The following is a 57,671-nucleotide window of genomic DNA, read 5'->3' on the forward strand; positions in this document are numbered from 1 at the left end:
GTCTAAAGCGGACTTCTAAACACTAAAACTAGAAAACAAAAAAGGCGAACCACAGGTTCACCTTTCAAATCAATTCTGCTCTAGCAGCAGCGCTGCTAAACCAACACCCTACTCCTCAACATAACTCTCAATGCTAGGGCAAGAACAGATCAGGTTGCGGTCGCCATACACGTCATCAATACGGTTAACCGTTGGCCAGAACTTGTTTCTGTGCACTTCTGGCGCTGGGTACGCCGCTAGCATACGGTCGTAGCTACGGTTCCAGTCGCTGTCACAGATGTCAGCTAGTGTGTGCGGTGCATTGTGTAGCGGGTTGTCAGTCGCATCCCACTCGCCGCTTTCTACTTTCGCAATTTCTTGGCGAATGCTAACCATCGCATTAATGAAACGGTCTAGTTCGTACTTCGCTTCCGACTCGGTTGGCTCAATCATAAGCGTACCCGCTACTGGGAAGCTCATGGTTGGCGCGTGGAAACCATAGTCGTTTAAGCGCTTCGCGATATCTAGCTCGGTTACACCGCTTGCTTCTTTAAGCGGGCGAAGGTCAATAATACACTCGTGCGCTACGCGGCCATTGTTGCCTTTGTAAAGCACTGGGAAGTGCCCTTCTAGCTTCTTAGCCACATAGTTAGCGTTAAGAATAGCGACTTCGGTTGCACGGCGAAGGCCAGCGCTACCCATCATTTTGATGTACATGTAGCTGATAGGCAGAATAGATGCACTACCCCATGGCGCTGCCGAAACCGCACCACAGTCTTTACCTGCTGTTGCTACGTCTACCACTGTGTGGTTTGGTAGGAATGGTGCAAGGTGCGATTTAACACCAATCGGTCCCATACCTGGGCCGCCACCACCGTGTGGAATACAGAAGGTTTTGTGTAGGTTAAGGTGCGATACGTCTGAACCAATGAAGCCAGGTGACGTAATGCCCACCTGCGCGTTCATGTTCGCGCCGTCCATGTAAACCTGACCGCCGTGCTCGTGAACAATGTCACAAATCTCGCGTACGGTTTCTTCATATACACCGTGGGTAGACGGGTATGTGATCATGGCGCACGATAGGTTGTCGCCCACTTCTTCCGCTTTTTTGCGAAGGTCGTTAAGATCTACGTTACCTTTGCTATCGCACGCTACTACTACCACTTTAAGGCTAACCATTTGCGCAGACGCAGGGTTAGTACCGTGGGCAGAGCTTGGAATTAAGCACACGTTTCTGTGACCTTCGCCACGGCTTTCGTGGTAACGCTGAATAGCCAATAGGCCTGCGTATTCACCTTGTGCACCTGAGTTAGGCTGCATTGAAAGCGCATCGTAGCCCGTTACGTTAATTAGCCACTCGCTAAGCTCGGCAATCATTTCTTGATAGCCCGCTGCTTGGTCTAGTGGTGCAAACGGGTGAAGCTGACCGAATTCAGCCCATGTTACAGGGATCATTTCAGCCGTTGCGTTTAGCTTCATGGTGCACGAGCCCAATGAAATCATTGAGTGGTTAAGCGCTAAGTCTTTATTTTCAAGGCTCTTGATGTAGCGAAGCATCTCTGTTTCAGAATGATACTTGTTAAACACTTCGTGCGTTAGGAAGTCGCTGGTACGTACTAGACCTTCAGGAATAGATTTCACGTCTTGCGTGGTAACTTCAGCGTCTAGGCCTTCAACCGTTAATCCGTGATCGTCACCTAGAATAACATCGAATAGCGCAACAATGTCTTCACGAGTTGTGGTTTCATCTAGTGCAACACCTACTGCGCCTTCTAAGTCAGCACGTAGGTTCATGCCTTTTGCATATGCTTTTGCTAGTACGTCTTCTTTGTTGTCTACCATTACGGTTAGCGTGTCGAAGTACGTGCTGTGCTTAAGGGCTACGCCTTTTTCTGCACCTTTTTGTGTTAAACCAGTAGCAAGAATGTCAGCAAAACGGTGAATGCGCTCAGCAATGGTTTTAAGGCCTTGTGGACCGTGGTATACCGCGTAGAAGCTCGCCATATTGGCTAACAGCACCTGCGCTGTACAAATGTTCGAGTTCGCTTTTTCGCGACGAATGTGCTGTTCACGGGTTTGTAGCGCCATGCGAAGTGCTGGGCGACCTCGGGTGTCTTTACTTACACCAATAATACGGCCAGGTAGTGAACGCTTGTAGCTGTCGCGTGTAGCAAAGAATGCCGCGTGCGGGCCACCATAGCCCATAGGCACACCAAAGCGCTGTGCACTACCAAGTGCAACGTCTGCACCTAGTTCGCCAGGCGACTTAAGCATTACTAAGCTCATTAGGTCAGCGGCTACTGCCACAATCCCTTTTTTCGCCTGTACCGCAGCAATGATGTCGCTGATATCTTTAACTTCACCGGTAGAGGTTGGGTATTGAAGTAGCGCACCAAAAATATCGTGCTCCGCTGCTTCTTCTGCCGCACCTTTGATGATTTCAAAACCAAACATTTCAGCGCGGGTTTCAACCACGTCAACCGTTTGCGGGTGAACGTCGTTAGCAATAAAGAACGCATTCGCTTTTTTGTTCTTAGATACACGCTTAGCAAGACCCATGGCTTCAGCCGCCGCTGTACCTTCATCAAGTAGTGACGCAGATGCTAGCTCTAGGCCAGTTAGGTCAATGGTCACTTGTTGAAAGTTAAGAATGGCTTCCAAACGACCCTGGGCAATTTCTGGCTGGTAAGGCGTGTACGCTGTGTACCAACCTGGATTTTCTAGCACGTTGCGAAGAATAACGTTTGGTACGTGTGTATCGTAGTAACCCATACCAATGAAAGAACGGTTAATTTTGTTCTTTTGTGCAACGGCTTTAAGTTCACTTAATGCTTCAACTTCTGTCGCCCCTTCACCACATTTTAGTGGCTCTGGTAGCGCAATACCTGCCGGTACAGTTTGCTCAATTAAATCGTCTAGTGAGCTTGCACCAATAGCAGACAGCATTTCTTCAATTTCGCCTTTACCCGGGCCAATGTGACGGCGGATAAATGTATCTTTTTGCTCTAGTTGAGCCAATGTAGGGGAAGTATTCGACATAACGTTGTTAAGCACTCGTAATGGTTGCCGCAAGGGCGCGTTAAATCTTTAAGTTAAAAAGGGGCTGAATTATCTTCATGCCCCTTTTCAAATTATGGTTCTTTTAAAACTGCGTAACGAATTACTCTTCGTCGATGCTGTTTTCGTAGCCTTCAGCGTCTAGTAGACCTTCTACTTCAGCCGCGTCGTCAGCTTTAATTTTGAATAGCCAACCGTCGCCGTACGGGTCAGAGTTAACTAGTTCTGGAGAATCTTCTAGGTCTTCGTTAATTGCTACAATTTCACCTGAAATTGGCGCGTAAACGTCAGACGCTGCTTTTACCGATTCAGCAACACATACGTCGTCGCCAGTGCTTACTGCGTCGCCAACATCTGGCAAATCAACGAAAACCATGTCGCCAAGTAAGCCTTGTGCGTGCTCAGAAATACCTACAGTGAAAACACCGTCACCTTCAGGGCGAACCCATTCGTGCGTAGCGGCATAGCGTAAATCAGTTGGGATGTTGCTCATAATCGTTCCTGTTATTCTCTGTTAACTTTTGGGGCCTAATAGCTGTTGGCCTTATAAAACACTTTTTCCATTGCGAACAAAGGAGGGCTTAACCACTTTTACTGTAACCCACTTTTTGCGCATTTCCACTTCTACGGTTTCACCAACATCACTTGGTACTCGTGCCATCGCAATTGAGTGACCTAGAGTTGGAGAGAACGTACCTGAAGTGATAACGCCTTCGCCGCTTTCTGTTTTCACTTTAAGACCGTGACGCAGCACGCCTTTTTCAGTCATTACCAAGCCTACTAGCTTGTCGGTACCCGCTTCGCGCTGCGCTTCTAGTGCTTTACGCCCTACGAAATCACGATCAGCTGGTTCCCATGTAATTGTCCAGCCCATGTTGGCGGCTAGTGGCGATACGGTTTCGTCCATATCTTGGCCGTACAGGTTCATGCCTGCTTCTAGGCGAAGTGTGTCGCGAGCACCCAGGCCGCATGGCTTAACGCCCGCGTCTAGTAGTGCTTGCCAGAAGCTTTCCGCTTGTTCAGCTGGCACCATAATTTCATAGCCTGCTTCACCGGTGTAACCTGTGGTAGCGATGAATAAATCTTCTGCTTGTACACCAAAGAATGGCTTCATGCCCGCTACCGCTTCTTTTTGCGCTGCGCTGAACAGGTTAGCGGCTTTTTCTTTTGCGTTAGGGCCTTGTACGGCAATCATGGCAAATTCAGGGCGCTCGGTGATGGTTACGTCAAAGCCTTCTGCTTTGCTCATTAACCAGTTCATGTCTTTTTCGCGCGTTGCTGAGTTAACTACTAGGCGATAGTTAGTCTCGTCGAAGTGATAAACGATAAGGTCGTCTACAACACCGCCTTCTTCGTTAAGCATGCCGCTGTATAGCGCTTTGCCTTTGTCTTTTAGTTTTGCCACGTCGTTGGCTAAAAGGTACTGGAGATACGCTTTGGCTTGCGCGCCTTTTACGTCGACAATGGTCATGTGAGACACATCAAACATACCGGCGTCTTGACGCACAGCGTGATGCTCTTCAATTTGTGAACCATAGTTAATTGGCATATCCCAGCCGAAGAAATCGACCATTTTCGCACCGGCTTCTAGGTGCTTTGCGTGTAGGGCGGTGGTTCTAGACATTCCACTTACTCTTTTTTAATTTGAAAGGTAGAAAACGAAATTGAGTATAGTGAGCTAACGTTTATGCAACAAATTGAAAATTTTTATCAATACATTTAAAAAGCAAATGTATTCTTTGGAAAACATGAGAAAAGCAAATATGTAAGCGTTTACCGCGCTTTAAGATAGCTTAAAGATTGCAGCCACGACTATCGAACCTGAAAAAACTTAATATCAGATGGTATTTAGAAGGGAGAATTGCAATTTAGTACCCAGCTTTTTTGAAACGTTGCCGAATACTTTCTGCACAGTTGCTGAGGGCGTTGTAAGGGATATTTAAATACTGATTAGTAGCCTGCTGGATGTTGTTCGATAGCAAGTGTACTAAATGCACACCTCACCATTTTGCCAAACGTTTGCAAGTGCGTTGTCTTCGCTTAGCTCTACAAAGTTCGCCCGCTGCCCTACTGCAATGCAGCCTAGTTTTTCGTTAATGCCCATAAACGTAGAGGGTGTCGCGCTTGCCATATAGCTCGCATCTTCTAGCGAAATTCCGATGTCGTTAACGCAGTTAATAACCGCGCCATGCATGTCTAAGCAACTTCCGGCAAGGGTGCCATCAGGTGTAGTAAGTTTGTATCCAACACGAGTAATATGGGTATCGAAAAAGTCTATAACGTCTTCGTCGGCACCTACATGGGCCATGGCATCGGTAACCAGCATTAATTGCGATGGCCCTTTGGCTTTGAAGGCAAGCTCAACCGCTTTAGGGTGCAAATGCTGATGATCAACAATGATGCCGCAGGCGTTATTGCTTAAAAGCGCAGCGCCAACCATGCCAGGTTCACGAGAGGTAAACGGCGACATGGCGTTGTATAAATGTGTAAATCCAGAAGCTCCCGCTTCAATCGCACGCTGCACAATATCAAAAGGTGCATTAGAGTGCCCTAGCGCTACAATAACGCCTTGGTTTACTAAGTCTCGAATAACATCACACGAGGTATTCTCAGGCGCTACGGTAATCATTACCTTACCAAGATCTTTTCGGGTATAAGTGGCAAGTTCCCTGTCGGTAAGCGGGCGAATGTATTTTGAGAGGTGTACACCTTTTTTCTCAACGCTTAAGTGTGGCCCTTCAAAATGAATTCCTTCAACACTTGGGTGGCCGCTTTCTATTGCTTCACTCACCGCATTGGCGGCGCTTTCGATAGTTGCTATGTTATCGGTAATAAGCGTGGGGAATAATGTGGTGGTGCCAAACTTTCGATGGGCTTTGGCCATTATTTCTATACTTTTAAACGTTGGTGCGTGATTAAACATTACGCCCCCGCCGCCGTTCACTTGTGTATCTATATAGCCAGGAATAAGCCTGTTAGACACGCGCTCAGAAATTTCTTCACGCTGCTTTTGTGGATCAGAAAGTGCTTCGATGTGAGTAATTACGCCCTCTTTGATCGTGAGTACTTGGTCTTTTTCCCAGTTACCTTTTATCAAAACGTTTTCGGCTAAAACTATCTTCATCATTGCGCTTTCATTTTCCTAATTACGTGCGGTTGTAGCAGTGTTTTGTTTGCTGCTTATAACGTTGATTTTTTCGTCGCTTGTCTCATTACTTGCATCGAAATTTGCCGCGTGATCTTATGGCTTACTTGCCGTTAATGGCCATCGTATATTGCTTTAGCGTACTTGATAGCGCCCTGCTCTGGCGATAATTCACATGCTTGTAGGCGCGTACGGATTTTCTCAGAAAAGTAAGGTACATACACATTGCTTAACCCACCAATTAAAGCAAGATTATACGTGTTATCACCTAGAAGTCGCTGCGCCATACTCTCTAAATATTCGCCACCTTCGTTAAAAATGCGAACAACTTGGGGATCACCCTCACTTAAAAGTGGCAACATACACGGCACTAAATTCGCGTAATGATGAGTACTAAACCCAGCACATTTTGCCACAATCTCATTGGCATTCGAGGTACCAAGCTCTGCACATACCTTTTTGGCAAGGTCATCAGGGCTTCGAATGTTGTCTAAACACAGTAAGGTGTGCTGAATAGCTTGCAAGCCTAGCCAAGCGCCACTTGCAAAATCGCCTATTGGAAAGCCGTGCCCACCTAAGTCTGTAAATTTGCTATTAGCATATACTGCCCCTGCAGACCCCGTACCAACAATAATTACCGCTCCCGGCTTTCCATTATGAGCACCTACGCAGGCTGCATGTAAATCACTTAGTATATGAAGCGAATGAAAGGGATGCGCCCAGGTTTCAAAGTGAGCTTTTGCGGTGCTGATATTAGCGCCAGCCAGCCCGCCTGATACTACACACTGTGATACTGTGATAGGTGTTACTGGGGTTTCGCTATTCTGTGAAGCCAATAAGGTATTAGCAGATTCTATAGCCTTAGCTACCCCATCCGATATAGAGGTTTTAGCAAGTTCTGCGTCTCGCATTATATTAGCTGGGCCGCTAATGCCCTCACCAAGCTGCGTGCCGTTCTTATCTTGTAGTATGACTTTGCACTTAGTACCGCCGCCATCTATGCCGATAAAATACAAGTCAGAATTCATTACGTTTTCTCGTAGTTAACATCACTCATTACATACTTAGCCAGCACATCGTTATGCGCGGGTAACTCACTTTAAATGCGCAACGCTTCTTAAATCGACACGCTGATTTAAATTTTTTAAAAACGCCGCTGAAGCGTAACTGTTTGCTGCTATTGGTTAATTATATTATCGATATTTACTTGCTAAAGCCTATCACAATTGTGGTTAGCTTAACCTAGTTTGCTACGTTTAATAGCTTGAGTTCGTGAATTTATAAACGTGACTACGCTTACCCTACGTTATCTTGCGGTACTTAAAAGGGCGTATTCATAGTTGGTTTTATACAACTAGCAACGTAAATCGTATCTAAGTTGATAATATGGGCTTTCAGTGCCATACATTTGCAAATACAATAACAAACGGCACTGACATTAATAAACCTGATAAATATGAAGCAGCTTTCTTTAGATACTTTACGCACCTTTGTTAGCGTTATTGAGCTTGGTGGCTATGCAAAGGCGGGCGACTTTTTAGGTCGTTCTCAGCCTGCTATTAGTTTGCAAATCAAAAAGCTTGAATCGCAGTTAGACCGAAAGCTGTTCACCAAAGTAGGCCAACGCCATGTACCTAGCGCCGATGGAAACTGGTTGTACCCAAAAGCGAAAGAGCTGTTAGAACTTAACGACAACATTTTTAGAAGCCTCACTCCTGCACCACTTAGCGGCAGATTACGCCTGGGCATTCCCAACGAATTTGCCTCTACCCTACTGCCGGGCTTAATTGGTGAGTTTTCGAAGCGTTACCCAGATGTATCGTTAGAAGTAACGTCGGCGCTAAGTCGCGATCTGCTTCACCCGTCTCAACGAGATCACTTCGATTTAATTCTGGCACTCGTAAACCCAGGCGAGCAAACCGAGGGTGAAGTGGTAATAGAAGACGATGTGGTATGGGTAGGTGATACCGCTCACCCATTAGTGGGGAACAACATTCCGCTAGTGCTAGCGCCAGATGGCTGCATGTACAGAAGCCGAGTAATTGAACAACTAAAACAGCAAACCTTCGCTTGGAAAATTAGCTACACCAACGCTGATTTGGGCGGTTTGGTTGCTGCCATTCAGCAAGGGCTTGGTGTAACAGCACTAGCAAAATCGAGCCTACCTGCCAATTTAGCCGTGCTAAATCACCCGCACCTGCCCAAGCTAGGTAAAGTAAACATTTGCCTATTTAACCAAGACACCCAGCATCCAGTTATCAGCAAAACCCTCGCCGAATTCTTCAAAGTGCGCCTAACCCAGTAAAAAAGGGGTCAGAGTACTTTTTCTGCCCCACCATTCGCTTTTAGTTAGCTTCAGCCATCGTTTGTGATGGTTTCGATAAGCTCGCCGAGTACAGTTTCGGCTTTGCTGGTTTCAACCTGGCAGGTACCTGCGTTCATGTGACCACCGCCGCCATACTTCAAGCACAACTCTCCCACATTGGTGTTAGAGCTACGATTAGTAATGGATTTACCAATAGCAAATACCACGTTCTGCTTTTTAAGCCCCCACATTTTGTGAATAGAAATATTACAGTCTGGGTACATTGCGTAAATAACGAAACGGTTAGTAGCGTAAATAGTCTCTTCTTCAGTTAAATCGAGTACCACAAGGTTGTCGTGTACGGTAGAGCACTTCGCTATTTGTGCCTTAGCCATTTCGTTGTGCTCATGATATAGATCTACGCGTTCGGCCACGTCTTCCATTTGAAGTATTTCTTCTATGCTGTGATCTTTGCACGCATCTATTAGCTTCATCATAAGCTGGTAGTTAGAGATTTTAAAATCTCTGAAACGGCCAAGCCCAGTTCGTGCATCCATGATGAAATTCATAAGCACCCAATCTGTAGGTTCTAAGATCTCTTCTTCGCTAAACTGCGCAGAGTCGCCTTTATCTACTGCTTCCATCATATCTACTGAGATATTGGGAAACTTATCGGCACCACCGTAATAGTCGTATACGACGCGCGCAGCAGAGGGCGCTTTGGGGTCGATAATGTGGTTATCAATGTCGCTTGAATTACGCACAGTCTCACTAAGATGATGGTCGAAGGCAATGTGACACCCTGCGACATAAGGCAGGTTGGTAGTGATGTCATTCTCGGTAATATCAATTTTACCGTCTTGCATGTCTTTAGGGTGGACAAACAAAATGTCGTCTATCATGTCTAAATCTTTAAGCAAGACCGCACATACCAAGCCGTCAAAATCACTTCGTGTAACTAATCTAAATTTTCGCTCTGACATCACTTATTTCCTTTGATAACAAGTCTGAAATAAGTGTAACAGCTAGCAAAATTTTTGAGAGATTACCTATACAAATTTTAATTACAAAGTCGTAAAACGCGACAAAAGTATAACTATCGACTTGATTACTCAGCTTTTTACTTTCTTCAATTTTACTAAAGGTAATTAGAAAATAAGCGACTGACCTTGTGTGGCAATTATAAAGTTAAAGCCTAACTTGTTAGCCTGTTTTAACTCTTTTGATATGACAGAGCGTGGGCTCTCTCCCGCTTTTAAGCTGTATTTAATATGGCTTATCACGATATTGATGCCTGGAACCTGGCTTTTATCTTCAACTAGTTCGTGAAAGCGAGTGAGTTCTTGCATTAACCATTTAGGCGTAAGGTGTCCGAACAACAAATTGTCAGGGCGACTGTTATCAAAAGACACTTCAATAACCATACCTCTTAGCGTTTTGCTTCGCATTTGCTGTGCGAGGTAGCGCCAGATTACGCCCAACTTTCCTTCTTTTTCGACATCGTCCGGACCAGTATCACCGAAATAAACAAACATATCGTTGTCACTTTCAATAACGAAAGCGGTCGATTCTAAGGGGTGGCTTAAACTAAAAGGCGTTACCGTTAAATTAGTGCCTACAATGCTAGTGGTATGTTGCGGTACCAGGTCGATAACATCGTATTTGTTGAGCTTTGGCTCTAAACCTCGATTCGTAAAGTTTGCCCATGCCTGCCAATTGAAGTAAGTCGCCCCCATGGTGTCGTTTACAGACTTTAAGGCATAGATGGGTTTATTGTTATCATCTGGTGAAGCAACGAGTAACCCTGCTACATGATCCAGATGACCATGGCTAATCAAGTATGCAGCAACGTGATTATGCAGTACATTGCCATTAGCTCGCAGGTTATCGTCGGGCTTGCTTTTTAAAGTGTCAAAAGCCCCTTCTTTCAACGCAACATCAATACCATTAACTATGCTTCCTGCGTCTAGGGCAACATAGCGTTCCTCTTCTAAACTTCGCAGTAAAAATGCGCTCAAGTTGCCGTCTTTGATACCGCCAGTATCGCCTAATGTAACAAGTTGAAATGCAGGCTCTGCGCTGCTTTTGCTTCTTTCAATAGCAGTGTTGTATTCCGTTTCATTGTCTTTTACTGAAACAGTGCTGCAAGCGCTTAGCGCTGAGAAAATCAAAAAGCCAAATATATATTTCAAAATTTCTTTTTACCCATTAATAATATTTGTTTCCTAGCTTTTGAAAGCTGAGCAAAAAACAAAAAAAGATAAACTACAAAACATCAGGCCCACATCACCATGATTGCGGCAGCGCCGATTAGGAGTAGCCCAATAATTTCGCGTTTTGTAACTGCGTTTTTTAGCCAGTAATGTGAAAGCACTAAAGTAAGCAAAACCTCTAGTTGCCCCAGCGTTTTCACTAGCGCCACATGCTGTAGCGCCATGGCAGTGAACCAGCATATAGAGCCCAAGCAACTAACCGTGCTTATCGCTAGCACCTGCTTTTTAGCGTTTACTAGTTGCTTAAACACAAAGGGCTTAGTTAGCGCAATATAGCCACTTAAACTTATTGTTTGTACACATAGCACCCATAGTAAAACCCAAGCTGCGGCTACTGTATGCTGAATGTTGAGCATATGGCTAGCCTCGCGCACCAACAGTGATGTAAGCGCAAAACAGGTACCGCAAGCAAGTCCTATAACCATGGTTTTCACACTAATGCCATGGAGCCGATTGCCGCTGCTTAATACAAATACTGCTATTGCGCCTATTACTATGCCCGCCCACCCAAGGGGCGTTAAATAACTTCCGAAAAAGAGCATGCCTACAACGCCGGCCACCAAGGCCTCACTTTTCGCAAGGCCTGCGCCAATGGCAAAATTCTTCTGCTTGAACAAAATCACCATTAAAGAAGTGGCCGCTATTTGAAGTAGCGAAGCACACAGTATCACTGCAATAAAAGAGCCTGAGAACTCAGGCACTTGACTGGCGCTACTGCTGTAGAGAATGAGTAAATAGACGAGGGCTATTGGCGGAGCCAAGATAAAGCGAGAGAGCGTCACCCCAGAGGTGTTAACTGCACCGCTCAGCTTGCTTTGCAGTGCATTGCGCACGGTTTGCATAACAACCGCGCCCAACGTAAATAAAATCCAACTCATTAGCGTCGCTTCACCTTGTTATATCGCTACCTACAGTTAAGCGTGAATTACTTTGCCTCTTTCGCTTCCATTGCCTGTGTGCGTTTGTCTTTAAAATCAGAGTCACGTTTCCAGTATGGCCACACATCGCCTTGGGCATAGTAATTCAGCATAGAGCCGATAAGTGAGAGATCTTGTTGCACACCACCCAATGTCCAGCTTGGAAGATAGTCATCATCTGCTTTATGGTAGCGTTTGGCGATGAAGCTAGGGTCGGTATCGCCTAAGCTCATGAACAAAATTGAAGGCACGCCCTGCTTAGCAAGCGCGAAGTGATCTGAGCGGAAAAACAATCCATTTTGAGGTCGCGGATCCATCTTGACGTTTCGCCCTTGTAGCGCGGCAGCTGTTGCTAAATCATCTTCAATAGATAGATAACCTTCACCGTACTGCAAAATGTAATCAACATTATCGTTTACATTCATGCCGTCGATATTTAAAAAAGCCACCATGTTCGATGTTGGTACCGGCGGGTTATTTGCAAAATAATCGGCACCGAGTAGCCCTGTTTCCTCAGCGGTAAACGCACTAAACATTAGTGTACGCGCAAAGCCCTCTTCGCGTTTTGAAAGCGCATCTGCCAATGTAAGCACACCTGCTACGCCTGACGCGTTGTCTACCGCACCATTGTAAATAGTGGTTTGGCTGTTCTTCTCAACTTTGCCTAGGTGATCCCAGTGAGCGTGAAGCATTACCCATTCTTCTGGCTTATCTGTTCCTTCTAAAATACCCGCAACATTTTGCGACTCGGCACGCTCAATAGTATTAGTGAAGCCCAATGATGCTTTTGTGTTTAGCGCGATGGGCATAAATCCTGGCTTTGAAGCTTTGTTTTTAAGCTCGCCATAGTCCAAACCCACTTTGTCAAATAGCTGTCTGGCGGCATTTAAATGAAGCCAACCCATTACACCGACTTGTGAAGCATTGTTGTTGTCGTCGACTAAACTGAATTTAGTATTGGAATTTGAGTTTTCGACTACGCCCCACCCGTAACCCGCAGGCATGGTTTCATGAATAATGAAAACCGCTTCTGCCCCCTGCCTGGCAGCTTCTTCGTACTTATATGTCCAACGACCATAATAGGTCATTGCGTTGCCTTGAAAAAGATCTGGATCTTTAGATGCAAAACCCGGGTCGTTTACCAGCATTACAACGGTTTTTCCTTTTACATCAAGGCCGGCGTAATCGTTCCAATTGTACTCTGGAGCACTAATGCCATAACCCACAAAAACTACGTCACTATTTGTAAGTGAGTAGTCATTAACAATGCGCTGAGTTCGGGCGGTAAACTCGCTACCTGCGCTGAAATGAAGCCCGCCTATAGTTAACGATGAAATGTTCTTCGGCGTTATTTTGGCTAAAGGCACAGCTTGGGTGTAGCTATCGCCAAAGGCTGGCTTAAGTCCTAGCTTCTTGTTTTGGGTTACCAAGTAATCGACTGTTTTTTCTTCCCCTTTCGACAATGGCCCTCGCCCTTCAAACTCATCGCTTGCCAGCGTTTTAACGTGCTGACGATAAACGTCCAAATCGATAGAGGCATTACTCAGCGTCATCTTTTTGCTTTTTGTTGTCGCCGACGATTCAACCGAGGCTAAATTAGAAGCAGGTACTTCGGCATTCACCGAACCAGTCATTAAAGTAGAAGTTAGTACAGAAGCAGCGCAGACAAAGGAAAAGGCGCGATAAGGTTTGCAAAGATAAGTAAGCATAAGCCATTGGTACAAGTAAAAAAGGATACCGAAGAGTATCCTGTACCGCCGACTATCTCAACGCCGAAACCACAAGAATGGGGTTTATAGGCCCATGGCGTGGCTGACGAAGGCGTTTTTAATGGTACTGAGTTTGTCTGTGGCTGAAAGACCAATTCCTCTGACCAACTTTTTGAGGGGGTCGTCGCCGTCGAACAAAAACTTGAAGCCGTCCATTGCCGCAATCATTTTCGTGGCCTCTGTTTTACGGCTTCGCTCGTAGCTGCGTAAGTGCTTGTACAAACCAATGTCTTTACCCGACGCCTTTAAGTCGCTTAGGGTTTCCGCCAGTGCGAGCGCATCTTGCATTCCCAAGTTAGCGCCTTGCCCTGCAAGCGGGTGAATGGTGTGTGCTGCATCTCCCACCAGCACCACACCGTCTTTTGCCCACTGGCGCGCATAGCGCATGGTCAGCGGGAAAGCAGCGCGCTTAGTTTCAAGCGAAATAGTGCCAAGAACGCTATTACTAGCCGCAGTTAACGCATTGCAGAACGCAGCGTCATCCAATGCCATTAATGAGTTTGCTTGCTCTGGCGTTTGCGACCATACAATGGAACATACATTTGGCTCAGACATAGGCAGTAGCGCGAGCGGTCCTGTTGGTGTGAACGCTTGTCTCGCCACATTATTATGCGGCTCTACCGTTTTGATATTAGCGACAATCGCCGTATGCTCGTAGTCTTTAAAAGTAATAGGCAAGCCAGCCTGCTTTCTCACAAACGAGTTTGCGCCATCGGCGCCTACTAACAACCTGCAGCTTAACACGTCATCATTATCAAGCATCAGCATGGTTTGATTTGGGCCAGCGAGCACTCTATCAATACCCGCTGTGATCAACTCCACATTAGACTGCGCTTCCACTGATTTAGACAGTGCATTAATTAAAGCCTGATTCTCAACAATCACGCCAAGCGCATCACTGCCCATTTCATCGCATGAAAAGTGAATATCGCCAAAACTGTCTTTGTCCCACACATGCATGTCGGTGTAAGGGTTGGCGCGATCTTGCTGTAAATGCGGCCACACATCAAACTGTTGCAGCGCTTTAATATTAGCCTGGTTTATGGCACTCACTCTTGCCGTAGGCTTCTCGCCCAGAGCCTGATAACACGCCGCTTTATCGACTATTGCTATGCTCAATTCACTATGTCTGAGCGCCGCTACAAGGGTTAGCCCTACAATTCCGCCGCCCACTATTGCTATATCAACATGCTGCATTGTTATCTCTTTTTCTAAGTGGTGTTTCGCCATAGCCCGTCGTGTGTTTAACAAACTCTTTTTTCGCCTGGGGCATCATGCTTAATGCCAATAGTGACACATTGCGCCCAATGACCGTTGGAAAATACTGATTTGAAAAAGTACGAACTAGAGTGTCAGTAAGAGCAATCGTATTGTCTCTATCTTTTTGACGTGATTTGGCGTAACTCTGAGTAATGCTAAAAGCGCCAGCATCGAAATTAGCTGATGCGATTGTATCGCTTTGCTCATTGTTGGAGTCACCCTGAGCATAATTTGACGATGACGTTAACCCTTTATTTGGCAAAGCATTTTCCGAATTCCCCACTTCTGACTGCTTTGCGTATTTTTCCGCTGACGCTTGCAGTACAGACACTAAAGCCGTTAGGTCACGTAAGCCTAAATTGAAGCCTTGCCCGGCAATGGGATGTAGCGCTTGCGCTGCATTACCCACAACTACGGTACGATGACTGGCAACCTGCTGCGCTTTGGTAAGCGCTAAGGGGTAACTTGCTAAATCACTAACTCTAAGTACTTTGCCTTGTCGATAGCCAAACGCTTCCTGTAAAGCTTGGATGAATGCACTTTGGCTTAACGCCATTAAGGTCTTTGCGGCGTCGGTATCTACTGTCCATACAACAGAAAAGCCGTTTCCAGTAGCTTTAATACCATCGACTTCGCTATCAAAAGGAAGGAATGCCAGTGGCCCGTTTTCAGTGAAACGTTCATACGCTTTGTTTTCATGGGGGAGCTGGGTGTGCACGTTAAAAACAATGGCTGTTTGATGATAGTCGCTAACTGTTTTAGAAATACCAACCCGCTCAGCTAACCCAGAACGACCGCCATCAGCAAGCACCAGCAATTTCGTGGTGAGCGATTGCCCACTATCTAACATTACCTCAACAAAATCGCGCTGCTGCTTTACGTTTGTAACTTTGGCTGGTGCAATGTGCTGATAGTTTGAACCCGCACTTGCCGCCAATCGAGTTAGCGCGCTTAAGCTTACGACCTGACCGAAGGCGTCAATATGATAGTCGCCACTTTCAAGGTTCAAGAAACCTAAATGTCCTTTGTCGCTTACCTCAATGTGCTTAATTTGAGGAGGCAATTCACCGTTATGCTGCTTGGCTACATCGTCAAGGTTTAGCCCCATGTGCGACAGTTCGTCCACTGTCCGTTTTGCTAAGGCAATCACACGAGTATCGGTGAAAGGATTAAAGTCATCTAAATTTTTGGTGGTTTCCTCGGGGTCAGCCGCATCAATAAGCGCGACTGATAAGCCGAGGCCATTTGCCGGAGATACTTTCTCTGCAAGTGCTTTGGCTAATACCGTACCGACAATACCACCACCAATAATTACTACATCAACCGCTGCTGCCGATTCCACTGTTTTTGTTTTCCTGTAGCCCAGAGGCTATGTCTTTAAATCTAATTTTATTGCGTAAAATCTGGGATGTTTTTCTTCGTATTAAAGGCTAATTTTTGTGCGGGCCTTTAATACAAGAACCGTTTGTGTCGCTTTTATCATTTCTTTTGAAAACGTTGATGAGCTTTTGCACTTACGCTTTTCCTTCAGCCATAAGTGCTTCAATTGCATCAATGTCTTTTGGCACACCAGCAGTAAGAATGTCTACACCTGTTGCGGTAATGACCACATCGTCTTCAATGCGTACTCCAACGCCTTTGTATTTTTCCGGCACGTTGCTGTCTTGGCTAATGTAAATGCCGGGCTCAACAGTGATCACCATGCCCGGCTTTAACGGCCGGTCTTCACCGTCAATTTTGTAGTTGCCTACATCATGCACATCTAGCCCTAAATAGTGCCCCAAACCATGCATGTAAAACTGTCGCCACGTTTCATTTTCAAGGTTTTCTGCCACACTACCTTCAAGTACGCCAAGGTCAACTAAACCTTGAGTAATAATTTCAACGCTATGCAACATGGCTTCAGAAAGGGTAACCCCGGGCGCTAGCATATCTAACACGCTTTTTTGCGCATTTAATACAACGGAATAAATTTCTCGCTGAGCATGGGTGAACTTTCCATTTGCAGGAAACGTTCGCGTGATATCCGCAGCATAACCTTGATATTCTGCGCCTGCATCGATCAAGATCAAGTCACCGTCATTTACCTGCGCGTTATTTTGCGTGTAGTGCAAAATACATGCATTATCGCCGCTTCCAACAATGGTACTATAAGCAGGTGATCGGGCCCCCGCCATGGCAAATTCATGGTGAATTTCAGCTTCTAGCTGATATTCGTAACAACCAGGCGCAGCGAACTGCATAGCTCGCTTGTGCGCACGGGCGCTTATCTCACCCGCCGCTTTCATCATGGCCACTTCACATGCTGACTTGAATAAACGCATTTCATGTAAAATAGGCTGTAAGTCGTGAATCGCCCTTGGCGCCAGTGATTCTTTAGGCGCATCGCGTAAGGTATTTAGCGCTTCGGAAAATACCAGGTCATAGTCTTTCTTGTGACCCAACGAGAAGTACACGTTGTCTTGACCTTGAATTGACGCTAATAACGCTTCTTCAAGTTCTTGCAACTCAAACGCTTCATCTAGGCTAAACCGAGCAAGTGCTGCTTCAGCGCCCAGGCGTTTACCGTGCCAAATTTCTGCACTCTTGTCTTTCTCTTGTACCACCATTGCACGATAACTTTCACCGTAACGAGGGTTATTAGACAATATCAACCAAGCATTAGGCTCTTCGAAACCTGTCAGATACCAAAAGTCGCTATCTTGCCTGAACACATATTCAGTATCGCGACTTCGGGTTACCATACCTGCTGCAGGCACAATACACACACTGTTTGGCTTGCACTGAGCAAGTAGTCGGTCTTGCCTAGCGATAAACTCTTGCGCACTAATCATAAAAAAGAAAACCCTAAAAAATTCTCGTTAAAGCAAATGGCGACTTACCTCCGCTTCGATTGCCTTAAATTATTAGTGTACGGATGGCGTGTCTTGTTGATCATCTAGCAGCGATTGACCAAGTTCACTGAAGCATAAAATTGCTGAAATTTTTACGTATTCTTCAACTTCAAACAGCGCCTTTTCAGACTCTTCATCTGCATCCATCGGCTCTTCCATACGTGAAATATCAGAAAAATCTTCGAGTGCTTCTTTTACGTCGTCAGAACATTGCATAAGATCTTGCTGGTGTAGACCAAACCCAAGCATAAAACCCTGCACCCAATTAATCAGTGCAGCTCCGCGGTCATTTATCGGAGCTTGGTCGTCAGGAAGCAACAAATTGAGTGCAAATTCTGGCTCAAGAAGCTGCTGACAGGTTTGATTGAAAAGGTTATTCAAAAGGTGCTTAGTAGGGTCGCTAAACGCATCCCCTTGATTAATGGTTTCACTTAACGCTTCTAGCCACTTTTGGTCGGTCAGCGACATGCCACCACAAAGCATACCGCACAGAATGCCATGCACTTCTGCAGCGTCAACAATTACGCCTTGCTGAGACAATTTATTACTTACGCTATCGTAATCGAGCTGTTTTTCCACGAATTGTTCTCTTTTGTTTTGAATAGTTTGAGATACAAGCGCCACTTTTGTATAGCGGTTAATTACCGTCTATTTTGGCGGCGACTTACGTCACTGTCATCTCTTGATGGAGTTAATACTAGCAAATATCAATGTGTAACGCTTCCTTTTGCCCGCCACTGCTCTAACTTTGAACAAACAGCAAAAATACCTTTAGGGTCTCATAACACTGTGTCGTATACACTTTACACAACGGTGCTTAAACGTTGTTTACTCACTGTTCAAACAGTGTTTAATTCGCGGTGATTTAGCTAAATTTGCTGCCGGACGGCTAGCAACATCATCAGATTTCATCTAAGATCGTTGTTGTTGGATATGGAATTCCTTTCGCAACAGCATGACAGTGTTCATTAGCGTTTAATACCAGCATTAGCTTGTTGGTTATTATTGAGCTTCTCTTATATGCGTGTATAATTGCTGACCAATTGGTCAAGAAAATAGTATTTTTTTACCGTTTTTACATTCACCACGCAAAATAGTTATAAAGCGCCTTAGGTGATCCTCTTCACGGGATCTCGCGTTTGTTATACCCTGTTGCGTTAATACAACAACAATGTTTCCTGGGATGTTTGCTAGTTCATTCATGTCCCTGGCCGATGCTTTAAACCTAGGAAGTTGAAACAGCTGCTATTGTGCAAGCTCGACGCGTATCGAGAAGCCTACGGCAATTGTGATACTTCCGCCCTGAACTTTTCGGTTCACGGGCGAAACATGAACAGCGGCATTCTGGGAAGCGCCCTCTTTCGACGGAAGAAGAAATGGCAATAATAAATTTTGGCTCTATCAATATTGACCACGTTTATCAGGTAGATCACTTTGTGCAGCCTGGAGAAACGCTGGCCTCTACCCATTATCAAACTTTATTAGGTGGTAAGGGTGCAAATCAGTCTATTGCTTTAGCGCAAGCTGGTGCAGACGTAAGGCACGTCGGCAGCATTCACGAAAACGACGCTTCATTTAAACAAGCTCTAATTAAAAAGGGTGTTGATTGTCGTGGTGTAAAGTGTTCAGAAGTTCCTTCAGGCCACGCCATCATCCAAGTTACCCCTAGCGGTGAAAACGCCATCGTATTATTTGGTGGTGCCAATCAAACCATTACCGCAAAAACCGTAATGCAGGCGTTAGACGACACTCGCCCTTCAGATTGGGTACTAACCCAGAATGAAACCAGCAGCATTGAAGAAGTACTTCGCCAAGCGAAAGAAAAGCAGCTAAAGGTCGCTTTTAACCCAGCGCCTATGAGCGAATCGGTTAAACAGCTTCCGTTAGACTGTGTAGATTTACTTATTGTAAACGAAACCGAAGCCGCTGCGATTACCGGTAAAGAAGAACTTGAAGATATTGTGACAGTGTTCAAAGAGCAGTGGTCACACTGCGAAGTTATTATTACACTAGGTAAAGCTGGTGTAATGATGCTGCGCAAAAATGAAGCTGTAGAAGTAAAAGCATTCTCTGTAGACGCGGTAGATACCACCGCAGCCGGTGACACATTTATCGGTTATTTCCTGTCAGCATACAGCAACCACACCGATGCAAAGCAAGCATTGCGTCGCGGGTGTGCAGCTTCGGCCATTGCGGTTACTCGTGAAGGCGCAGCGCAGAGTATTCCAACACAAAAAGAAGTGGATCGTTTCTTAGCGAAACACGCCAACTAGCAAGACGCACTGAGATAAATTGATGGCACATAAGATCATATTAGATACGGATCCGGGGATTGATGATGCAATGGCGATCTTTTTCGCTTTCCAATCTCCAGATATTGAAGTTCTCGGCTTAACTACCGTTTACGGTAACGTTCCGGTAACGATGGCAGCACAAAATGCACTAACACTTTGTGAAATTGCAGGTAAAGATATTCCTGTAACTAAAGGCGTAGGTATGCCATGGGTTGGCCCAGAGTCAAACTATGCACACTTCGTACATGGTGAATACGGCTTTGGTCACATTAAGCCTGAAGCACCTAAGACCGAGCTTGACCCACGCAGCTCTGCGCAGTTTATCGTTGATATGGCGCGTAAGTACCCGGGCGAAATCACCATTGTTGCTATTGGCCCATTAGGTAATTTGGCACTTGCACTTCGTCTTGAGCCGGAACTGCCTAAGTTGGTGAAAGGCGTTAGCATTATGGGTGGTGCGGCGTTTGTTCCGGGTAACGTAACACCGGTTGCTGAAGCAAACATTTGGAACGATGCTCACGCGGCAGAAATCGTGTTTGCAGCTGACTGGGAATTAACGATGTTTGGTTTGGACGTGACAAACTTCACGCCATTCTCACCAGCCTTTGTTGAAAAGCTTGAAGAGAAAAACAATACGCTTGGCGGTTTTGTGAAAGAAAGTGCCCAGTTCTACATGGATTTCTACTCGCAAAATCGTGAAGATCGCGTGTGCTTTTTCCACGATGCATTCCCAATTGCCCACCTTCGCCACCCTGAGCTATTTGAACTGACTGAGGGTCACGTGCGCGTTGGCACAGGAACTTTAGACAGAGGTCAAACCGTAGTTGCGCCTAAAGGTACAACACCTAGCCCGCTATGGAATGAAGCAAATACCATAAGAGTAGCGACTAAAGTTGATCATCAAAAGCTGGAACAACTATTCATAGACACCTACGCTCTGTGATATGTTTAAGGGATTGTTAGTAAGCAATCCCTATTTTATTTCAGCGTTAGGTTCATAAAATGCAATCTGCCCCACTCCCCACTAATGAGGAAGAACGTCTTGCCGAGTTGCTCAGCTACGACGTACTTGATACCGAAGCTGAACAGCTGTTTGATGACCTGACGGCGCTCGCTTCGCAAATTTGCGAGACTCCTATTGCACTTATTAGCTTAATAGACCCTGATCGCCAGTGGTTCAAATCACGAGTGGGGTTGGATGCTGAAGAGACGTCCCGGGAAATTGCTTTCTGCTCTCATGCGATTTTGCAAGAAGAAGTGTTCGAAGTTTCTAACGCCACATTAGACCCTCGATTTCATGATAACCCTTTGGTAACTGGCGCGCCTGATATTCGCTTCTATGCTGGTGCACCACTCATTACCCCATCGGGACACGCAATCGGTACACTTTGCGCCATTGACCGCAAACCTAAAACACTGACAGAAGCGCAGAAAGCATCACTTCAAACCCTTAGTAAATCGGTAGTTGCGCATTTGGAACTGAAGCGTAAGAACCGAGAACTAGAGCGCACTAGTCAATTTAAATCGGACTTTCTGTCTTACATAAGCCACGAAATCAGAACGCCGCTTAATGCAATAAATACTTTTAGCCAGCTGCTTGAGGGCGAAGCCCAAAAGTTAAACCTACCCCAGTCATTTACCACCTCGCTCTCCCATGTGAGCCAAAGCGGTGAGAGGCTATTAGAAATAGTAAATTCTGTGCTTGATATCAAGCAGATAGAGGCAGGAAAAATGCGCGTGATGCCACGCGCGGTAAATACAAAAGACTTTTTCACTCACTTGTTCTCATTAACGAAGATCCGCGCAGAAGACAGCGGTATTATTTTTTCTACAAGTATTGATGAAGCCGTGCCCGAATCGCTGTTTTTTGACGACACCAAATTTGGACAAGTCGCGCTTAATTTGCTGTCCAATGCAATTAAGTTTACTGGTTGCGGTAAATCTGTGAAGGCGCAGGTAAAATATAAAAATGCAAACATCATTTTTAACGTGGTTGACCAAGGCATTGGTATTAGCGATGAAGACCAAAAGCGGCTTTTCACACCTTTCGAACGTATGGAAAATGCGCATCAGATTAGTGGGACCGGCTTAGGCTTAAATATATCTAAGCGCCTTGTCGAGCTCATGGACGGGTCTATTAAAGTCAGCAGTAAGTTGAACCATGGCACTCGCATAAGCGTTACTTTACCGGCCGACGCGTTGAGTGCAAATCAGTTCGTTGAATCTGAACCACGCAGCTTCGTGGCGCAAGTCAACATTAGCCACTCCGCGAATGTTTTAGTGGTTGAAGACCACTATATAAACCAAGTAGTTATTCAAACCTTATTCGAAAAACTTGGCGTGTCTCTCTCTGTAGTGAGCACTGGCGAAGAAGGCGTTGAATACGCCAAGTCTAATCCTGTCGACTTAGTTCTTATGGATCTTAACCTTCCTGGCATTCAAGGCGATGAAGCAACAGCCCAAATAAAGGGGTTCAAGCCAAATTTGCCTATTGTTGCATTAACGGCGGATGTGATAACCCAACCAGAATATTTGCGTGAGCAAGGCCTTGATGATGTCTTGACCAAACCCATTGAGAGTAGTGAATTGGTTCGTGTACTTAATCACTATTTAGGTGAATCTGATCGTTAACTTTTTGGTTTAAAGCGAGTAAGGCCTTCAATCATGCAGATAAACGTTTCACAAGAAAGCATGGTAGCTCGCGCACAGTTGCGGAAAAAGCTTCGCGAAGCACGCCGTAGTTTATCTTTTGAACAACATGAGGATGCTGCAAAACGCGTAGCATCACAACTCAATGCCCTGCCTTTTCTCAACGAGAGCACAACAACAGCGGGATATTTAGTTAACGACGGCGAAGTCAATTTAAAGTACTACATCGACTCTGTTTGGCAGGCTTCAAGCAAAAAAAGATTCACACTTCCTGTACTACACCCTGTATGCAAAGGGCATCTACTTTTCTTAGCTTACAACCCAAACACCCAGCTTATTCGGAACAAATACAACATTGAAGAACCCGTACTGGCTTGTGAAAACGTTATTCCTGTTAAGCAATGTGATGTTATTCTTATGCCGCTCGTAGGCTTTGATAGTAACGGTAATCGCTTAGGCATGGGTGGTGGCTATTACGATCGCACCTTGAGCTTCACTCAGCGCCAAATGGGTTCCCATTTACCTCCCAAAAAACATGCGCCAAAGCTGGTAGGCATTGCCCACGACATTCAAGAAGTAAATGCCCTACCTATTGCACCGTGGGATGTGCCGCTTGATGCTATCGTAACACCCACGCGCACCCTGCATTTTACTAACTCGTGATAGTCATTATAACAAATTGAATATACGAACTTGTGGGTTCATGTACGCTTATACGATACACTTGCGAACACAATAAGTCGGAGAATGACCATGGATCAGAACGCAAAAAAACAAGCCGTAGCCAAAGCAGCCATCGAATATGTTGAACCAGACAGCATTGTCGGTGTGGGTACAGGCTCTACCGTAAATTTCTTTATTGAAGAACTCGGTAACATTAAACACAAAATCGAAGGCGCAGTATCAAGCTCAGAAGCATCTACCGAGCGTTTAAAAGCTCTAGGCATTGAAGTGTTCGAGTTAAACGAAGTCAGCAACCTTTCGGTTTATATCGATGGGGCCGATGAGGTCACTGAACACAAGCATATGATTAAAGGTGGAGGCGCAGCACTCACTCGCGAGAAAATCGTAGCCGGCGCCGCAACTACTTTTGTGTGTATTGTTGATGAAAGCAAGCGTGTACCTGTTTTGGGCTCATTTCCGCTACCGGTCGAGGTTATTCCCATGGCTCGCTCTTTTGTAGCCCGTGAGCTGGTGAAACTTGGTGGCGATCCTGAATACCGACAGGGAGTAGTGACAGATAACGGTAACGTTATTTTAGACGTACACAACCTTGAGATTCTTAACCCGCGAGAACTGGAACAAAAAATAAATAATATTCCTGGCGTAGTGACTAACGGTATCTTTGCGCTAAGAGGCGCGGATATTGTACTCAGTGCCACAGAAAGTGGTGTCGAAACCTTTAAGTGATAGCTTGGCACGGCGTATAGTGCGGTGAAAAGCTATACAAAATACTGCTTTCAACTTAATGCGTTTTCTGTTAATTTCCGTTTAGACGTCTAGATGTCCTTATTTAAGTGCCAGGCGTTTCAATGTTTACGCTAACTAAGGTCCGCGTCATTAGTAGCGAAAGCAATCAACGTGATTATAAAAGCTTGGTAGCAGTTTAGCTAAAGCAAGGCTCCAGAGGAGCGTAGTGGTGCACATTGCCGCACAGATTATACAAAGCTACGCTTTTAATACTTGTACGTTCAGTTAGTCTTGGATTAGCGATGCAAGCAAACCAAATTACATCAGTGAGAGATAGCGAGTTCATGAGCAAAGTTTCATTAGAGAAGGATAAAATCCGAATTTTATTGTTAGAAGGTGTTCACCAGAGTGCATTGGAAACACTAAAAAGCAATGGGTATAGCAACATTGAATTTCTCAAAACCTCACTTCCTGAAGATGAGTTAATTGAGAAGATAAAAGACGCCCACTTTGTTGGTATTCGCTCGCGTACCCAAATTACCGAAAACGTGGTTGATGCAGCACAAAAGCTTGTTGCTATTGGTTGTTTCTGCATCGGCACCAACCAGGTTGATCTTGAAGCCACACAACGTCGCGGCATCCCGGTATTTAATGCCCCGTTTTCTAATACTCGCTCGGTAGCTGAACTGGTTCTTGGGCAGATTATTCTTTTACTTCGTCAAGTACCCAGCAAAAACGCCAAAGCTCATCGTGGTGAATGGGAAAAAACTGCGGTTGGCTCTTACGAGGCTCGCGGAAAAACCCTTGGCATTATTGGATATGGCCACATTGGTACTCAGCTCAGTATTCTTGCTGAACATTTAGGTATGCGCGTTCAATTCTTCGATATCGAGGACAAACTTGTGCTGGGTAACTCGGCCCAGGTGAAGTCACTAGAAAAACTACTTAATACCTCTGATGTGGTGTCGCTACACGTGCCTGAAACGCCTCAAACTCAAGATATGATTGGCGAGAAAGAACTGTCTCAAATGAAAAAAGGCAGCATTCTAATTAACGCTTCTCGCGGTACCGTCGTTGATATTGACGCGCTTGCAAAGGCATTGGAAAGTGGCCACCTTAACGGCGCAGCAATTGATGTATTCCCAGTAGAGCCTAAGTCTAACACTGAAGAGTTTGAGTCACCGCTTCGCGCGTTCGACAACGTTATTCTTACGCCACACGTAGGCGGAAGCACACAAGAAGCGCAAGAAAACATCGGAATTGAAGTGGCAGGAAAGCTAGCGAAATACAGCGACAACGGCTCTACGTTGTCAGCAGTTAACTTCCCTGAAGTATCGCTTCCTGAGCACACTGGTCGTTCACGACTACTTCACGTACATAAAAACCAACCGGGTATTCTTACCCAAATTAACCAAGCGTTTGCAGAAAAAGACATTAACATTGAAGCACAGTATCTACAGACTAACGCGGAAATTGGTTACGTGGTTGTGGATGTTAAAGAAGACCGTGGCTATGAAGCATTGGCAGAGCTTCAACAAATTGATGGCACAATTAAGACTCGCATTCTTCACTAAGAAGCCTTGTTTGTAGCCTAAACAAAAAACGCTGCACTATGTGCAGCGTTTTTTATGCTTATTATTTTACTTCAATACTTTTTACTTCGATGTTTTGAAGGGCCTATTGGCCTTTAAACGAATTAGTTCAGCTTAGAAGAAGTTGTAAACTAGGCTTACAGCAGTTTCAGTATCAAGCTTTTCTACATCATCATCAACGTTGGTGTTGTGATCTAATTTAAACGAAAGGCGCATAGAAAGGTTACCACTAATGGTAGCAGTTAAGGCTGATTCAGCACGTGACTTAGTGTTGTCAGCCCCCACTTCCGTACTCACTGTTTGAGTAAATTTAGCAGTATCAGAAATCTTCCAAGAATATGCTGATGATGCACGAACAATCATGCTATCAAGGTTTTCACCGTCTTGAGTTTCAATGAAAGAATAACCCGGACCGATTGAATATTCTAAGGTATGGCGCTTGTTTTGAAGAACCTTTTGGTTCCAACCCGCAGCTACAGTAGCCTGGTAGTTAAAGTTGCTGAATCGGTCATCTTCATAAGATGCGAATCCGAATAAACGGTTATCTGGGTTGGCGAGTTTATAGTTACCCTGCGCTGAACCGAAGAACTTCTGTGCAGAAGTAAATTCAATATCTTCTCCGTCATCGCCTTCTACCGTCTCTTTCTTGTAAAGACCTTTAAGAATGTAGTCGTTACTCCACTTCTCAAGTTCTTGATGCGCTTGAATACCTGCGCTGATAGATGTTGTTTCAGTGTTACCTGATGTAGAGATAAAACCTAGCTCACCTTCCATTGTAAAAGGCTTCACTTCATCGTCTTGAGCGAAAACAGCCGGAGAAAGAGAAATTGCAACTAGAGATGCAAGCACTTGCTTTTTCATTGAACAATCCTATTGATTATCGGTCCATTCGTTGTACGCGATACCTTTTGAACTGCAAGGCGGTACAACACGAGTTTTAAAAGAAGTCTGTTAAGTAATGCACCAGAGGAACTGGCATCACAAACAATGGTGCGCAGTGTACATTTTCAAGCCTCTCAGTCAATGAGAACGCGGCAAAAAGCCTATATTCAACTGTTAATTTACACTAATTGACTAAAAGAATTGATAGACCAGCGCTACCGATGTTTCTGTGCTTAACGCCGCGACATCTTCAGGGGTGTCTGTTTCGTGATTTAATATGAATGATAATTTCATTGCCAATGATCCAAACACATTGGCAGAAAGCGAGGTTTCTGAGCGAGATTTTGTATTTTCTTCGCCGGCCTCTGTGCTAACGAATTGCCTTAATTTTGCACCCGAGCTCCAATGATATTTATACTCAGCAGACGCGCGCACTATAATGCCGTCATTCACAAGGCTCTCGTTGTCTTCTTCCGCTTCAATAAAGGAATACCCTGGCCCGACACTATAACGAAATTCGCTATCTTCATTTCGCCATACGCGCTGTGACCAACCCGCAGCAAGTGAAGCGCGATGCTCATAACCGGTAAACTGATCGTCTTCGTAATCGCCATACATGAAGAGGCGTCGTCCCGGCGTAAGCAGTTTATAGTCGAATTGTGCGCTCGTGAAAAAGCGCTGTGCGCTGATATCGCGCTCTGTAGTTGGCGTACCACTTTCTTTATAAAGCAGTTCAGCAAAATAAATACTGCTCCAGTTTTCGGTTTCGTGGTCAGCGTTGACCGCGGCTTTAACGCTGGCTGCAGACGTGTTGCCGGTATTAATTAAAACACCGAGCTCTCCGTCTAATGTAAAACGCGGTATTTCATCATCGGCGTCGGGAGTAAAATCTGCATGATAAAGCGTTTCAATGAGATCCCTCGCGTTTGCAGATAAACACACGCCAATACAAATGGCACCTACAACAACACGTGGCCGGAAGATTTTTCTAAACATAATCTGATTTTACGTCGAGCTATTATAGTTATTAGATTACGTCTATTCGAGACGCACGTAATACCAATCCTCTGGGAGAGCTTTACTCTGATTTACAATATAAAAGTGCGGTGACAGAACTGATGCACTGAAAGCTCAGTGAATAAGCGACACAATTTTTGCTGTTTCTTGCTCAGCATATTCAATTGAGTTACTTATCACTTCCATGTCGAGACTTACTGTATTGGCTATTTCTGGCGTAAAAAGTTCAATGTCAGCATAGTTTTCTTTATCAAGTTGACTAAGCGTTATACGACTTGCAATTGCAAGAACACATACATCAACGTCAGAAGTATATTTTGCTGCATCGTTCATAAATGATACGGGATAAAAAAGACCAATCGGTAAAAGCCATTTTTCAAGTATGATACCGCTGCAATGTGCAAACGTAAAACCGAAATGAGCCAGTTGCTCAATATGTGGCAAGTCGCTCTTTTTCGCATTTCGGTAACCGTCATAAAGCTTAGGCTCTTTCTTCGCAACAATGATTTCGCTCAGGTTTTGCAAAATACCCATCACAAAAAAGCGTTCAGCGCCGCGAACATTCAGCCGCATGGCTAGACTCTTCGCCACCATCCCGCAATAAACAGAAGCATGCCAGTGCTTGTCTAAATCAATTAGCAATGTATCAAAATGCTTAAACGCAGTGGTTGCAGTTTCAGCAATAACCAAATTATAAAGCGCTTCGCCACCGATTACATTTATGGCTTTTGTTACAGATTCGATTTGAGAGGGGAAACGAAAAAGCGAACTATTGGCCAAGCGTAACACCTTAGCAGTGAGAGAGGGGTCGGCGCTGATTAGTACAGCGATGTCTTCGATACTCGAGCGAGGGTTGTCTAGCGTTGAGCGCAAGCGCACGCAAATATCAGGTAACGTAAATGATTTCGCAGCATACGAAACATACTTTTCTAACGGCATTAATAAATCTCAAACTCTTTTTTAACGACTTTCAGGCGGCTCATCGAAAAGAGAAAACTGTTGTGCCGCCTCCTCGCCCTTCAGTGCTTGCGCTTTGCGTAATTTTGCTAAAACTGCATTTTTACGTCGTACACACGCACTAATTATCTTTCTTTTTGTTGCATCATCAACTTTAAGCCAATAAAGACGCTCATCACGGCTTCTATAGCAGCCTTTACAGTACCCTCTTGGACCAGACTCGCAGACACCTATACAAGGACTTGGGATTTCAAAAAATTCAAGCTGCTTAGACTGCGCTTTGAGATCCGTCATTTCAGGCTTACCACCCTTAGTCAATGAGCTTTGAGTGCTTGAGAATACTCAGCACTGTCCTAAATTAAAACGCATATGGGCGAATCTAGCCAGTAGACATTAGCAGTAATCTAATACATAAAATGCACAAATGCGCGTTCTACTCAATATTGCGTGAGCGTATTAGCATAGCATGAATATTAGTCAACTAGGGTATATTCGATGGTAGACACCACGCGCACTTTCTTTATGTGTGGGTGATGACTGTCGCGGCTAGAAATACTGAACTGCCCTTGGTTAGCGCGCTTAATTTTGCCCAACGTACTTTTTGAATCTTTTGCAAACTTTTCCGCCACCTCTCTCGCATTGAGCGTAGCTTCTTCAATCATTTCCGGCTTTACTTCGTTTAAGCGGGTAAACACATAGTCGGGCTGAGCGCGATAGCTTTGGTCTGATAATACAATACCGGTTTTAATTAACTCCCCAATTTGCTGCATAAGCGCTCGCACCTTTTCAACATCATTTGAAAAGACAGTAACGGTTTGAATGGCGCTGTAGCGAAATGGCGCTTTTTCACTACTTCCATATTGTTGCGCCAATTTGTCATTTATTTCAGGCTTTCCAATTGTAATGCTTTCTGCTGAAATGCCCTTCTCTTCTAAAAAGTTAGCCACCTGAAGGCTATTCTTTTCAATATGTTCATACAGTTGAGGTAAGTCATTGCCCGCGTCGACAAATTGAATAGGCCAAATAACCTGATCAGCAATGTATTCTCGCTCTGACAATCCTTTTACGGTTACTACTCTATCCCACGTTTGCATGTCGTTCATGGCAGAAGACACCTGAACACCAAGCAAAGACACAGCAACCACCATGCCCATCGCCATTACTATCGCCGCACCTATTTTCATTCGAATCTCCATTCTTTCTGTTTTCAACAGGATACAAGCGAATATAAGCTTTTCGGTTTCACAAAACGAGATAAAAGCTGACCAATGGTGGCAAAAAAAGGCCACTCAAATGAGTGGCCTAAAGAGCCCCTTAAGAGGGCAACGCTTGGGTAGACGGGAGAGTTAACCTTTACGCTGTATCAGGTAATAAAATACCGGAGTTAAGATAAGTCCAAATACGGTAACACCAATCATGCCTGAGAATACTGCCACACCCATAGCTTGACGCATTTCAGAGCCGGCACCGGTTGATACTGCCATTGGCAGCACACCCATGATGAAAGCAATGGATGTCATTAGTATTGGACGAAGACGTAAGCGACTTGCTTCTTTAATGGCTGAAAGCGCGTCCATCCCCTTGTCTTGTAGCTCTTTGGCAAACTCGACAATAAGAATGGCGTTCTTTGTTGCAAGGCCAACCAGTACAATCAAACCTATTTGGGTAAAAATATTGTTGTCGCCGCCATAAACTTGCACACCAATAAGCGCGCTCAGCAAGGTCATGGGAACAATCAATATGATTGCCAGCGGCAAACGCAGGCTTTCGTATTGCGCAGCCAGCACTAAGAACACTAAAAGCACAACTAATGGGAATACAAACGCTGATGCATTACCCGCTAATATTTGCTGATAGGTGATCTCAGTCCACTCGTAAGTCATGCCAAGTGGTAACGTTTCGGCCAGTATTTCTTCAATAGCCGCCTTCGCTTGGTCAGACGAATAGCCTGGCGCTGCTGCACCGTTTATTTCAGCGGTGACGTATCCGTTATAGTGCATAACACGGTCAGGACCAGAACTGTGCTCAATGTTCAAGAATGAGCCAAGCGGGATCATCTCACCTTGTGCATTACGCACTTTAAACTGCGTAATGTTCTCAATATCCTGACGGTATTGGGCATCAGCTTGTACATTTACTTGATAAGTTCTACCGAACAAGTTGAAGTCGTTCACGTATAACGAACCTAAGTAGCCCTGCATGGTGGTAAACAAGGTATCGATGTTTACACCTTGGCTCACTGCTTTTTCACGGTCTACATCCACATCGAGCTGAGGTACAGCAACAGTGAAGCTGGTGAATGCATCGGTAAGCGCTGGGTGTGCCCACGCTTTGCCAATCACTTCTTGCGTTACGCGCTCAAGTTCTTCAAAGCCCAGGTTTCCTCTGTCTTCAACCTGTAAACGGAAACCACCAATCGTGCCTAACCCCATTACTGGTGGCGGCGGGAATATCGCCACAAAGGCACCTTTTATAGACCCAAAGTTCTGGTTAAGCTGTGCAGCAATGGCGCCACCAGATAGCTCAGGCGTCGTTCTTTTATCGAAGTCAGTTAAGGTTGCAAACAACACGCCTGAGCTTGGACTATTGGTAAACCCGTTAATATTCAAGCCAGGGAATGCAATTGCATCTTCAACACCAGGGTGTTCCATAGCAATACGAGACATTTCACGGATCACTTCTTCAGTTCTGTCTAAGCTTGCTGCATTAGGCAGTTGAGCAAAGGCCACCAAATACTGCTTATCTTGCGGTGGAACGTAGCCTGTTGGTGTATTGGCAAACTGGAAGTACGTGAGTCCTAGCAGACCCGCGTAAAGCACCATGATGATACTGCTCTTACGGATAAGCCCACCCACAGCACCAGTGTAGCGCTTTGAGTTGCGGTCAAAGAAACGGTTAAACGGTGAAAATACAAAGCGGCCAAACACTTTATCCATTAAACGGGTTAACCAATCATTCGCTTTACCGTGAGGTTTCAACAGCAATGCAGATAATGCAGGGCTAAGCGTTAACGAGTTAATTGCAGAAATTACCGTAGAGATAGTAATTGTTAGCGCAAACTGCTTATAGAACTGCCCGGTAAGACCGCTCATGAAAGCAGTAGGCACGAATACCGCAGCAAGTACCAATGTTGTGGCAATGATAGGACCGGTTACTTCTTTCATTGCCTGCACGGTGGCTTCAAACGGCGCTTTGCCTTCAGAGATATTACGCTCTACGTTTTCGACAACAACGATAGCGTCGTCTACTACAATACCGATTGCCAACACAAGACCAAACAGCGACAGTGCATTCAGCGAGAAGCCCATTAGCTGCATAAAGGCGAACGTTCCCACAAGTGAAATAGGTACTGCAACGAGTGGGATAATAGACGCACGCCATGTTTGTAAGAACAGTACAACAACAAGTACAACTAACAATACAGCTTCAAGAAGTGTACTAATTACCGCTTCAATCGAACCGCGAACAAATACGGTAGGGTCGTAGGCAATTTCGTATTCAAGGCCTTCAGGGAACGCCTTAGACAGTTCCGCCATACGAGCGCGAACGTCATCTGAAATTTGGATTGCATTAGAGCCTGGTGCTTGGAAAACCGGCACCGCTGCCGCAGGGTTATTGTTAATAAGTGAACGCAGTGCATAAAACTCTGAACCTAGTTCGATACGCGCAACGTCTTTAAGACGGGTTATTTCACCATTCTCACCCGACTTAACAATAATATTTTCAAATTCGGCTTCATCTTTTAAACGGCCGCGCACATTGATAAGCAGCTGAAATTCGCTGGTACCCGTAGGCTGTGCACCAAGGCTACCTGCCGCCGCTTGCTGGTTTTGGTCGGCAATAGCTGCTGCCACATCGCCAGGGTTTAACTGGAGCGCAGCCAGTTTGTTAGGGTCTAACCATACTCGCATGCTGAATTCACCAGCACCGAACAGGCGCACTTGCCCAACGCCATTGATTCGCGCTAGCTCGTCTTTAACAAACTGATCAGCATAGTTTGAAAGATAAAGCATGTCATAACGATTATCAGGCGACGTCAGGTGCACTACCATGGTTAAATCTGGTGACGATTTTTCAGTTACCACACCTAAGCGCTGCACTTCTTGAGGTAAACGCGGTGTCGCGCGATTCACACGGTTTTGTACCAGCGTTGTAGCTTCATCTGGATCAGTACCAATGGCAAACGTGACTGTGAGCGTCATACGGCCATCACTGGTTGCCTGTGATGACATATACAGCATGTTTTCAACACCGTTAATCTCTTGCTCTAGCGGCGTTGCAACTGTTTCCGCGATAACTTCTGGGTTTGCACCAGGATAATTCGCAGTTACCACCACGGTAGGCGGCACTACTTCTGGGTATTCAGTGATAGGCAGTTGCCATACGGCAATAGCACCACCGATAAAAATAAGTAGGGAAAGCACGCCCGCAAAAATCGGGCGGCTAATGAAAAACTGCGAAATGTTCATTACTTAAGACCTGCTGTTGCTGTACCTGTGGCAAATGAACCACCAGATAAAACATCTTCAACCTGCGCCATGCTTTGGGTTACTTGTGTTGCGTTATCAACACGTGACTGCCAGCTAGATAAGTTTGCCAGAGCATCTTCATCACCCATAGGCACTACGTTAGCGGCAACTTGGGCACCAGGGCGAACGCGCTGTAAGCCATCAACCACAATGGTGTCGTTTACATTCAAGCCGCTTGTGATGATGCGCATGCTGCCCACTTTGTCGCCTAGCTTAACCGCACGGTATTCCACTTTACTTTCGTCGTTTACAACCAGTACAAACTTATTATTAAGATCTGTGCCGATAGCTTTTTCTTTAATAAGAATGCCCTCTTCATCGGTGTCACCTGCCAATTTTAAGTGTGCAAATAATCCTGGAATTAAACGACCTTCTTCGTTATTAAATACGGCGCGAACGCGAAGTGTGCCGGTGCTACCGTTAACCTGGTTGTCGATGAAATCAATTTGACCCCAGTGGTTATAATCAGACTCGTTAGCAAGGCGCATCGCTACCGGCTGCTCGCTCACTGCTGTTGAAGCCGCTGATTTATCGGTTAGATAGTTTAGGTAGGTCTGCTCATCAATATCGAAATACGCATATAAACGGTCGGTCGATACGATGCGAGTCAACTCTGTTTGTCCTGCGGTAACAAAGTTACCTTCAGTGATGTTTGCTCGAGAAATACGCCCAGAAATAGGTGCTTCAACACGAGCAAAGCCTCGATTTAGGCGCGCCACTTCAAGTGCGGCTTGCGTTTGATTTAAACTAGCAAGCGCTTGGTTTTTCTCAGCTAAACGGGCGTCAAGCACCTCTTCAGAAACTGCCTGGGTTTTACGAAGCTTGAAAGCACGGCTATAGTTTTGCTCAGCCAACTGAACGCGACTTTTGGCTTCTTCAAGTTGTGCAGTCAGTCGATCAACTTCTGCTTTAAACGTGCGGTTATCAATTAAGAATAGAGTTTGCCCTTGTTCGACATATTCGCCTTCGTCAAATGCCACAAAGTCAATGTAGCCCGACACGCGAGGACGAAGTGCTACAATTTGTGGAGACTCTAAACGGCCTGTAAAATTATCCCACTCGGTTAAACGCTGAGACACTACCGTTGCCACATCAACTGGAACACCAGCATTTGCGCTAGCGCTCATTGATTGACTTGGATCCTGCTCGTCACCACCACATGCAGCGACAAGCGCAGTTAGGCTTACTATTGCCAATAGACGGGTAAAAGTTTTCATTGCAAGATTCTCTAAAAAATTAAACTAAAGTTTGATGCTGCGCATTATGCACACCCTCAAATAATAAAAATAATTATCTTTTTATATGCAACACATCACATGATATTATGTATTGAGAATAGATGCTGAAGGAATGGACCGCTTTTTAAAAGTTAAGAAGCGTTTTGCTACAGAGCAAACCAAAAAATCCATAAGAAAAGCCGATACTTAGGTAAGTCGAGGGCTGCGGCATTGTAATGTATCATTGTCGCTCGTCGCATTCATATGGAAAGTAAATACATTTAGCTATAACCTATAACTAAACTATATCATTTAAGCACATGTAATAATGCTATTGATTCTTTAATCGACAGATGAATGTAGCTGATAAGTAATAAGCGCCGGAGACCACAATGCGTCCACACGATTTAAATTTATTGATGATTTTTGATGCCATCATGACTGAGGGTGCCATTACTCGCGCAGCCGATAGACTATCGATGACGCAACCTGCGGTCTCTAATGCATTATCCCGCATGCGCACTGCCTGGAACGACGAACTATTTGTTAAGGACGGACGTGGTATTCAGCCCACCTCATTTGCTAAAAACTTGTGGAGCCAAATTCAGGGGCCATTAGGCGAACTTGAAGTTGCCGTTAACCCAACTGACTTTAACCCTGCAACGGCTAAACGTACCTTTCGTATAGCAGCAACTGACAGCATTGTCTCCATGGTGTGGGGACCGCTTCGCAAAGTTATTGAGAGTGAGGCGCCTGGTATTAATATCCATGCTATTCCAAATTACGATATGGAAACGGATAAAATACTTAAAGATGCCGAAGCTGAGCTGACCTTCTCTAAACACCAAGAGCCCGGCTCTGTAATTCGCTCTGAACATGTGCTTGACCCAAGCTGGGTTGTGGTAATGCGCCCCGATCATCCACTAGCAAAATCACAACTATCGTTGGAAGACTTTGTAGCAGCAGATCACTTGCTAGTGTCAGTGACAGGCGATGTAACCGGCCCAACCGATCAGGCGCTCGCTAATTTGGGCCTCAAGCGCCGCGTTGCTATGTCAGTAAACCAGTTTTACAACGCTACCCCGCTATTAAAAGAGAGTAACCTTATTTGCGTTGCGCCCTCGCTTGTAATGGAGAGAGAGATTTTCTCAGGTGAACTAGCAGTGTTTGAAACGCCTGTAGAAATTATTAGCTCCCCTCTATCTGTAATGTGGCATAAGCGCCAAGACCAAGACGCTGGCTTGCAGTGGCTTAGAAGCTTAGTAGTTAAGTTTATACGTGAGCGTGTTCAGCGCCACGAAATGCTGCTGTCTCAGTGCTGCCGCAAAGCATATTGTGCTGATACGGTTAAACGCTTTATGGACCAGCGCAATATGGATTGTAAAGAATTTACGCCAGCGCATTTGAAAATGCCCAGCAATGATGAAATGGCTGAAGAACGCGACACCGTAGCGGTGGGAAAAGAAACTGCTTAATACGAGTTCGCTTAAATAACCACTCACTCAGCGAGATTTAACATGTTCGTCATCGCGGCGTGTTACCGCAGGCAAACTGGTTCTAAAACATTCACAGCTCCAATAAAAAAACCGCTCAATGAGCGGTTTTTTCGTAGTTCGAACAAAGAAGCTAATTTACTTCTTTTTCTTCGCTTTCGGGTTTGGCAGGTCAGTAATACTTCCTTCGAAGATTTCAGACGCAAGACCAATTGATTCGTTAAGCGTTGGGTGAGCATGGATAGTCAATGCTACGTCTTCAGCATCAGCACCCATCTCAATAGCTAGGCCGATTTCGCCAAGCATTTCGCCCGCGTTGGTACCTACCATAGCACCACCGATTACGCGGCCCGTGTCTTTATCGAAGATCATCTTGGTCATACCGTTAGTAGCATCAGATGCAATTGCACGGCCTGAAGCTGCCCAAGGGAAGGTTGCAGTTTCGTAGCTTACGCCCTGCTCTTTCGCTTCTTTTTCAGTTAGACCAACCCAAGCAACTTCTGGCTCAGTGTACGCTACTGAAGGAATAGCACGTGGGTCGAAGTAGTGCTTCTGCCCAGCAATAACTTCTGCTGCAACGTGACCTTCGTGAACCGCTTTGTGCGCAAGCATTGGCTGACCTACAAGGTCGCCGATTGCGAAGATGTGGTCAACGTTAGTACGCATTTGCTTATCAACGTTGATGAAGCCACGCTCGTCAACGTTTACGCCAGCTGCATCTGCGCCAACTAGCTTACCGTTTGGCTTACGACCAACAGCAACAAGTACTTTGTCGTAGCGCACTGGCTCAGCAGGTGCGTTCTTACCTTCAAATGTTACATACAAGCCATCGTCTTTTGCTTCAACCGCAGTCACTTTGGTTTCAAGCATGATGTTAAACTTGTCTTTGTAGTCTTTCATGAACACTTTCATGATGTCTTTGTCAGCTGCTGGAATTAGCTGATCTAAGAATTCTACTACATCAATGTTCGAGCCAAGTGCTTCGTACACAGTACCCATTTCTAGACCGATGATACCACCGCCTAGTACTAGCATTTTCTCCGGAATGTCTTTCATTTCCAGTGCGCCAGTTGAGTCGATTACACGATCATCTTCTGGGATGAACGGTAGGCTTACTGGCTCAGAACCCGCAGCAATAATCGCTTTTTCAAAAGTAATAGTAGTAACGTCGTCACCATTTTTTACTTCTAGGGTGTTTGCGCCTGTAAATTTTCCGAAGCCTTGTACATGCTTGGTTTTACGCATTTTAGACATACCGCTAAGGCCATTTGTTAATTGCTTAACAACGCCGTCTTTGTATTCGCGGATTTTATCTAAATCGATGGTAGGCTCGCCAAACGATACACCGTGGCTAGCAAGGTGCTTCGCTTCTTTCATCACTTTAGCTACGTGAAGAAGGGCTTTTGAAGGGATACAGCCAACGTTAAGACAAACACCACCAAGCGTGTCGCGTGAGTCTACGATAACTGTTTCAATACCTAAGTCAGCCGCACGGAATGCTGCTGAATAACCGCCAGGGCCGCCGCCCAGTACCACCAATTGCGTTTTAATTTCGCTCATTGTGAACCTCAATCCTGTTCTTGTAGGGTCATGCTATTACTTTTGTGTAATAGCATAACCTAAATGCCACCAAATGGGCTTATAAAATCGTCGAAAATGTTACTGATATTGTAAACTTTTTCGACCTTTTATTTAAAGTATGATTCTGCGTAAGTCAGTTAGGTTTGCAGCAACCTCAGTAGAGAATCTTGCACCTACCGCACCATCGATTACTCGGTGGTCGTATGACAGGCTTAGCGGCACCATTAAGCGCGGCTCAAACTCTTTACCATTCCACTTAGGCTTCATCTCAGACTTAGACACACCTAATATGGCGACTTCCGGTGCATTTACAATAGGCGTAAACGCCGTACCACCAATACCACCTAGGCTAGAGATGGTGAACGTACCACCCTGCATGTCAGCCGCTTTTAGCTTGCCTTCACGGGCTTTCTTAGATGTTTCGATAAGCTCTTGAGACAGCTGCTCAATACCTTTCTTATTCACGTCACGAATAACAGGTACAACAAGGCCTCCCGGTGTTTCAACCGCAATACCAATGTTGATAAACTTCTTAATGATTAAGCTCTCGCCATCATCAGACAGTGATGAGTTGAATACTTCGTATTTCTCAAGGGCTTTCGCTACCGCTTTCATAACGAATACGAGTGGCGTGATCTTAAGACCAGACTTAATCTTCGCGTGGTAAGCGTTTTGCTCTTTACGGAATTCTTCAACTTCAGTGATATCTGCTTCGTCGAACTGCGTAACGTGAGGAATAGTTGCCCAGTTACGGTGTAGGAACGGACCAGAGATCTTTTGAATTCGAGAAAGCTTTTGTTCTTCAATCTCACCAAACTTGCTGTGATCAACAGGCTTAACCGGCACGATTTGAAGTACGTTGTCACCCACTGGCGCGCTGCCTGAAGCTGCAGCTGTGCGAGGTTTCGCGAGCTCAGCTTTCACATAAGCCTGAACGTCTTCTTTTAGAATACGGTTTTTAGGGCCAGAGCCGTTAACTTGAGTCAGGTCTACACCGAACTCGCGAGCAATACGGCGAACCGAAGGCGACGCATGCGCTTTGCCTGTACTCTTAGCTTCTGGCGCTGGCGGCACAGGAGAACGGCCTTGCGAGGCTTCTTGCTGTGACGCTTGTTTAGTGTCTTCTTGCTGTGAGTATTGTTTAGTCTCTTCTTGTTTAGGCGCTTCAGCAGGCTTTTCAGCTGCACTTGAAGACGAACCACCGCTGGTCTCAAGCTTAACAACCAAGGTGCCCTGCTTAACTTTGTCACCCGCTTTGATAAAGACTTCTTTAATCGTACCTGCATGCGTTGAAGGTACATCCATGGTCGCTTTATCAGTTTCTAGCGTAATTAGGCCGTCTTCTTTTTCAACGGTGTCGCCAGCCGATACAAGTACGTCGATAACGTCAACTTCACCGTCTTCACCAATATCAGGTACAGCTACTTCAATAGTTTCACTGCTTGCAGACGCCGCTGGCGCTGACTCTTGCTTTGCACTTTCCTGTGAAGCCGGTGCAGACGCTTCAGAAGAAGCATCGCTAGACGCCGATTCACTTGAAGACGAGCCTGAGCCCGCTACTTCAAGCTTGATCACTACCGTACCTTCTTTCACTTTATCGCCAGTACTGATGAATACTTCTTTCACCGTACCTGCGTGTGTTGAAGGAACGTCCATGGTTGCTTTATCGGTTTCAAGGGTAATTAGCCCATCTTCTTTTTCAATGGTATCGCCCACTGAAACCAATACGTCGATTACGTCTACTTCGTCGTCAGAACCGATATCCGGTACTGCAACTTCAATCACTTCGCTGCTGCCAGACGCAGCAGGTGCTGCCTCTGACTTGCTTTCTTCTTTTGGTGCTTCTTCTTGCTTAGGCGCTTCTTCTTGTGAAGCGTTGTCTGAAGATGACTCTTCAGCAGCGCTATCACCGGCACTATCGACACCTGCAACTTTCATTTCACCAATCACATCGCCTTCTTTGATTTTATCGCCTACTGATACAGACAGGCTTACAATCTCACCTTCAAACGGTGCTGGGATGTCCATTGACGCCTTGTCACTTTCAACAGTAACAACGCCTTCATCAGCCTCAATGTTGTCGCCTACGGCAACACATAGCTCGATAACTTCAACTTCGTCACCGCCTACGTCGGGTACGATAATCTTTTGAATATCTGACATATGTAAAATACCTTATCTGGCTTACGCGTAAAGTGGGTTAAGTTTTTCAGCGTTAATTTCAAAACGCTTAATGGCTTCTGCTACCACTTTCTTCTCAACGTCGCCGCGCTGAGCTAGTTCGTAAAGTGATGCCACCACGATGTATGACGCATTAACTTCAAAGTGAGTACGCAAGTTTTCACGGCTATCGCTTCGACCGAAACCGTCTGTACCTAGACAGCGGTATTCAGTATCAATGAACGCACGAACTTGGTCTGAGTAATTCTTCACATAGTCAGTGGCAGAAATCGCAGGACCTGCATCTTTCGTGATTACCTGACCAATGTAAGGTACTTTTTGCTCAGCTTCTGGATTTAGCATGTTCCAACGTGCTACGTCTTGACCTTCACGGGCTAGCTCGTTGAATGAGGTCACAGAGTAAACGTCAGAAGATACGTTGTAGTCTTCACACAGAATCTGCGCCGCTTTACGTACTTCGTTCAAGATAGTACCTGAGCCCATTAGCTGTACGTTAAGCTTAGACTTGTCGTTTTCAACACGCTCAAGCTTGTAGATACCTTTTATGATTTGTTCGGCAACATCATCACCTTCTGGCATTGCAGGGTGCTGATAGTTCTCGTTCATTAGTGTTAGGTAATAGAAGATATTTTCGTTATTACCGTACATGCGACGCAGACCGTCTTGAACGATAACCGCTACTTCATAACCGTACGTTGGATCATAAGTAATACAGTTAGGGATTAGGTTCGCCTGAACGTGTGAATGACCGTCTTGGTGCTGTAGACCCTCACCGTTAAGTGTAGTTCTACCTGCTGTTGCGCCTAATAGGAAACCACGCGCTTGGCTATCACCCGCTGCCCATGCAAGGTCACCAACACGTTGAAAACCAAACATTGAGTAGTAAATGTAGAACGGAATAGTGGTAGCGTTACACGTTGAGTAAGACGTACCTGACGCTACCCACGATGCCATTGCACCTAACTCGTTAATACCTTCTTGTAATACCTGACCTTTCTTATCTTCGCGATAGTAAGCCACTTGGTCGGCATCTTGAGGTACGTATTTCTGGCCTTCATTGGCGTAAATACCTACCTGACGGAACAAGCCTTCCATACCGAATGTACGGGCTTCATCAGGAATAATTGGCACAATACGCTTACCAATCTTCTTATCTTTCAATAGCGCGTTAAGTACACGTACAAACGTCATGGTTGACGATACTTGACGGTCACCTGAACCTTTTAAGATAGCGTCGAATGCACTTAGCTCAGGAATTTCAAGCTGCTCTTCAGCCTGTTCACGGCGAGAAGGCAAGTAACCGCCTAGCGCTTCACGACGCTCGCGAAGGTACTTCATTTCTTCGCTGTCTTCGTCGAACTTGAAGTATGGCAGGTCAGCAATTTTCTCGTCTGCTACAGGAATATTGAAACGATCGCGGAACGCTTTGATTGAATCAACGTCCATTTTCTTCACGTTGTGCGCTACGTTTTGTGCTTCGCCTGATGCACCTAGACCGAAACCTTTAACCGTTTTAGCAAGGATTACCGTTGGACGACCTTTCGTATCAATCGCTTTTTGGTAAGCCGCGAATACTTTAACTGGATCGTGACCACCACGGTTCAAGCGCCAGATGTCGTCGTCAGACATGTTCGCTACAAGTGCCGCTGTTTCAGGGTACTTGTTGAAGAAGTTTTCACGGGTGTACTTGCCGCCTTTGGCTTTACAGTTCTGGTATTCACCGTCTACCGTTTCACCCATAAGCTGAATTAGCTTACCAGATTTATCGCGAGCCAGTAGCTCATCCCAGTAGCTACCCCAAATAACTTTCACTACTTCCCAGCCAGCGCCGCGGAACGTACCTTCAAGTTCTTGGATAATTTTGCCGTTACCACGTACCGGGCCGTCTAGACGCTGAAGGTTACAGTTGATAACAAACGTTAGGTTGTCCAGGCCTTCGCGAGACGCAAGACCGATCGCACCCAAGCTCTCTGGCTCATCACACTCACCGTCGCCCATGTAGCAGTATACGCGCTGACCTGAACAGTCTTTGATACCACGGTTAGTTAGGTATTTAAGGAAACGTGCTGTGTAGATAGCTTGAAGTGGGCCTAGACCCATAGATACCGTTGGGAACTGCCAGTAGTCTTTCATCAAGTGAGGGTGCGGGTAAGACGATAGACCATCGCCAGCACACTCTTGACGGAAGTTGTTTAACTGCTCTTCAGTTAAGTTGCCTTCCATATATGAGCGCGCATAAATACCTGGAGAAATATGGCCCTGTGCGAAAATAAAGTCGCCGCCTTGATTTTCATTCGGCGCTTTGAAGAAATGGTTAAAGCCCACATCGTAAAGCATAGCCGATGATGCGAAGCTACCAATATGGCCACCAAGCTCTAGGTCTTTCTTAGATGCACGCAATACAATCATCAATGCGTTCCAACGAATTGCCGCACGGATACGCGCTTCGATGGTCAAGTCACCAGGCATTTTTGGCTCTTGCGCTGCTGGGATAGTATTGATGTAGGCAGTAGTAGCGTCATACGGTAAATGCGCTCCGCTGCGACGTGCTTTATCAATAAGTTTTTCGAGTAAATAATGGGCGCGTTCTACGCCTTCCTCTTCTAAAACCGACTCAAGCGCATCAATCCACTCTTTAGTTTCTTGAGGATCTACATCTTGGTGCATCATATCAGACATGGTGCCATCCTATTTTTTGCTTATATAGAAAATCCTCCCTTAGCATTGCCTCTACTCTTAAAGGCGCTAAAAGAAGGAAAACTAAATTACGTTGTACTCACAGTGACCCAATCTGGCTCACCTGCTTTTGCAGTGGCACAGGAAAAACCTGACCGGCCTCTGCGAATGAATAGCTATCTAGCCCTTATCTTATAAAAAGTCAGACTAGTAACTAAATCTCTAATCGTCGCAATGCGCGCTGTACGCGGGTATCGCGTTGATTAATGGTTAATAGCGTTTTTTCAATAAACGCCAAATGCGTATTACATGCCTGACGCGCAGCTTCAGGGTCGCGAGAAGCAATGGCTTCTACAATTTCACGACGCTGCTTAGCAATGTCTTCCACCGCTTCAGGGTGCGCTGCCAGCATGTCAAAGTTTCGTTCAATATTGTCCACCAGCATGCTTTGCATGGTGCTCATTACGTGCAACAACACCATATTGTGTGATGCTCTTGCCATAATGATATAAAACTGTCCTAGCGCCTCAGCTTGGGCACGCTTGCTTTCGTGCGCTTTGGGCGTAGGTACATCGTTCAATGCTTGCTTCAATGCGTTGTAATCTTCAGGTTGACCACGAAGTGCCGCGTAGTACGCCGCCATCCCTTCAAGCGCATGACGAAATTCAAGCAAATCAAATTGAGTTTCAGGACGCTGGCTGACTAAGTCCATTAGGGGGTCTGTCATGGCAGAATTAAGGTTGCGATTAACAAACGTACCGCCGCCTTGCTTACGTTCTACCAACCCACGTGCCTGTAAATTACCAATGGCTTCCCTAAGTGAAGGTCGCGATACATCAAATTCAAGCGCAAGCTCTCTTTCCGGCGGTAATTTTTGACCGGCCAATAACGTACCGTCGAGTATCATTGACTCGAGTTGCTCGGTAATCACATCAGAGAGTTTTTTTCGCTGCTGCCGCATGCGCGCTACGTATCCTTCTATTTAAACCGTGCTCTATAACAATAGGGACGTTATAACAGCTGTGAATGTAAAAAATAATCATGGAAAATTTAATCACAAACACAATTGGTAATACCATTTTACCTATCTAGTTTAAGGCAGATCGATTTCGAGGTAAATACTCACAAGCATAGCAAAGCATTTACCTTTTGCTGGGTGTTAAGCTTTATTGTTGAATTTGTTAAGAAAAATCAGCAACCGCAAACTGGTCTGATGAGGAAGGGAGAATGCAATAGTATGGGCAAAGCGCCTGATCTACATACAATTAATAAATAGACCAAACGCCCTTCTAAGAAACGTCAACTAGTAAATGTTAAAAATAATGACTATGCCAGACTGCCTACAAGCGTGAGCGCTGATGTTATTACAAGAAGAAAAATAACATTACGTTTTGCTAACTTTACAAGCACCTTCGGTTCTATTGCTGCATTTTCAGCCTGCAACTGCTGTTCATCAGGCGTGAGAATCTCAGCTTTCGAAGAAATTTGTGTAAGGACATCGTATGCAGGTACATCGAACTGAAGTGCGTACTTAATCCACTCAGGCAACGCTCGTGAGAAATGTCCCATCATCAACATACCGAAGGCTGTCACGCGAACAGGGATATAATCAAGGGCAAACATTAATCTTCCCGCAGCGGCTTTTAAAGGGTGATTTGCATCACACAATGCCTCGGTTGTGCTTCGGCTCAAGCAATAAAACAGCGCGCCTGGTGCACCAAATGCAATAAACCACAGCATCACAGCGGCATAGTGTTGATAGTTAAGCCAAGTAAGGTGCTGGCCAAAAGTTTTGCCTTCTGTACCTGCACTTCCGTCACTGTCTGTTTGACTTGCACAATGCCCTAGTTGGTCGGTGTACATACTGCACGCCTGAAGGTCACCTCGGTCAGCAGCATTAAGAAAGCTCTTGTAGACGGCTCGCAATGCGGGGCAGCCAATACAGATGAACAAAATGATGCTTTGCTCTATAAAGGTAAGAAATGCGCCAAGTACCCAGTATTCAATTAGACCGAGTAATATTGCGGGAAGAAGAAGGTAAAAATAAAGCGCAGCGGACGACGCTTTCTTACGCGCATCTTCACTCCCCTTCTCTTCGTAAAAATTAATTAAGCCCATATCTTTTAGGAAAGCGCGATATTGGCCAGCATACTTTTCTATATGCCAATTAGGTGTTTTTGTTATCAACCGTTCTAGGCTGAGAACTAACAGCAGGCTCATTAACATCATAGGTATTGGGTTTCCTTTTTATCAGCGGCCGAGGTTAATTAAAATGACTTAAACCCAGCAACGCGCATTCTGTACCTTGCCCAGTCGAAAGCAACACCTGGGTCAGTTTTTCGCCCCGGTGCTATATCATTATGGCCTACGATACGCCCTAAAGTGATCCGAGGATAGCGTCTTGTAATAAAATCAGTGAGTTCGCCGAGCGCTTTATACTGCTCATCGGTATATGGCAAAGTATCAGTGCCCTCAAGTTCTATACCAATGGCATAATCGTTACAGCGGCTGCGCCCTTGAAACGAAGACAATCCTGCGTGCCACGCGCGCTGTTCGAAGGGTACAAATTGCTCTACTTCACCAGTTCGATAAATCACACAATGAGCGGAAACTCGTAACCCAGCAATTTCTTTATAAAAGGGATGTTCATCAGGGTTAAGTGTGCCGGTAAACAATTGGCGAATGCCTGACGTACCAAACTGTGAAGGTGGAAGTGAGATATTGTGTATTACTAACAGGCTGATGTCTGTGCTGTCAGGGCGAGCATCATAATGCGGACATGCCGTGTAGCTCGCGTGATTGTAGAGCACCATAGTATTTGCTTCGGTAATTGATTTTCTATTTTATAGCCTACATTGTATAGGTTTATAAGTGTATAGGGCGGCAAGCGCAATGTGGCGTTGCTAGCTCAATATTTTATGCCACTGTTTTAATCGGCAGCTTTTACAAGAGCGTAATTGGAAAACAGTGCATCGCTGTTATGCATAAGGCAATTATCAATAAGGTAAAAACATGAATGAACAACAAGACCCGACAACATCAGCGGGCAAATGGATGGTTGCCCTTGCATGGATTTGCGGATTCGGTTTACTTGTTTTTGTCTTCTCTGACTTACTTGAAAAACAAATAAATCCGAACAGCGAGCCCACGTCAGAACGCATTGGTACGCAAACTGAGGTACGCCTCAAACAAAATCGCCAAGGGCATTATGTAACAACTGGCTATATCAATGGTGAGGAAGTGGTATTTCTTGTTGATACAGGGGCGACAGATGTAGCGGTTCCCGCACATTTAGCCAACAGGCTTCAACTAAAAGCCGGGCGAGAAGGTTTAGCCAGCACTGCCAATGGCGTAGTGAGGGTTGCCGAGTCAACGATTGATACCTTGCGCATTGGCGAAATAGTAGTGCGTAATGTAGACGCAAACTTGAACCCCGGTATGCAAGATGACCATATACTGCTTGGAATGAGTGTTCTTCGCCAATTAGAGTTTACTCAGCGCGGAGAATGGTTAATATTGCGTACCCTCTAAATACATAGATAGCATAGATTAAAGCGATGAAAATGACATCACCAGATATGCAAGCGATCCGAGAGCAAGTATCAAATGCGCTTGTAGAAGATCTAGGCGGCGAATTAAATGCTGCGAACGACATTACCGCAAACCTGATAGATGAAAGTGTTAACGCGCAGGCCACTATTATTACTCGCGAGCCTTGCGTGGTTTGCGGAATAGCTTGGGCCAATCAAGCATTTGCGCTTATTGACGAGTCAGTGTCGCTAACCTGGCATGTAAAAGATGGCGACAAGGTTGAGGCTGACACGGTGTTAGTGAGTTTGGAAGGCTCTGCTCGCGCTATATTGACTGCAGAGCGTACGGCACTTAACTTCCTACAAACCCTGTCAGCAACCTCCACTATTACTGCCTTTTACGCTAAGTTTTTAGATGGCTCCAACACCAAAATTCTAGATACCCGCAAAACATTGCCTGGCCTGCGCTATGCACAGAAATACGCGGTACGTTGTGGCGGCGGTCAGAATCACCGCGTTGGTTTATTCGATGCGTTTTTAATAAAAGAAAACCACATATTTTCTTGTGGAAATATTGAAAAAGCAGTAAGCCGAGCGAAAACTATGATGCCTGGCAAGCCAGTTGAAGTAGAGGTAGAGAACCTAGCTGAGCTTGAGCAAGCCCTGTCGGCGGGTGCTGATATCGTCATGCTAGATAATTTTTCTAACGAACAGATCCAAGAGGCAGTAGCGCTGAATAAAGGTCAATGTAAACTGGAAGTATCAGGAAACATTACCGATGAACGACTGGCGTCACTTGCACAATTAGGCGTAGATTACATCTCATCTGGCGCGCTGACTAAACATGTTCAGGCGATTGATTTGTCGCTGCGTATTAACTTGTCATAATAGAATGAGTTAAAAACAAGTACTAATGCGCTAATTGAGTGTCAATATCTTAGTTAATGGTGAGCACAGAAAACGTGAGTTGTAGTATAACCATAGATACGACAACTCGCGCATATCCTCAGTTATTTCACCTTATGTTTCTTTGTGTATAGATAGACATACATAGCTAAGTCATTAAGATTTATACGAAAGTTTAAGTTAACAGGCCTGCCATGGTCTAGCGAACCATGGCATACTGCAAAAGCTAGACATACGTATATTTGCCTATACTTGTCAGTGACAAATAAAATTCTATACTGAGTATCAAGTACCAGGGGCGTTAACAAGGACGACTCGGGTATAAACGTCAATTTGAATTAGATTTTAAACTTTACGTGTTATACACGTCCCGGAGAAAAACCATGATGAACATGAATACTAAAAACCAAAAAGGGTTCACCCTAATCGAACTAATGATTGTTGTTGCAATCATCGGTATCCTTGCAGCAATCGCATTGCCTGCTTATCAGACTTACACTGCTCGCGCAACTTACAGTGAAGTAATCTCAGCATCAAGTGCAGCTAAAACTGCTATCGAGGTTTGTGCTCAAACAGGCGTACCTGCTGATTGTAGTTCTATTACTGTAAATACTGGCTGGTCGAGCGCACCTTCTGTCAAAGATATTAAACTAGGTGGTGATGCGACAGCTGGTTATACTATTACAGTAAATCCAGTTGGAGGAAGCGGAATTGCAACGACTGACACACTGATCCTAACAGGTAAAGTTAACGCTGGTGCAGTTACCTGGGAAAGATCGGGTGGTTGTGTAACTTCTGGTCTTTGCTAAAGCTTTTGAGGCTGAAAAACCCGGCGGTTGTCGGGTTTTGCTTTTCCTACTACATCTCCTTTATTGCTAATCTGAGAAACATATATGGCAAAAGCAACGGCAACTTTTACTTGGCAAGGTAAAGACCGCAACGGTCACGCTAGAAAGGGCGAAATTTCTGCCACTTCGCTCTCAGAAGCAAAGAATTTGCTCCGACGTCAGGGAATCTCTGCTAATAAGGTCAAAAGACTCGCTAAACCTTTATTTGGTGGCGCAAAAAAAATCACTGCCGCTGATATTTCCGTTATCTCTCGTCAAATCGCGACTATGCTAGCCGCTGGCGTTACTCTCATCCAATCGTTAGAAATGATTGCACAAGGCCATGCAAATCCGTCAATGCGGAAACTGCTTGGCGAAATTACCGAAGAAGTAAAATCGGGTAATCCGCTATCTTCAGCACTAAGAAAACACCCCCTTTATTTCGATGACCTATACTGTGATTTAGTTTATACCGGCGAACAGTCGGGCGCACTTGAAACCATTTACGATCGTATAGCCACCTATAAAGAAAAAGCTGAAGCACTAAAATCAAAGATCAAAAAAGCGATGTTTTATCCTATCGCGGTTTTGGTTGTTGCTTTTATTGTTACGACTATCCTTCTTATTTTCGTTGTACCTCAGTTTGAAGAAATCTTTAGCAGCTTTGGCGCTGAACTGCCTGCTTTCACTCTATTTGTGCTGGCTATTTCCCGGTTTGTGCAAGACTACGGAATCTTCATCGCGATGGGAGTTGCCGCCGCAGGCTTTATGTTTGTGCGTGCACACAGACGCAGCCAAAAGCTGCGCGATAGCGTAGACCGTAATATTTTAAAAATTCCTGTTATTGGTGAAATACTTAAAAAAGCCAGTATTGCCCGCTTTACCCGTACCCTTGCTACTACCTTTGCGGCAGGTGTTCCGCTAATAGGCGCTCTTGAATCTGCAGCGGGTGCCTCCGGTAATGCGGTATACCGCGAAGCGATTTTGTATATACGAAAAGAAGTGGCGGGCGGTATGCCAATGCACGTTGCCATGCGCGCTACCCAAGTATTCCCTGACATGGTGACGCAAATGATTGCCATTGGTGAGGAATCCGGCGCCGTTGACGAAATGCTGAGTAAAATAGCGACTATTTACGAAGCAGAAGTTGATGACATGGTAGACGGTTTAACCAGCTTGCTAGAACCTATGATCATGGCCGTACTAGGCGTAGTTATCGGCGGCTTAATTGTGGCCATGTACTTGCCTATATTCGAAATGGGTAACGTGGTATAACTTGAACATATTGCTAGCTTTGTGATTATTAGTTTTACGATTGTTAGCTCTATATATGTGAACGGTTTGGGCGACGCTTTTTAGTGGCGCCCATCCAGGTTTAACACCCAACCTTTTCCAACCACTAATAAAACTAAAAGAACTGCACTTCATGGATGCCATTATAACCGTTAGCCAGCTCTACCCAGCTGTATTTTATTCTCTTGTTTTCCTTGTAAGCTTAATGGTGGGCAGCTTCCTAAACGTTGTGATTTACCGCCTGCCTATTATGATGGAGCGCAGCTGGCAGCAAGAGTATGAAAGCTATTTTAATGACAGCGCAAGTGGCAGTGACAATACCAACGCCACTATATCTACTGATAACAATCCAACCGCGCCTGTCGAAACATTCAACCTAGTAAAACCTGATAGTACCTGCCCAAGCTGCGGTCACAAAATTCGCGCTTGGGAAAATATTCCTGTTATCAGCTATCTATTTCTTAAAGGCAAATGCGCTAATTGCAAAGTTGGAATATCAGTTCGTTACCCGCTTGTTGAGCTGTTTACGGCCATTGCCTGTACCTTCGCTGCGTATCAGTTCGGCGTAACTTCACAGGCGCTGTGGGCGGTAATCTTCACCTACATACTTGTTGCGCTGCTGTTTATTGACTTAGATAAAATGCTGCTACCCGACCAGTTAACACTGCCTCTGCTTTGGCTGGGCTTACTGCTAAGTACACAAAACATATTTGTTGGCACTATCGATGCCATTATCGGTGCAGCGGCCGGCTATTTAAGCTTATGGTCTGTTTACTGGCTATTTAAGTTAGCTACAGGCAAGGAAGGTATGGGCTATGGCGATTTTAAACTGCTCGCGGCACTTGGGGCATTTACTGGCTGGCAAGGCTTGCCTGTCATTATCTTACTGTCTTCATTTGTGGGCGCCATCGCTGGCCTACTTATTATGGTCATTCAGAATAAAGGCAAATCGCTAGCCATTCCTTTTGGGCCTTATTTGGCTGTAGCAGGCTGGCTAACACTGCTTTATAAAGAAGAAATCATTACTGCCTATCTTAATGCAGTGCTATAAACCCAAGCGTTACTTAACCTCAAGTAGCACTTTAACGTCAAGTAACGCTCTAACTACAAGGCTTAATGGTTATGGATAAACAAAACGCGTTCGTAGTGGGCCTGACCGGCGGTATAGGCAGTGGCAAATCGGCTGCTACAGCTTTTTTTGAAAAACTCGGTATTGATATTGTTGATGCTGACGAAGTCGCACGTGACGTTGTTGAAGTAGGTTCAGAGGGCTTACGGCACATTACCGAGCATTTTGGCGAAACGATTCTGCTAGAAGATGGAAGCCTTAATCGCGCAGCCCTTCGCGAAAAGGTCTTTGCCGCCGAAGAAGAAAAACATTGGTTAAATGGTTTGCTGCACCCCCTTATTCGCTCTCGTATGCAGCAGCTCGTCAGCGAGTCGACATCACCCTATTGCATTTTATCTGTGCCCTTACTTGTTGAAAATAAACTGACCGAAATGTGCAACCACGTCGTGGTGGTAGATTGTCCAGAGACATTGCAGCTTGAACGAGCTCTAAAACGGGACGGTAGCACAGAGCAAACCATAAGAAGTATTATGGCTTCACAAGCTTCACGTAAAGAACGCGTTAGTGCTGCAGACGATGTGCTGGATAACAGTACAACGCTAGACGCGCTTGCCAGTCAAGTGGCAACGCTACACCAAAAACTACTAAGCCTTGTTTCAGCTTAATCATAAGGGGTTTGCAAAATAGTAAACCCCTTTTACATCTGTCTTAGTTATTTAACTTGCCTGTCTATCGTTCCTGTTTCACTTTTCGATCTCCTTCTTCTGTCTTTCTTCGAGCCTTACCTTTCTTTTGTTAACTTTTCTTTTGTTAACCTTCCTTTTCTTGACCTCCTTTCTTTATAAAAAAGGGTTTCAAGGCCAACAGCACTGCTTTTTGAAACTTTTTTGACCAATTAACGTCAAAGTAAAGATTTGGCGAACAAGTATACTTGGCTTAAACGCTTTGATGCTTTAGGCTTGTTGTCTTTCACTGTTCTGCTAAATTTTTAGCGATATGTCTCTAAGTCTATGTGTTTTAAGGGGTTCCATGGGTAGCGCTGTATTCGAGTTTCCACTAAAGGAAAAAGTACGTAACTATTTACGTGTTGAGCAGCTGCTTGGGCAACTTAAAATCACGGCTAAATCAGAACATACGCATCTTCAGCTGGTTTTCTTTGAACAACTTTTTGAACTACTCGATCTCATTGAAAGACTAGATCTTCGTTCGGATTTAACCAAAGACCTTGAAGCTCACGAAAAGAATCTCGTGTACTGGTCAAAACACCCTAAAATAGACAGTACGGCGCTAGAGCAAGCGCTAAAAACCGTGCTTACACTAAAGCAAAAGCTGAAAACAGACCGCCGTTTTGGTAGTGCGCTTAAAGATGACAAACTGCTTAGCGCTATAAGACAACGATTTGCCATACCCGGCGGCGCATGTAGTTTCGACCTTCCTAATTTGCACTTTTGGTTACAACAGCCGCTTGAACAGCGTCAAAACGAAATTGGACAATGGTTAGAGACTTTAGGACTTCTTGACGATGCAATTGCGGTTAGCCTGTCGTTTATCCGCGAGCGAGGTCAGTTTGTAAATGCAGTGGCCGAGAACGGCTTTTACCAAGGCGCTGCGGAAGATAAAAACGAACTGATACGCGTAAAATGCAGCGTAGATGATGGCTACTACCCAACCTTAAGTGGCAACAAATACCGCTACGCACTGCGCTTTATGTTGTTTTCCCCGCAAGAAGGCCAAAATAGTGCAGTGGAAAACGATATTCAGTTTCGGTTAGCGGCCTGCTAAACTTCAGTTCTGTTTATTACTTACCGTCTTAGGCTCGGTTAACTTTTCAACCTGTGCCGTTAAGACGTATTTCACTGGAGTCTATTATGGAAGTGAAATGTCCTATATGTGCCAAACAGGTTGTTTGGGCCCCAACGAGCGAATACCGCCCTTTTTGTAGCAAAAAATGTCAACTTATCGATTTAGGTGAATGGGCTGCAGAAGACAGAAAAATTGCCGGCAAGCCTGCAGAGGACGCCACGCCAAAGCATATAGATGTAGAAGAAATCGAGGCTATGTTGGCACAGCAGTCGGATGACTTTTTTAAACACTAAGTTTGTAGCCGCATTTTCACAATAGTAAAAAGGAATAGTAATGTTTAACTCTATCGCGCTTGTTGGTGGTACTCATGGCAATGAAACCAGTGGTATTCAGCTTATTCGAAACTGGCAACAGTTCGGGCTACCTTCGCGATTTAATGAGCTTAATGTTTCCTTAAGTATCGCCAATGAAGCTGCACTTGCTGCAAATGTGCGCTTTGTAGAAGAAGACTTAAACAGGCAGTTTACTTTTGATCGTTTAGCCAGTAATAACCTGGCCAAAGAGGCAGTACTTGCCAAAACGTTGAATGAAAAATTGGGCCCAAAAGGCAACTCGAATACCGATTTTGTTATTGATATTCACAATACCACCAGCGAGATGGGCGCCACGCTAATTATTCTAGAAGCGGATGAATTTCACGTTCAGTTAGCACGATTTGTTAAACAACAAATGCCCGAAGCGAATATTTTGGTGGAAGACGAGAAGCCTTATCTTGAGCACGGTTATTTGTGTACCACAGGTAAGAAAGGGGTAATGATTGAAGTGGGTGGTCAGCCTCAAGGCGTATTAAGAGAAGATGTGTACCTTTTAACACAAACCATGGCCGAGGCCATTTTAGATTTTTGTGTAGCCTATAATAACCAAGAGATAGAAACAGAGGCACTGCCCGCGTGTGAAGCGTTTCGCTTGGGTGAAAACGTCGGTTTTCCTTTAGATGGACATGGCGCGCGTACCGCGATGATCCACCACTCATTGCAAGACAATGATTTTAAGCCGTTGCTACCAGGTTCTCCCATGTTTAGAACCTTTGATGGGAAAGATATCCCGTGGGATGGGGAAAAGGAAACCTACCCGCATTTTATAAATGAAGCGGCGTACTTTAAGCTGGACGTTGCGTTTGCTACGTCTGAGCGTATTACCCTATAGGCAATACAGGTTGGTTCCTTTGCAACTTTCAAACGTTAATGCCGAAACCAACTGGCGATATCACACAAAACGCTGAATCGCTTAAAGCGTCAAACAGACAAAGGCCGGTCAGAGATCGACCGGCATTTTTGTAGCAAGGTGAGCTCTCTCAGGTCAGCCTGAGTTCAACGGCCCGCTCACTTAAAGTAATGAACATAGGCAGCGCCTGAGTCAGAGTATGTTAAAAAAGCTCTATCTTAGGCTCTCGCGCCTCTTCAAACTCATTTTTTTCTTCTGGCGACGATTCATTAATATCGAAATGAATTTTACGCTGGTCTTCCATTACATACTTTTCAAACATTTCTTTGGTGCTCAAGTTAAACGAGTCATCAAAATGCTCGCGGTTATTAATGTAAGAAGAAAACTGTCCAAACAGACTAACAATGGCGTCTTGCTCTAGCTTCACGTGTTCGGTGCGCTGGCGAATAATATCTTGGAATTGAATTTTTGCGATTGCCCCACTTACTTTAAATGCAACCTCTGTTGCACTTTGCGAGAAGCAGGCCAGCATCTTGGGGTTAAGCTCTTCTAGTACACGATAGTGTGCCGTTATATTTTCCAGCGATTCAGAAAACCCTGTTAGTAATTCGCACGTATCATTTGCTCGTGTTGAGTTCAGCATTTTTTCGCCCTGCAGATGCGCTGCATCAAGGGCAGATTTAATACCCGTTTCAATTTTTTCTGCTGCTTCTGAAGACTGAGATGATAAGATGCGCACTTGTTCAGCTACCACGGCAAATCCCCGTCCGTATTCGCCAGCTCGCGCCGCTTCAATTGCAGCATTAAGGGCTAATAAATTAGTTTGCGAAGCAATATTTTTAACTAATTCGGTGAGTTCCTTTAGGTTTTCAACCTCACGCATTACCCCTTGAATGGCTTCAGTATCTGCAATCTGTTGCGCGCGCTGTGTATTAATCATTTCTTTTATATTAGATAGGCGCTGCGCCGCCAACTCAAACTCGTCTGCACTTTTCTCCTTACAATTAAGAGCATTCTTCTGACCCAATTCCACGTTGTCTATACTATCTTGAATACTGCTTTCAATCTCATACAGCGCTTTCATTAGCTCCATTGAGGCGTCTTCAGTTATTGCACTTATGCCATCCATTTGCCCTTTTAATATGGCTACGTAATCATTAACCTGAGCATGGGTTTCGCTTAACTGCGATGAAGTTTCTTGCAAATAGCTTTCTTGACGACTTAACTTGGCAGCAAACATGCGATTCTGTCGGTTTGCATACCAAGGCACAAAGGTCAACATTGCTAAAATAGTTACATAGACCCCCCCATGCAGGCCCATTATCTCTATAGGTATACTCAGCGCCCCCACTACGCCTACTACTGTTACGGTTAAAAGCCCGCCCCAAAGTAAAAGCGAATCCTGCATGTTACCTGTCTTTTCCTTAAGCACTTTTATTTTCTCAGCGAGCACTGTTTCGTAATACTGCTTTGCTCTTTCAAGTACTTTCATGTTTTTACCTTATGCAGCTGGTACCAACTGCTTTACTACACCTAACAATTGCTCTGGCTCGACGGGTTTGACAAGCCAGCCTGTAGCACCAGCAGCTTTCGCTTCTTCTCGACGACTTTGCTGCGACTCTGTGGTTAACATCAACATGGGGGTAAACCTAAATTTAGATTGCTGCTTTAGTGTTTTTATTAGTTCTATACCGTTCATACCCGGCATGTTTAAATCCGTTATTATTAATTTGGGCGATATGGACTCAAGTGCCGCCATCGCTGCCTCTGCACTTTCTGATTTTGTTACTGTATAGCCTGCCCGTTTAAGCAGCATTTCCATACTCATTAGCATTGTTGCTGAATCATCTACTAAGTGTATTGCGCTCATTGCATTACCTCTTGTTTCTAGCCGATTAATTGTTTACATAATTCAGTATAGTCGTGTGCGCCACGACTGTGAGGAGCATAAGCAAAAACGGGTTTGTTTTGAGCAAATGCCTCGGCTAATTTGATACTCTTTCTTATGGGAACCAGCACTTTGTTGCGCCCGTAGCGTTCATACCAGCCACTAAGTTCCTGCCTGTGAAGCTTTAAATTTTGTTCAACCATTACGGGTAAAATGGTTAGCCTAGTCGCTCTGAACTTTCGCTCCGCCATAGCATTTCTGCAGGCCGTTAATAATTTTTGCACGCCGTCAGTGGCAAGCGGTAAAGGCGTAGCTGGAATAATAATGTCGGTAGCGGCTGATAGCGCGGCCATCAGTTGCGGACTCAGGGTCGGCGGTGTATCGATTAACACAATGTCGAAATGTGTTGTAACAGGAACTGAATCGCACCAATTACGTAAAGTGTCTAAAGTAATGTTATCGTTCGTATTGGCCTTGTTCGTATCTACATTGGTTGCGTAAATGTTTTCTGAGCATTTCACTACTGACGTGAAAAAGTGGCTAATTGGTAATTCGGTAATTTCGTTTTGTGGTGCACATCCAAGCGCTTTTAAGCCATGCATCACGTGCCCCTGATTATCAAGGTCTATGACCATAACTCGTTTACCCGCTTGGGCGAAACCATAAGCAAGGTTCACTACCGTTGTAGTTTTTGCTGTACCGCCTTTGCGATTAGCCACCGTGATCACTTTCATTCGCACCACACATTACTTTTGTTATTCATCATTTTAGTGAGCCAAATCAGCTTTTCAGATTCTGGCCACACACTGACTTTTGGCTTCTTTGCGAGCAGTACCTGATATACCGCAGTGTGTGCACTGACTAAGGCCTTTAAATTAACTTGCCGAGAGACTTCTTCGTTTAGCCAGGCAAACAGGCTTTCTGCCTCTTCAATTTCGCAATGTCCGGTCATCACCGCCACTTTCTTTTTGAACGCTATAGGCATTGAGCTAATACCTCTTGTACATTGATGATTAACAGCACACGCCCGTCACCAAGCAACGCTGTTCCCGAAAAGTGCGCGTATCCCGCTAGCACCCCTTCAAGAGGTTTTTGAATAACATCAATACCCTCGTGAAATTTATCGATGATTAACCCGAACTCTCCCTGTGGTGTTGCTACCACCAAAATTGAGTGCTCTTCTTTTTCCTCTGCCTCTTCAAAACCCAATGCGTCGCGCAGATTACACAGTGGTATTAGCTTTTCTCGAATAACAAGAACCTGTTCGTTGCGAATGCGCTGAATGTCTGAGGTGGGCACTTTTACAGTTTCCACCACCGCATCCATTCCCACACCAAACATTTGGTCGTTTACTTCAAACATCATTACACGGTTAACCGACATAGTTTGAGGTAGCAGCAATTTGAAAGTAGTACCTACGCCTACTTCGCTGTGCATTTCGATAGTGCCGCCTGCCTGGCTTACCATTGTTTTTACCGCATCCATACCGACGCCGCGTCCAGACAAATCTGAGACTTGTTCTGAGGTAGAAAAACCAGCAGCGAATATGAGTTGCAGAGCTTCGTTATCGTCTAGGCTCTCTAGTTGAGCTTCGCTGATGACCCCTTTTTGAAAGGCGAGTAGTTTAATTTTTTGAGGATCTATCCCTTTACCATCATCGCGGATTTCAATAATTACGCTGTCATCAAGAGGCGTAGCAATAAGGTCAATACGACCCATTTCTGACTTGCCCGCTGCAATCCGCTCAGACGGTGACTCAATACCGTGATCGATGCTGTTTCTCAATAAATGAATAAGCGGCTCTGAAAGTGATTCAATTAAGTTTTTATCGAACTCGGTGTCTTCACCTTGCATACAAAGCTCAATTTTTTTATCGAGCTTCCTCGCTAAGTCCCTCACTAAGCGAGGATAGCGTTGGAATACATGAGAGACAGGTACCATGCGTATTTGCAATACCGCACTTTGCAGCGACTCAGTTAAGCGATTAACAATAGAAAAATGCGCTTTAATTTGCTTACTAAGCTTTCTGCTTCCTCCTTCCTCCTCGGCTTGTTTGGCCAGATAAGGCAATGAGTTTTTCGCCACCGTGAGTTCGCCAACAATATCCATTAAGTAGTCAATTTTAGCTTGGTCGACTTTTAGCATCTTAACTGCTTGGCGCTCGGTTTTTACTGGCTGTGCATTGTCTTCTGCGCTGCTTAAGGGTTTAGTGTCGCTCACAGCTTCAGCGCTCTCTGCCGTATACTCGGTCTGCGATGCTTCTACTGATGTTTCTTCTGCGCTTTCTTGCTTTTGTACTTCATCGGCTTGCTCCTTAATTGTTTCGTCATCTAGCGCATTACAAATGGCAACGGCCACGGCGTCTTCGTCACTAAAGGTTTCGCCTAAGATATTTCCTACCAGCCCTGCGATAGAGGGAAACATAAACTCTGACTTATAGCTGTCTGAATTCAAAAGCGTGAGCTGTTGTGTAAGGATCGCTTTTTCATGGGGCGCTAACGTTTTTCCACACAGCATAGAAGCATGTGGTGAATTTCCTTTAGTTTCCTGTGGGCTATCGTCGCCAAGATTGCCAGCCGTGCTGTCGGTAGAAGTACTTTCTGCGCTAAATGCAGTACTGTCCTTATCAATATGAGTATCTTCACTACCACTTTCATTGGCTTGCGCGTCCCGATTCAGAAAGTCGAGTTCGCCTGCTGTCGATAAGCATTCCAGCACCGCGCGCTTCGCATCATCAAAAAGAGCATCACTTACGTCCTGGGAAGCAAGCAACAGCCCTGCACTAGCGTGCACCTGCTCAAGATCATTCTCTTTCAGTGCATCCGATAACGTTTGGTCAGCAATGAGGGCAACATTATCTTTGATTTTATCTACGCAACTTGCTCTTAACGCTTGGCTAGTAAATACCGTAAGGGAATATTGCCCTTCGTAATAAGCCATGTGCTGCTTAATTGCGTCTGCATCTGCACAACCAAGTGCTTCGATATTGGTCACACAGTTGTAAATATCGGCATCATGGTTTAGTTCGGGCATATCTATGTTGAACGCTTTAAG

At 45.1% G+C, this 57,671-nt stretch carries 48 protein-coding genes and 1 other RNA gene (1 of these 49 running past the window's edge); 18 read left to right on the forward strand and 31 right to left on the reverse strand.

Translation table 11 applies throughout. The annotated features are described in order from the left end of the window. Positions 1 to 108: 108 nt before the first annotated feature. The 5 genes from gcvP to AC27KT_RS15025 form a co-directional block, all read right to left on the reverse strand. Positions 109 to 3,018, reverse strand: coding sequence for an aminomethyl-transferring glycine dehydrogenase (gcvP, locus tag AC27KT_RS15005; RefSeq protein ID WP_487131547.1), 2,910 nt, complete (start codon positions 3,016 to 3,018; stop codon positions 109 to 111). A 121-nt stretch (positions 3,019 to 3,139) separates the two neighbouring features. Continuing rightward, entirely contained in the window at positions 3,140 to 3,529 is a 390-nt protein-coding gene (gene gcvH, locus AC27KT_RS15010; RefSeq protein ID WP_014950360.1) for a glycine cleavage system protein GcvH, read from the reverse strand. A 51-nt stretch (positions 3,530 to 3,580) separates the two neighbouring features. After that, positions 3,581 to 4,660 carry a glycine cleavage system aminomethyltransferase GcvT gene (gene gcvT / locus AC27KT_RS15015; protein ID WP_487131275.1) on the reverse strand — a complete coding sequence of 360 codons (1,080 nt, stop codon included), beginning with the start codon at positions 4,658 to 4,660 and terminating at the stop codon, positions 3,581 to 3,583. Between the two features lie 363 nt (positions 4,661 to 5,023). Further along, positions 5,024 to 6,163, reverse strand: coding sequence for an N-acetylglucosamine-6-phosphate deacetylase (gene nagA, locus AC27KT_RS15020; protein WP_487131277.1), 1,140 nt, complete (start codon positions 6,161 to 6,163; stop codon positions 5,024 to 5,026). Between the two features lie 131 nt (positions 6,164 to 6,294). Then, positions 6,295 to 7,209: a glucosamine kinase nucleotide-binding domain-containing protein gene (locus AC27KT_RS15025; RefSeq protein WP_487131279.1), complete on the reverse strand. Its 915-nt coding sequence runs from the start codon at positions 7,207 to 7,209 to the stop codon at positions 6,295 to 6,297. 428 nt (positions 7,210 to 7,637) lie between these two features. On the opposite strand from AC27KT_RS15025, the gene AC27KT_RS15030 reads away from it, so the two are divergent. Then, positions 7,638 to 8,486, forward strand: a complete 849-nt coding sequence (locus AC27KT_RS15030) for a LysR family transcriptional regulator (RefSeq protein WP_131136860.1) — start codon at positions 7,638 to 7,640, stop codon at positions 8,484 to 8,486. Between the two features lie 50 nt (positions 8,487 to 8,536). Here AC27KT_RS15030 and AC27KT_RS15035 read toward each other — a convergent pair whose 3' ends face one another. The 8 genes from AC27KT_RS15035 to AC27KT_RS15070 all read right to left on the reverse strand — a co-directional run bounded on the left by AC27KT_RS15035 (position 8,537) and on the right by AC27KT_RS15070 (position 18,178). Beyond that, entirely contained in the window at positions 8,537 to 9,469 is a 933-nt protein-coding gene (locus tag AC27KT_RS15035) for a DHH family phosphoesterase (RefSeq protein WP_487131282.1), read from the reverse strand. Positions 9,470 to 9,634: 165 nt separating this feature from the next. Then, on the reverse strand, positions 9,635 to 10,585 hold the full coding sequence (locus AC27KT_RS15040; protein WP_487131549.1) for an MBL fold metallo-hydrolase: 951 nt from the start codon (positions 10,583 to 10,585) through the stop codon (positions 9,635 to 9,637). Positions 10,586 to 10,761: 176 nt separating this feature from the next. Then, positions 10,762 to 11,637, reverse strand: coding sequence for an EamA family transporter (locus AC27KT_RS15045; protein ID WP_487131284.1), 876 nt, complete (start codon positions 11,635 to 11,637; stop codon positions 10,762 to 10,764). Between the two features lie 47 nt (positions 11,638 to 11,684). After that, positions 11,685 to 13,229, reverse strand: a complete 1,545-nt coding sequence (locus AC27KT_RS15050) for a M28 family metallopeptidase (protein ID WP_487131551.1) — start codon at positions 13,227 to 13,229, stop codon at positions 11,685 to 11,687. 240 nt (positions 13,230 to 13,469) lie between these two features. Further along, complete coding sequence (locus AC27KT_RS15055; RefSeq protein WP_487131286.1) at positions 13,470 to 14,642, reverse strand: FAD-dependent monooxygenase; 1,173 nt, start codon at positions 14,640 to 14,642, stop codon at positions 13,470 to 13,472. Next, complete coding sequence (locus AC27KT_RS15060) at positions 14,629 to 16,047, reverse strand: FAD-dependent monooxygenase (protein ID WP_487131288.1); 1,419 nt, start codon at positions 16,045 to 16,047, stop codon at positions 14,629 to 14,631. The genes AC27KT_RS15055 and AC27KT_RS15060 overlap by 14 nt, the downstream gene beginning before the upstream one ends. Positions 16,048 to 16,219: 172 nt before the next feature. Further along, a complete protein-coding gene (pepP, locus tag AC27KT_RS15065) occupies positions 16,220 to 17,539 on the reverse strand; it encodes a Xaa-Pro aminopeptidase (RefSeq protein ID WP_487131290.1) in 1,320 nt (439 codons plus the stop codon). A 72-nt stretch (positions 17,540 to 17,611) separates the two neighbouring features. Beyond that, a complete protein-coding gene (locus AC27KT_RS15070) occupies positions 17,612 to 18,178 on the reverse strand; it encodes a UPF0149 family protein (RefSeq protein WP_039218554.1) in 567 nt (188 codons plus the stop codon). A 593-nt stretch (positions 18,179 to 18,771) separates the two neighbouring features. Here AC27KT_RS15070 and ssrS point away from each other — a divergent pair. The 7 genes from ssrS to serA all read left to right on the forward strand — a co-directional run bounded on the left by ssrS (position 18,772) and on the right by serA (position 25,526). After that, positions 18,772 to 18,954, forward strand: a non-coding RNA gene (gene ssrS / locus AC27KT_RS15075) — 6S RNA. A 21-nt stretch (positions 18,955 to 18,975) separates the two neighbouring features. Beyond that, complete coding sequence (locus AC27KT_RS15080) at positions 18,976 to 19,872, forward strand: ribokinase (protein WP_487131293.1); 897 nt, start codon at positions 18,976 to 18,978, stop codon at positions 19,870 to 19,872. A gap of 22 nt (positions 19,873 to 19,894) precedes the next feature. After that, positions 19,895 to 20,836 (forward strand): nucleoside hydrolase, encoded by a 942-nt coding sequence (locus AC27KT_RS15085; RefSeq protein ID WP_487131295.1) that lies wholly within the window; start codon positions 19,895 to 19,897, stop codon positions 20,834 to 20,836. Positions 20,837 to 20,895: 59 nt separating this feature from the next. Then, positions 20,896 to 22,524 carry an ATP-binding protein gene (locus AC27KT_RS15090; RefSeq protein WP_487131297.1) on the forward strand — a complete coding sequence of 543 codons (1,629 nt, stop codon included), beginning with the start codon at positions 20,896 to 20,898 and terminating at the stop codon, positions 22,522 to 22,524. A 33-nt stretch (positions 22,525 to 22,557) separates the two neighbouring features. Continuing rightward, on the forward strand, positions 22,558 to 23,205 hold the full coding sequence (locus tag AC27KT_RS15095) for a 5-formyltetrahydrofolate cyclo-ligase (RefSeq protein WP_487131299.1): 648 nt from the start codon (positions 22,558 to 22,560) through the stop codon (positions 23,203 to 23,205). 90 nt (positions 23,206 to 23,295) lie between these two features. Beyond that, positions 23,296 to 23,952, forward strand: coding sequence for a ribose-5-phosphate isomerase RpiA (gene rpiA, locus AC27KT_RS15100; RefSeq protein ID WP_487131301.1), 657 nt, complete (start codon positions 23,296 to 23,298; stop codon positions 23,950 to 23,952). Between the two features lie 344 nt (positions 23,953 to 24,296). Then, positions 24,297 to 25,526 (forward strand): phosphoglycerate dehydrogenase, encoded by a 1,230-nt coding sequence (gene serA, locus AC27KT_RS15105; RefSeq protein WP_487131553.1) that lies wholly within the window; start codon positions 24,297 to 24,299, stop codon positions 25,524 to 25,526. A gap of 132 nt (positions 25,527 to 25,658) precedes the next feature. Here the strand turns inward: serA and AC27KT_RS15110 are convergent, their stop codons facing one another. From AC27KT_RS15110 to AC27KT_RS15140, 7 genes are all read right to left on the reverse strand, one after another. Then, positions 25,659 to 26,405, reverse strand: a complete 747-nt coding sequence (locus tag AC27KT_RS15110) for a DUF481 domain-containing protein (protein ID WP_487131303.1) — start codon at positions 26,403 to 26,405, stop codon at positions 25,659 to 25,661. A gap of 213 nt (positions 26,406 to 26,618) precedes the next feature. Continuing rightward, positions 26,619 to 27,422: a DUF481 domain-containing protein gene (locus AC27KT_RS15115; protein WP_487131305.1), complete on the reverse strand. Its 804-nt coding sequence runs from the start codon at positions 27,420 to 27,422 to the stop codon at positions 26,619 to 26,621. A gap of 135 nt (positions 27,423 to 27,557) precedes the next feature. Further along, positions 27,558 to 28,382, reverse strand: a complete 825-nt coding sequence (locus AC27KT_RS15120) for an HDOD domain-containing protein (protein WP_487131307.1) — start codon at positions 28,380 to 28,382, stop codon at positions 27,558 to 27,560. A 21-nt stretch (positions 28,383 to 28,403) separates the two neighbouring features. Beyond that, complete coding sequence (locus tag AC27KT_RS15125) at positions 28,404 to 28,694, reverse strand: DUF1289 domain-containing protein (protein WP_487131309.1); 291 nt, start codon at positions 28,692 to 28,694, stop codon at positions 28,404 to 28,406. Between the two features lie 179 nt (positions 28,695 to 28,873). Then, on the reverse strand, positions 28,874 to 29,584 hold the full coding sequence (locus AC27KT_RS15130) for an SIMPL domain-containing protein (RefSeq protein ID WP_334056794.1): 711 nt from the start codon (positions 29,582 to 29,584) through the stop codon (positions 28,874 to 28,876). A 162-nt stretch (positions 29,585 to 29,746) separates the two neighbouring features. Next, the gene (locus tag AC27KT_RS15135) at positions 29,747 to 32,869 is read right to left on the reverse strand and encodes an efflux RND transporter permease subunit (protein ID WP_487131311.1); all 3,123 of its coding nucleotides are present in this window, start codon (positions 32,867 to 32,869) and stop codon (positions 29,747 to 29,749) included. After that, entirely contained in the window at positions 32,869 to 34,146 is a 1,278-nt protein-coding gene (locus tag AC27KT_RS15140; protein WP_487131313.1) for an efflux RND transporter periplasmic adaptor subunit, read from the reverse strand. Before AC27KT_RS15140 ends, AC27KT_RS15135 begins: the two co-directional genes overlap by 1 nt. 392 nt (positions 34,147 to 34,538) lie before the next feature. Here AC27KT_RS15140 and AC27KT_RS15145 point away from each other — a divergent pair, with 392 nt between their 5' ends. After that, complete coding sequence (locus AC27KT_RS15145) at positions 34,539 to 35,621, forward strand: LysR family transcriptional regulator (protein ID WP_487131315.1); 1,083 nt, start codon at positions 34,539 to 34,541, stop codon at positions 35,619 to 35,621. A 156-nt stretch (positions 35,622 to 35,777) separates the two neighbouring features. Here AC27KT_RS15145 and lpdA read toward each other — a convergent pair whose 3' ends face one another. The 6 genes from lpdA to ampD all read right to left on the reverse strand — a co-directional run bounded on the left by lpdA (position 35,778) and on the right by ampD (position 44,890). Beyond that, positions 35,778 to 37,199 carry a dihydrolipoyl dehydrogenase gene (gene lpdA, locus AC27KT_RS15150; protein ID WP_487131317.1) on the reverse strand — a complete coding sequence of 474 codons (1,422 nt, stop codon included), beginning with the start codon at positions 37,197 to 37,199 and terminating at the stop codon, positions 35,778 to 35,780. Positions 37,200 to 37,331: 132 nt separating this feature from the next. Continuing rightward, the gene (gene aceF / locus AC27KT_RS15155) at positions 37,332 to 39,383 is read right to left on the reverse strand and encodes a dihydrolipoyllysine-residue acetyltransferase (protein ID WP_487131319.1); all 2,052 of its coding nucleotides are present in this window, start codon (positions 39,381 to 39,383) and stop codon (positions 37,332 to 37,334) included. Between the two features lie 21 nt (positions 39,384 to 39,404). Further along, positions 39,405 to 42,080 carry a pyruvate dehydrogenase (acetyl-transferring), homodimeric type gene (aceE, locus tag AC27KT_RS15160; RefSeq protein WP_487131321.1) on the reverse strand — a complete coding sequence of 892 codons (2,676 nt, stop codon included), beginning with the start codon at positions 42,078 to 42,080 and terminating at the stop codon, positions 39,405 to 39,407. Positions 42,081 to 42,291: 211 nt separating this feature from the next. Continuing rightward, positions 42,292 to 43,038: a pyruvate dehydrogenase complex transcriptional repressor PdhR gene (pdhR, locus tag AC27KT_RS15165; protein ID WP_014950397.1), complete on the reverse strand. Its 747-nt coding sequence runs from the start codon at positions 43,036 to 43,038 to the stop codon at positions 42,292 to 42,294. A gap of 365 nt (positions 43,039 to 43,403) precedes the next feature. Continuing rightward, a complete protein-coding gene (ampE, locus tag AC27KT_RS15170) occupies positions 43,404 to 44,306 on the reverse strand; it encodes a beta-lactamase regulator AmpE (protein ID WP_487131324.1) in 903 nt (300 codons plus the stop codon). Between the two features lie 38 nt (positions 44,307 to 44,344). Then, positions 44,345 to 44,890, reverse strand: a complete 546-nt coding sequence (gene ampD / locus AC27KT_RS15175) for a 1,6-anhydro-N-acetylmuramyl-L-alanine amidase AmpD (protein ID WP_487131326.1) — start codon at positions 44,888 to 44,890, stop codon at positions 44,345 to 44,347. Positions 44,891 to 45,089: 199 nt separating this feature from the next. Between ampD and AC27KT_RS15180 the strand changes: the two genes are divergently transcribed. The 9 genes from AC27KT_RS15180 to AC27KT_RS15220 all read left to right on the forward strand — a co-directional run bounded on the left by AC27KT_RS15180 (position 45,090) and on the right by AC27KT_RS15220 (position 52,711). Next, positions 45,090 to 45,608 (forward strand): retropepsin-like aspartic protease family protein, encoded by a 519-nt coding sequence (locus AC27KT_RS15180; RefSeq protein WP_334049732.1) that lies wholly within the window; start codon positions 45,090 to 45,092, stop codon positions 45,606 to 45,608. Between the two features lie 32 nt (positions 45,609 to 45,640). Further along, positions 45,641 to 46,495, forward strand: a complete 855-nt coding sequence (gene nadC, locus AC27KT_RS15185) for a carboxylating nicotinate-nucleotide diphosphorylase (RefSeq protein ID WP_487131327.1) — start codon at positions 45,641 to 45,643, stop codon at positions 46,493 to 46,495. Between the two features lie 401 nt (positions 46,496 to 46,896). Then, entirely contained in the window at positions 46,897 to 47,322 is a 426-nt protein-coding gene (locus AC27KT_RS15190; RefSeq protein WP_487131328.1) for a pilin, read from the forward strand. An 84-nt stretch (positions 47,323 to 47,406) separates the two neighbouring features. Next, positions 47,407 to 48,615 (forward strand): type II secretion system F family protein, encoded by a 1,209-nt coding sequence (locus AC27KT_RS15195; RefSeq protein WP_487131329.1) that lies wholly within the window; start codon positions 47,407 to 47,409, stop codon positions 48,613 to 48,615. A gap of 151 nt (positions 48,616 to 48,766) precedes the next feature. After that, positions 48,767 to 49,684: a prepilin peptidase gene (locus AC27KT_RS15200; RefSeq protein ID WP_487131331.1), complete on the forward strand. Its 918-nt coding sequence runs from the start codon at positions 48,767 to 48,769 to the stop codon at positions 49,682 to 49,684. 71 nt (positions 49,685 to 49,755) lie between these two features. Continuing rightward, a complete protein-coding gene (coaE, locus tag AC27KT_RS15205; protein ID WP_487131333.1) occupies positions 49,756 to 50,367 on the forward strand; it encodes a dephospho-CoA kinase in 612 nt (203 codons plus the stop codon). 364 nt (positions 50,368 to 50,731) lie between these two features. Then, positions 50,732 to 51,484 (forward strand): cell division protein ZapD, encoded by a 753-nt coding sequence (gene zapD / locus AC27KT_RS15210; protein WP_487131335.1) that lies wholly within the window; start codon positions 50,732 to 50,734, stop codon positions 51,482 to 51,484. 86 nt (positions 51,485 to 51,570) lie between these two features. Continuing rightward, positions 51,571 to 51,798, forward strand: a complete 228-nt coding sequence (gene yacG, locus AC27KT_RS15215) for a DNA gyrase inhibitor YacG (protein WP_014950407.1) — start codon at positions 51,571 to 51,573, stop codon at positions 51,796 to 51,798. 40 nt (positions 51,799 to 51,838) lie between these two features. Continuing rightward, a complete protein-coding gene (locus AC27KT_RS15220; protein ID WP_487131338.1) occupies positions 51,839 to 52,711 on the forward strand; it encodes an aspartoacylase in 873 nt (290 codons plus the stop codon). A gap of 220 nt (positions 52,712 to 52,931) precedes the next feature. Here AC27KT_RS15220 and AC27KT_RS15225 read toward each other — a convergent pair whose 3' ends face one another. The 5 genes in view from AC27KT_RS15225 to AC27KT_RS15245 are tightly spaced (at most 17 nt apart) and all read right to left on the reverse strand, a layout consistent with a single transcriptional unit that may run on beyond the window. Then, a complete protein-coding gene (locus AC27KT_RS15225; protein WP_487131340.1) occupies positions 52,932 to 54,221 on the reverse strand; it encodes a methyl-accepting chemotaxis protein in 1,290 nt (429 codons plus the stop codon). Between the two features lie 9 nt (positions 54,222 to 54,230). Further along, positions 54,231 to 54,599 carry a response regulator gene (locus AC27KT_RS15230; protein ID WP_012519437.1) on the reverse strand — a complete coding sequence of 123 codons (369 nt, stop codon included), beginning with the start codon at positions 54,597 to 54,599 and terminating at the stop codon, positions 54,231 to 54,233. Positions 54,600 to 54,616: 17 nt separating this feature from the next. Further along, positions 54,617 to 55,351 carry a ParA family protein gene (locus tag AC27KT_RS15235; protein ID WP_136782014.1) on the reverse strand — a complete coding sequence of 245 codons (735 nt, stop codon included), beginning with the start codon at positions 55,349 to 55,351 and terminating at the stop codon, positions 54,617 to 54,619. Next, positions 55,348 to 55,602, reverse strand: a complete 255-nt coding sequence (locus AC27KT_RS15240) for a hypothetical protein (RefSeq protein WP_136782013.1) — start codon at positions 55,600 to 55,602, stop codon at positions 55,348 to 55,350. The genes AC27KT_RS15235 and AC27KT_RS15240 overlap by 4 nt, the downstream gene beginning before the upstream one ends. After that, a protein-coding gene (locus tag AC27KT_RS15245; protein ID WP_487131343.1) for a chemotaxis protein CheA crosses the window boundary here: on the reverse strand, positions 55,593 to 57,671 show its 3' portion. The gene runs 624 nt beyond the window's last position; only the last 2,079 of its 2,703 coding nucleotides appear in the window; the start codon falls outside the window, past its right edge; its stop codon occupies positions 55,593 to 55,595. The genes AC27KT_RS15240 and AC27KT_RS15245 overlap by 10 nt, the downstream gene beginning before the upstream one ends.

Source organism: Alteromonas sp. 5NW40-0090 (assembly GCF_057552975.1).

Excerpts from the sequence above, each read along its gene's own strand:
- AC27KT_RS15055 (WP_487131286.1), bottom strand. The coding sequence starts at position 14,642 with ATGCAGCATGTTGATATAGCAATAGTGGGCGGCGGAATTGTAGGGCTA.
- AC27KT_RS15110 (WP_487131303.1), bottom strand. The coding sequence starts at position 26,405 with ATGAAAAAGCAAGTGCTTGCATCTCTAGTTGCAATTTCTCTTTCTCCG.
- AC27KT_RS15120 (WP_487131307.1), bottom strand. The coding sequence starts at position 28,382 with ATGCCGTTAGAAAAGTATGTTTCGTATGCTGCGAAATCATTTACGTTA.
- zapD (WP_487131335.1), top strand. The coding sequence starts at position 50,732 with ATGGGTAGCGCTGTATTCGAGTTTCCACTAAAGGAAAAAGTACGTAAC.
- AC27KT_RS15200 (WP_487131331.1), top strand. The coding sequence starts at position 48,767 with ATGGATGCCATTATAACCGTTAGCCAGCTCTACCCAGCTGTATTTTAT.
- ampE (WP_487131324.1), bottom strand. The coding sequence starts at position 44,306 with ATGATGTTAATGAGCCTGCTGTTAGTTCTCAGCCTAGAACGGTTGATA.
- aceF (WP_487131319.1), bottom strand. The coding sequence starts at position 39,383 with ATGTCAGATATTCAAAAGATTATCGTACCCGACGTAGGCGGTGACGAA.
- nagA (WP_487131277.1), bottom strand. The coding sequence starts at position 6,163 with ATGATGAAGATAGTTTTAGCCGAAAACGTTTTGATAAAAGGTAACTGG.
- gcvH (WP_014950360.1), bottom strand. The coding sequence starts at position 3,529 with ATGAGCAACATCCCAACTGATTTACGCTATGCCGCTACGCACGAATGG.
- AC27KT_RS15225 (WP_487131340.1), bottom strand. The coding sequence starts at position 54,221 with ATGAAAGTACTTGAAAGAGCAAAGCAGTATTACGAAACAGTGCTCGCT.
- AC27KT_RS15145 (WP_487131315.1), top strand. The coding sequence starts at position 34,539 with ATGCGTCCACACGATTTAAATTTATTGATGATTTTTGATGCCATCATG.
- AC27KT_RS15195 (WP_487131329.1), top strand. The coding sequence starts at position 47,407 with ATGGCAAAAGCAACGGCAACTTTTACTTGGCAAGGTAAAGACCGCAAC.
- AC27KT_RS15125 (WP_487131309.1), bottom strand. The coding sequence starts at position 28,694 with ATGACGGATCTCAAAGCGCAGTCTAAGCAGCTTGAATTTTTTGAAATC.
- AC27KT_RS15085 (WP_487131295.1), top strand. The coding sequence starts at position 19,895 with ATGGCACATAAGATCATATTAGATACGGATCCGGGGATTGATGATGCA.
- rpiA (WP_487131301.1), top strand. The coding sequence starts at position 23,296 with ATGGATCAGAACGCAAAAAAACAAGCCGTAGCCAAAGCAGCCATCGAA.
- AC27KT_RS15095 (WP_487131299.1), top strand. The coding sequence starts at position 22,558 with ATGCAGATAAACGTTTCACAAGAAAGCATGGTAGCTCGCGCACAGTTG.
- AC27KT_RS15050 (WP_487131551.1), bottom strand. The coding sequence starts at position 13,229 with ATGACGCTGAGTAATGCCTCTATCGATTTGGACGTTTATCGTCAGCAC.
- gcvP (WP_487131547.1), bottom strand. The coding sequence starts at position 3,018 with ATGTCGAATACTTCCCCTACATTGGCTCAACTAGAGCAAAAAGATACA.
- AC27KT_RS15090 (WP_487131297.1), top strand. The coding sequence starts at position 20,896 with ATGCAATCTGCCCCACTCCCCACTAATGAGGAAGAACGTCTTGCCGAG.
- AC27KT_RS15030 (WP_131136860.1), top strand. The coding sequence starts at position 7,638 with ATGAAGCAGCTTTCTTTAGATACTTTACGCACCTTTGTTAGCGTTATT.
- yacG (WP_014950407.1), top strand. The coding sequence starts at position 51,571 with ATGGAAGTGAAATGTCCTATATGTGCCAAACAGGTTGTTTGGGCCCCA.
- ampD (WP_487131326.1), bottom strand. The coding sequence starts at position 44,890 with ATGGTGCTCTACAATCACGCGAGCTACACGGCATGTCCGCATTATGAT.
- AC27KT_RS15035 (WP_487131282.1), bottom strand. The coding sequence starts at position 9,469 with ATGTCAGAGCGAAAATTTAGATTAGTTACACGAAGTGATTTTGACGGC.
- aceE (WP_487131321.1), bottom strand. The coding sequence starts at position 42,080 with ATGTCTGATATGATGCACCAAGATGTAGATCCTCAAGAAACTAAAGAG.
- pepP (WP_487131290.1), bottom strand. The coding sequence starts at position 17,539 with ATGATTAGTGCGCAAGAGTTTATCGCTAGGCAAGACCGACTACTTGCT.
- coaE (WP_487131333.1), top strand. The coding sequence starts at position 49,756 with ATGGATAAACAAAACGCGTTCGTAGTGGGCCTGACCGGCGGTATAGGC.
- AC27KT_RS15180 (WP_334049732.1), top strand. The coding sequence starts at position 45,090 with ATGAATGAACAACAAGACCCGACAACATCAGCGGGCAAATGGATGGTT.
- AC27KT_RS15220 (WP_487131338.1), top strand. The coding sequence starts at position 51,839 with ATGTTTAACTCTATCGCGCTTGTTGGTGGTACTCATGGCAATGAAACC.
- AC27KT_RS15240 (WP_136782013.1), bottom strand. The coding sequence starts at position 55,602 with ATGCCTATAGCGTTCAAAAAGAAAGTGGCGGTGATGACCGGACATTGC.
- AC27KT_RS15190 (WP_487131328.1), top strand. The coding sequence starts at position 46,897 with ATGATGAACATGAATACTAAAAACCAAAAAGGGTTCACCCTAATCGAA.
- lpdA (WP_487131317.1), bottom strand. The coding sequence starts at position 37,199 with ATGAGCGAAATTAAAACGCAATTGGTGGTACTGGGCGGCGGCCCTGGC.
- nadC (WP_487131327.1), top strand. The coding sequence starts at position 45,641 with ATGACATCACCAGATATGCAAGCGATCCGAGAGCAAGTATCAAATGCG.
- AC27KT_RS15130 (WP_334056794.1), bottom strand. The coding sequence starts at position 29,584 with ATGAAAATAGGTGCGGCGATAGTAATGGCGATGGGCATGGTGGTTGCT.
- AC27KT_RS15140 (WP_487131313.1), bottom strand. The coding sequence starts at position 34,146 with ATGAAAACTTTTACCCGTCTATTGGCAATAGTAAGCCTAACTGCGCTT.
- AC27KT_RS15115 (WP_487131305.1), bottom strand. The coding sequence starts at position 27,422 with ATGTTTAGAAAAATCTTCCGGCCACGTGTTGTTGTAGGTGCCATTTGT.
- pdhR (WP_014950397.1), bottom strand. The coding sequence starts at position 43,038 with ATGCGGCAGCAGCGAAAAAAACTCTCTGATGTGATTACCGAGCAACTC.
- AC27KT_RS15045 (WP_487131284.1), bottom strand. The coding sequence starts at position 11,637 with ATGAGTTGGATTTTATTTACGTTGGGCGCGGTTGTTATGCAAACCGTG.
- AC27KT_RS15235 (WP_136782014.1), bottom strand. The coding sequence starts at position 55,351 with ATGAAAGTGATCACGGTGGCTAATCGCAAAGGCGGTACAGCAAAAACT.
- AC27KT_RS15025 (WP_487131279.1), bottom strand. The coding sequence starts at position 7,209 with ATGAATTCTGACTTGTATTTTATCGGCATAGATGGCGGCGGTACTAAG.
- serA (WP_487131553.1), top strand. The coding sequence starts at position 24,297 with ATGAGCAAAGTTTCATTAGAGAAGGATAAAATCCGAATTTTATTGTTA.
- AC27KT_RS15135 (WP_487131311.1), bottom strand. The coding sequence starts at position 32,869 with ATGAACATTTCGCAGTTTTTCATTAGCCGCCCGATTTTTGCGGGCGTG.
- gcvT (WP_487131275.1), bottom strand. The coding sequence starts at position 4,660 with ATGTCTAGAACCACCGCCCTACACGCAAAGCACCTAGAAGCCGGTGCG.
- AC27KT_RS15080 (WP_487131293.1), top strand. The coding sequence starts at position 18,976 with ATGGCAATAATAAATTTTGGCTCTATCAATATTGACCACGTTTATCAG.
- AC27KT_RS15230 (WP_012519437.1), bottom strand. The coding sequence starts at position 54,599 with ATGAGCGCAATACACTTAGTAGATGATTCAGCAACAATGCTAATGAGT.